Below are 54,211 nucleotides of genomic sequence, written 5' to 3'. Positions count from 1 at the left end.
ATCTATCTCGTCGGTATGGTGCTCATTATAGGGCAATTTCTTACACGTGCAAGTGCTTTTCACTCACAAAGAATACGAGTGTTTTATTTTTATGCACCATTATGGTTCAAAAAATACACTTTATTCACATAAATACATGATATTTATTACAAATATCATGTATTTATTTTTTCCTATTTTGTGTGCTTAGTTTTTCACAGGTGCTGCTTTAATCACCACACTCTGTATAACCACTGGGTTTACAGGGACATTCTGGTGCATTCCATAGTTCGCAGTTGGAACTTTTACGATTTTATCGACGATATCCATACCTTTAGTAACCTTACCAAAAACAGCATATCCCGCATTCATTGCACTTTTATTGAGAAAGTCATTGTCTGCAACATTAATAAAGAACTGACTGCTTGCTGAATCAGGATGATTCATCCGTGCCATTGCCAATGTGCCGCGCTTATTGCTCAAGCCATTACTAGATTCATTCTTAATAGCCGCTTTTGTTGGCTTCTCCTGCATTTTGACATCCATGCCCCCACCCTGAACCATAAATCCAGGAATCACGCGATGAAAGATTGTACCGTTATAAAATTTTTCTTTTGCATAGCTTTCAAAGTTTTTTGCTGAGATAGGTGCCTTGTCATTGAATAGTTCAATTTCAATATTGCCTTGAGAGGTTTTCATTTCGACAATAGTATTGGCAGCAAAACTGCTTAAGCTCACACAGCCAAGTGCTGCTGTAAATAAAATCTGTTTTAACATTTGCTAACTCTTCTGGTTGATCTCGTACTTGTTATTGACTGTATATTAGTCTTTGATGATTAAAAAGTAATTATTCTGCCATTATTAAAACGAGAACAATGATGACGCAAATAATACCGTCGGACACTCCATTGACACATTTACCGCCTTGGCAACTGCGTGGCGATGCTTTTATTTTGAATTATTGGATCTCTCCGAGTTTTATCCAACAAGCGCAGATGTTCCGTTTAGCGACATCAGCTTTGGGTCGTGTGGTTCAGGTGTTATTGGTCCGATATCATGATTCGCCTGTGGGTCCTTATGACGAATTACTGATTTTAGATCACCCTTTATGGAGTAAGAAAAGGTTAAGTTCGATACCTAAGATTTATGTTTCGACAGATATCTCTGTCATTCATGGCCAAAAACTCTGGGGTATTCCTAAAGAGTTGGCAAAGTTTGAATGGCAACAACATGACAATGAAGTGGTCTGTACTATAGAAGTTGAACAACACAAAATGCAGATCCGTTTAAAAAAATCACGTTCACAGCGTTCTTTCTATATTAATAGTCATCATATCCCTGTAGCGATGTTGCAAATCAGACAAGCGTGGGAAGGTAAGCGTTATCAATTTTCACCGAAGTTTCGCGGACGGCTCTCTAAACTGAAACAGGTAGAATGGCACAACACACAGGACATTTTTCCAAATTTTTCTGAAGCACGATTATTGCAAAGCTTTTATGTCCCAGAATTTAGCCTCGTTTTTCCTGCTGCAAAAATCCAAGATAAATAACCCAATAAATAAAAACCCAGTGTTTCACGTGAAACACTGGGTTTACTTTATATAAAGGAATGATTAACTACGTTTATCCCAAAATTTACGGAACTTCGTACTGATCTCAATCACGTATTTTTTAGCTCGGTGCGAAACCGGGGTTAAGTTAATAAAGCCATGGGTTTGATCGGTATATTCTTGATAAAACACTTTTACCCCTTGCTGACGGAGTTTATGCGAATAAATTTCACCTTCGTCATGTAAAACGTCATGCCCTGCCGTCACGATATACGCGGGTGCGATACCTGCCAATTTTCCATAGGTTGGTGAAATTAATGGATCATCTAAGGCCACTGCATGTTGTTCCGCATATAAAGCAGTTACGACATCAATATCTTTTTCAGTCAGAACCAAACCATCTTTATACGCATAGAAAGATGGGTGGCGACTTTTGAAATCCACCACAGGATAAATTAATAGCTGAGCTTGCGGGGCAAAAACTTTCTGAGCACTGCGCTGCGCAACTGCGGTAGCAATATTGCCGCCTGCACTATCCCCTGCCACCGCAATTCGATTTTTTAGAATTTTTAACTGACGACTATTTTGATAAGTCCAAGCCAAGGCATCTTCACAGCTTTGCATTAATTGAGCTGGGCTGGCTTCTGGTGTTAAAGGATAATCAATACTTAAAACTTGTGCTTTGGCATGCACGGCCAATAAACGACAAACTTCATCATGCGTGTCTAGACCACCCACCACAAAACCACCACCATGATAGAACACGATCATCGGTAATTTTTTATTTGGAGCAGGATGATAATGACGCGCAAACAGCGTAGCACTTTGTAAAGGTAGACGTATATCTTGCACTTGTTTCACAAAGGTCGGCTTGGTCTTGATCGACTCCATCTGTAAATCAAATAATTTACGAGACTTCACATAGTCTTCGGTCACAAAGCCTGACTTACCTTGCTTGAGTTGAGCCGCCATCATGCATTTCACCAGCGGATCTAATTCTGGAAAAATAAACGGATAATCGAGACGTTTTGCGAGGCTTTCTTTGGCAAAGTTAGGAAGACGATCAAGTAACCGAGCAGCCGTACCTTGGCCTTTATCTTTCATATTTTTAAGTGATTCGTTCAATGCAAACATGCTCTATCCTTCGAATTATGCTCTTCATACTTTCTACATGATCTAGGTCAAATGTGACCATATTCACATATAAGTCTCAACATCGACATACATAGTACAGACCTAGTTAAGCTAATCTTCTTTTATAGAGTTGTCATTGACAATTTACCCAAGTTTTATGGGTTGATTATGCTAACCCATTCTCGATAAAGGATACTCACCATGGCTAAAAAGATCATCCTTCTGTCTTTTGCGACTGCTTTTTTGGCTGTAGGCTGCGTAGCATTCCCTGAAGATGGTTACTACGATGGACGTTATGATCAACGTTATGACCGCCGTTATGATCATAATGATCGACGCTATGACAATCGTTATGATCGCCGTTATGACAGTCGTTATGAACAAGACCGCCGTACATGGGAACGTCAGCAACAACAACGTAATCGTTTAGAGCTCGAACGTAGAAAGCAGCAACTTGACCAGCGTAACTGGGAACAGAATCGTAAAAATCAACAAGAGTGGGATCGTCGTAAAAACGAACTCGAACGTCAACGTCTAGAACAACAGCGTAAATACTCTGAAGCTGAACGTCGTAAACGTGCTGAACAAGATCGTCAAAAAGTCAGCAAAGAGCGTCAGCGCTTAGAAGAACAGCGCCGTAAAGCCAGTCAAGATCGTAGAAAACAAATTGAGCAAGAGCGCAAAAAAAATATTCAAGATTTAAGAAAGGCATCAGATCAACAACGTAAAGCGGCTGAAGAACGTCGTCGCGCGTGGGAAAATCGCCGTTAATTGTTGTTTTTGCAGATCGGTTAAAAGTAAAAAGCTCATCTACATGATGGGCTTTTTTTTCGTTCACTAAAAATAGAAAAGGTAAAAAAAAGCAATAGAAAAGAAAATAGACAGAAGAGGCATCCTATCTTCTGTCTATTCTTGACTGCCTGTTGTTACAGGTCAGAGAGCATTAAACAATCTTATTGCTGAACTGTAGGTTGCGGTGCAGGCGCAGATTGAACTTCAGCACCTTGAGCTGATGGATCTGCTTGAACCACAGCACCCGATTGCTCTGTCGTTACAGATGCTTCAGTTGCAGACGTTACTTGTGCGGTTTCTGGAGATTCTACAGTTTCTTGAGAAGTACAACCTACCGCAGCTAAACCAAAACCTAAAACTGCGACAGCGAATAAACCAATTTTTTTCATCTTCATTATTTCCTTCATTGAATCATTAAAAGCAAAGCTCAACTTTGCCCGAGTCATAATGGAAAATAATTCTGTGAAGTTCTCACCTTCTAAGTTGTACTTTGTACGAGACACGGTACAGCTTATGAAATGTTTTATTAATCAAGCAGTTTTCTTTTATATTGAGGCTTTACATCATTTATTTAACTCAAGTGCTTTGTTTTTTATTAATAAAATAAATATAAATAGTTTTAAATCAAGCGTGATCTCAGCTTTTGAATACAACAAAGTCCAACAAAACTTGCAGCTCAGTTACTTAAGTGGCTGTTTTTATAAATTTCATGCAAAAAAAAGCCTGCTTATGAGAGAAGCAGGCCATGAAAAACACATTTGAAATAAATTAAGAAACTACAGCGATAGAATCTGAGACAAAGAATACTGTGCTGATCATTTTTTGTGAAATATTTAATAAAACTGATACTAAGAGTTTTTATGTATAAATATTAACCACTATTTTTTGAGGCAAAAAAAAATGCTGATTCTTGGGAAATCAGCATGGAAAAGTGTTTCTAAAATCTAGAGGTAGTCACCATATCCCTCTCTCCAGTGGATATGGTCACTTCCGATAGATAAATTATGAAAATTTTCAGGCACAAAGAGAAACCGTTAAAATTTATGATGAAAATCTATAAATCCGATCAAAATATGATTATACATTCAAATCAATAATTTATATTTTCATAGAATTTAATTTTGCAGTCGATATTTTGCTGAAAAACCATTTATTTGAATAAAAAATTGCATTTAATCGCTGACTTCGCTTGAATTTTTATACCCTGCCCCGATTTCTTTTATTAATCATGAATTCAAAACGCATGGCAGTTACGCATCGATGTCGTTTGAACGCACAGCTATAAGGACTGAACATGTTTAAGAACCCATTTAAACGGAGTAAATCAATGGCGACTGAGCAAAACCAAGACGCTCAAGATCTTCAACAAGAGCAAGCAGAACAGCAAACTCAAGCTGAAAACGAGCAAGCTGAAGTTTCAGTTGAAGATTTACAAGCACAAATCACCAATTTAGAAGAAAGCTTAAAACTTGAAAAAGCACGTACTGCAAATGCCGTATATGAAGCGCAAAAAAGTGTAGAACGCATTCAACGCGAATCTGAAAAGCATAAAGATACTGTGCTGGAAAAATTTGCAAAACAATTGCTTGAGTCAGTTGATAACCTTGAACGCGCGATTGCTGCGGCAGGTGATGAAAAATCAGGTTTATCTGAAGGTGTAGAACTTACACTGAAATCATTGCTCAGCACTTTAGAAAAGTTTGGTGTGGTTGCTGTGGATACTGCAAATGGTTTCAATGCAGATCTTCACCAAGCTGTGGGCATCGATCCAAATGCCAAATCGAATGAAATTGGGACAGTATTGCAAAAAGGCTATAGCTTAAACGGTCGTCTATTACGCCCTGCTATGGTTATGGTTGGTGCATAAAGACAAATTTTCTGAGACGAATTAAAAATTTTAACCAATATTACTTGAAAATTTTTGATTGGCTCTCATATCGGATAACAAGCGAAAACATCGTAAAAGAATTTTAGAGGAAACATCCAAATGGCGAAAATCATTGGTATTGACTTAGGTACTACAAACTCTTGCGTAGCAGTACTTGAAGGCGACAAAGTAAAAGTAATCGACAACGCTGAAGGCGCTCGTACAACCCCATCTATTATTGCGTATAAAGACGGCGAGATCCTTGTCGGTCAATCTGCTAAGCGTCAAGCAGTGACTAACCCTAAAAACACATTATTTGCAATCAAACGTTTGATCGGTCGTAAGTACCAAGACCAAGCTGTGCAAAAAGATATCGGCCTTGTACCTTACAAAATCATCAAAGCTGACAATGGCGATGCTTGGGTTGATGTAAACGACAAGAAACTTGCACCACAACAAATCTCTGCTGAAATCTTGAAAAAGATGAAAAAAACAGCTGAAGACTACCTTGGTGAAACAGTAACTGAAGCGGTAATTACTGTTCCTGCGTACTTTAACGATGCTCAACGTCAAGCGACTAAAGATGCAGGTAAAATTGCTGGTTTAGATGTTAAACGTATCATCAACGAACCAACAGCTGCTGCACTTGCGTTCGGTATGGACAAAAAAGAAGGCGACCGTAAAGTTGCGGTTTACGACTTAGGTGGTGGTACTTTCGACGTATCAATCATTGAAATCGCTGACCTTGATGGCGACCAACAAATCGAAGTGTTGTCTACAAACGGTGATACATTCCTTGGTGGTGAAGACTTCGATAATGCATTAATTGAATACTTGGTTGAAGAGTTCAAGAAAGAACAAAGCGTAAACTTGAAACAAGATCCGCTTGCACTTCAACGTTTAAAAGAAGCTGCTGAAAAAGCAAAAATCGAGCTTTCTTCTTCGAATGCAACAGAAATCAACCTTCCATACATCACAGCAGATGCGACTGGTCCTAAACACTTAGTGATCAATGTGACTCGCTCTAAACTTGAAGGTTTAGTTGCTGAATTGGTTGCTCGTACGATTGAGCCATGTAAGATTGCACTTAAAGATGCAGGTCTTTCAACCTCTGACATCTCTGACGTAATCTTGGTGGGTGGTCAGTCTCGTATGCCACTTGTACAACAAAAAGTACAAGAGTTCTTCGGCCGTGAGCCACGTAAAGACGTGAACCCAGATGAAGCTGTAGCGATGGGTGCTGCGATTCAAGGTGCAGTACTTTCAGGTGATAAAACTGACGTACTTCTTCTTGACGTAACTCCGCTTACACTTGGTATTGAAACAATGGGTGGCGTGTTAACAGCGATCATTGAGAAAAACACGACGATTCCTGCGAAGAAATCTCAAGTGTTCTCAACTGCTGCAGACAACCAACCAGCTGTAGACATTTCAGTTTACCAAGGTGAACGTAAAATGGCTCAACAAAACAAATTGTTGGGTAACTTCCAATTGGGCGATATTCCACCTGCTCCACGTGGTGTACCACAAATTGAAGTATCATTTGACATCAACGCTGATGGTATCTTGAAAGTATCTGCAAAAGATAAGAGCACAGGTAAAGAGCAATCAATTCAAATTAAAGCTAACTCTGGTTTGAGCGATGCTGAAATTGAAGCGATGATCAAAGATGCTGAAGCGAATGCTGAAGAAGATCGTAAATTTGAAGAATTAGCGAAAGCACGTAACGAAGCTGATGCACTTGTTTCTTCTGCTCAAAAAGCAGTAAAAGATCTTGGTGAACAGGTAACTGCTGATGAGAAATCTGCAATCGATGCTGCTGTAGCTGAGCTCGAAGCAGCGACTAAAGAAAACGATGTAGATGCAATCAAAGCGAAAACTGAAGCACTTCAAAACATCATTATGCCGATCACTCAACGTGCTTATGAAGCTGCACAAGGTCAAGGCGGTGCTGAAGGTTTTGATCCTAACGCTTTCCAAGGCGCTGAAGGTCAAGCTCAAAAAGCAGATGACGGCGTTGTAGATGCTGAGTTCACTGAAGTGAAAGATGACAAAAAATAATTTGTCGCTTTAACTGAGTCTTTCAAAGCTCAAAAAGACCGCGCGAAAGCGCGGTTTTTTTTGTGGATGATTTTATCTGCATCAGGCAATATTCAAATAACACGCTAAAGTTCAAACAGCCACATTCTTCTCGACTGCCAATCTGTCTATACTTAGATTTGCATAGCGCTAAATTTCAGTTAAATTAATGCAAAATAATCAAGTTTTGCGACGCTATGCGTTTGATTTTAATTATTGTTGTCATCGTTTTGAGTACTTGGTGGATCTATCAAACCAAGCAGCATCCTCAACTGAAATTTAATTCAATTTCAGATCGACTTTTACACCCTCTCGATACCCGACTGCGTTATCGGGTTGCTGATGTCGATCCGCGTTTTGGATTAAGCCAGCAACAAGTCATTCAACTTAGCCAAGAAGCCGCAGAGATATGGCATAAAGGGACACTCAAACCGTTATTTATCTATGACCCAAATGCACAACTGGCGATCCATCTAATTTATGATGATCGCCAAGAACAATACAATGCCTATAAGCAAGTCCAAAAGACCTTAGCCGCAGATAAAGCCCGTAATGATTTATATGCCGAGAACTTAGCAAATTCGAGAAAAGGTCTGGAGATGAATGAGCAACAGCTCCGATCAAAACAAGCCATGATCCGTGCTGAAATAGTACAGCTGTCGCAAGAACGTATGAGTTGGAGCCGAATCGAGCATGTGCAAGGCCCCAATATGCAACGCGTTGAAAGAGAACTTGCGCAAGTCAAAGCACAAGCAATGCAATTAGACCAAGAAATAGATCGATTTAATCAGCAAAATGATCAATTTAATCAACAAGTCTCAAGCTATAACCAGCAAAATGATCAATTTAATCAACAAGTCTCAAGCTATAACCAGCAAATTGATCAATATAATGCAGGCGTGATACAAGCCAGTCAGCGCTTTCCTGCAAGAGAGTTTCATAAAGGTGTCTTTATGGGAGATCAGATTCATATTTATCAATTTGATGCCGAAGATGATTTACGCCTCACCCTTGCCCATGAACTCGGACATGCTCTCGGCTTATCTCACCATAATGACCCTGCTGCATTAATGTACCCAATCTTGGGCGCGCAACAATTAGAAAACTTTAAACTGATGCCAGCAGACCAAAGCTTACTGTATTATCGCTAGTGTGCCCTGAGCATAAAAACCATACAATTTATAAGGATATTGCAGGATTCACCAACAAAAATCAGCATTTCATGTTATTGTTGATCTGCAATAATCCCCTTATATCAATGACATCTTCCGTGGAGAGCAATGTGAGTTACTACCATATCTTAATTGAAGTGAATGACCACATCAGCACGATTGAACAAACCCGTGATATTGAGATTTTTGATATTACAGACATTCAACCTTATCTCCATGCGGTACTTTTACCCTTTTTTAATGAGCAATTAATTGAGCTCGAAGACGAAAATCTTGAGTTTAAAGATGTCTTGCATTTACAGGTCAAACAAACCCTATTGCCGATCCGTGACCTCATCGAAGAAGAACAACGCCTGCTTCCGAGTGATACCGATGTCACCATTACGGCATATGAAATTTTTAATAATTATCAATTGACTCAAGACGTGACTACCGTAATTTTAGATCTATTAGAAGCACTAAAATTTGAAGCCTAATATCGATTTTAAACATTAAAAAAGCCCTCTAAATGAGGGCTTTTTTATGGCTCAATTCATCATCGCGATTAGATCGAGAATGAAGATCCACATCCACACGTGGTTGTCGCATTCGGGTTTTGAACCACAAATCGTGAACCTTCAAGACCTTCAATATAGTCGACTGTTGAACCAACTAAATATTGATAGCTCAGTGAATCAACCAACATCTTCACATCACCATTGATAAATTCAGCATCATCTTCGTTTTGGCTTTCAGCAAAATTAAACCCATATGAGAAACCTGAACAACCACCACCAGTCACATATACACGTAACATAAGGTCTTGATTACCTTCACTCTCACGCAATTGGCGTACTTTATTGGCAGCATTGTCAGTCAGCACAAGTGCTTGAGCATTCATGATGGATTCCTCTGAGTCATTGGGGTGTCTTTAAAAAGAAAAGACCATATTTCAAGTATAACATACTCAATATATGGTCAGTCTTCACAGTTTAAAGTTAAATCAGAGTATTTTTCTCAAGATTCATTTAAAACTTATTTATAGTTTTCTTCCTGTAATGCGCATTCGAAGTTTTTCGGATCTTGTTTACAGCGGAATTGCCATAATAGTTTCATCATTCGCTTGTCGTAGATACCACGTTTAGTCAAATCAATACGCGCTTCACGCATCATTTTTTGATAACCAGCTTTGTCTGCAGTTGGAACATCCATCCAATATTTGGCTGGAATTTCCGATTTCATTTTTCCTAAAATGGTGAATGCACGAGGTAATTGTGTTTTGACCCAATCACGTGATTTTTGCCCATACCCCGCTGGGAATTTATCTGGGCGAATAATAATATTTCCCGTCACTTGTAAAATTGGATAATTGACAATTGCGCCTTTGCTGCCTAAACCTTTATGTAATTCTAATGGTTTGAACACAGCTGCAGGAGCACCAATAATATCCACCTGACCATTGTTAAATTTGGCGCCAAAATTGGTTACATCGGCACTGACCGCTTGAGCCCCGACCTGCTGCACCATAATTTTCTGTGCTTCATCGTAGTCAAGCACCGCAATTTTTTTACCTGCTGCTTTAGCGACAGTATTAATAGTTCGGTCATTCACTAACAGATAGGCATCACCAACAGGTATCACACCTGCCACTTCATATTTACTATTGACCATGCTCTTAGCAAATGTTGGACTTGCAAGACCTTGCATAACTTTTACGGCCAATTTCAAATCTGGAATCGCACCAATGGCATCTAAAGAACCGGTAAAATTATTGAATTGGCGACCACGCATACCAGTAACACTGATCCCATCACATTTACCAGCTTTAAAATCTTCTGCAATCACCGCTTCATTTTGACCGACGCGGAGCTCAATGTCTGCGCCCCAGTTTTTTGCCGCCAATTGATAATCTTTCATCAGGGTAAAAACATCACCATTTTTACCAACCAAATCAAATACACATACCACTTGCTTCGCTTGAGCTACGCCATTTACCGCCATTAATGCAGCAGCAACGCTCAATGCCTTTGTCCATTGTTTCATACTGACTTTCCTTGTTTTTTTACTGTTTTTGTTTTTTAACCATTTTTTGAATTTTGGGTCATGCTGAGTTCGGTTCAATTGACTCACAGCCCACGATTTTAATTTAGATTACCTGAATATTTTGCTCACTCAATGGCGAGAATGACCTGTAAATTTGCAAAAAAAAGCCTGGATAAAACCAGACTTTTTTCTTTAAATATCAGCTTATTCGCCGCCAAGTGAACATTCAAAATTGGCTTTATCGACAGAGCAACGTGCCTTTTTCAAAACAGACATCATGCCCGCATCATAAATGCCACGTTTCGTCATATCCATACGACCTTCACGCAGTAATTTTTGATATTTGGTTTTATCTTCTGCACTTAGGTTAAGTTTATATTTCGCAGGAATACCCGCTTCTAGACGGTTAATCATCGCGATACTCTTCGGTAAGTGTTTCACAAACCAATCACGTGATTTTTGACCAAAGCCAGCTGGGAATTGGTCAGGACGAATAATAAAGTCCGCAGTCACTTGTAGAACTGGGAAGTTAAACATCGCACCATTGGTACCTAAACCTTTATAGATCTCTAATGGTTTGTAGGCATATGCAGGCGCACCCACCATATCGACCTGACCATTATTAAACTTCGCCACAAAGTTAGATACATCTGAAATCACAGCTTGAGCGCCGACACGTTGCACCATGATTTTTTGTGCTTCGTCATAGCCTAAAACTGCAAACTTTTTACCTGCTGCTTTTTCAATTGAGTCAATTTTTTTGTCTTTGACAAAGATGAATGCTGAACCCAGTGGGGCAATACCCGCCACTTCATATTTCTTACCACCTAGATTGCTGACCATTTTTGCAGCATTACGTTGGTCTAATGCAAAGGTAATCGCACGTTGTGCAATCGCATTGCTCGGTGCGCCACCCAGCGCATCAATAGAGCCTGCAAATTTATTGTACTGACGGGCACGCATTGCGGTCATAAATACACCGTCACATTTACCCGCTTTAAAATCATTGTCGGCTACTGCTTCGTCTTGACGCGGAATTAAGTTAATTTCAGCACCCCAGCCTTTTGCTGCAAGCGCCCATTCCTGAGCCATTTGATATGACTCGCCTGACTTACCCAGTAAGTCAAATACACAGATATCTACTTTTGCTGCCTGAGCTGAACCAGCAAAGCCAATTGCAGCAAACGTAGCCAATGATAGGAGCGTTTTTTTCATTCTATTTTCCTTTCAAATCTTTTTATGGTTCAGAGGTGTCCTTACACAAGCCCGATATTAAGCAAGTTAATTTAAAAAAAATAGAGCATTTACTCCATTTATTTATGTCATTTTGGCATATTCTGTTTTTCTGTGATGTATATCACTTTTTATATGAAGTAAAATTATAAATATAATCATCATCTTATCTTTCCAAAAATGGCTTTTTACATTTACAGCGATTGCATCAAAATTTACAAAGAAATACAGAAAAAAGCTTATTCACCCGCCACTGAACACTCAAAATTGGTTCGCTCAATCGTACAACGGGCTTTTTTCAGTACCGTCATCATAGTGGAGTCATAGATCCCTTGTTTGGTTAAATCCATCCGTCCTTCACGCAATATTTTCTGATACTTCAACTGATCATCTTTGCTGAGATTCATCTTATATTTGGCAGGAATTTCAGCTTCCATACGTTTCACCATGGCAAAACTTTTTGGTAATTGCTTAACAAACCATTGCCGAGAAGGTTCAGCAAAACCTTCTGGGAATTTATTATTACGAATAATCAGGTCTGCCGTGACATTCACCACAGGAAAATTCACCATCGCTCCGGTAGTGCCTAAGCCTTTTGAAATTTCGAGTGGCTTAAAGGCATAAGCTGGCGCAGCCACAATTTCAACTTCGGCCTGATTAAACTTGCGAATAAAATTAGAAATTTCTGACATCACTGGCACAGCGCCAACACGGTCGACCATCACTTTTTGCGCATAGTCATAATGCAAAATGGCAAATTTCTTACCTTCAGCTTTTTCTAAATTATTGATATTGCGATCACGGACAAAAATGTAGGCTGAACCAATTTGCCCGATCCCTGCCACTTCATAACTATCTTTACCTAGATTGCTAATCAGTCGTTTACTGTTCCGTTTATCTAAGACATAGGTTATGGCTTTTTGCGCGATGGTATTGTTCGGTACACCACCAATGGCATCAATCGAACCGGCAAATTTGTTATACGCACGTGCCCGCATCGAGGTCATATAAAATGCGTCACATTTCCCTTCTTTAAAATCTTTATCGACTTTGGATTCATCTTGATATGAAATCAATTGAACTTGTGCTCCCCATGCCTTACTAGCCAGAGACCACTCTTCCATCAGCTTATAAGATTCCCCTGCTTTTCCAAGTAAATCGAACACACAAACCTTCTGATTGGCATAGCTTTGTGCAGACATCACACCTGAAAGAAGCGATAAAATTAAAATTCCTTTTCTCATTTCTTATATTCCCAATATGTTTTATTAATCCATTTAAAACAACAACTTGAAATATTTTTTTAATACTATAGCCCTTTTAATATACCTAAATACGTGGAATCTGTCACATTTTTTCAGATGGTTGCGATGCTTTGTTTTTTCTTTTGCAAAGCCATCCATTAGAATAGCCCCACATTCTTCTTGTTTAGTTAGTTCCATGATTCAGTTAGACCAACTTTCCATTCGTCGCGGTGGGCGTGTTTTATTTCAAAAAGCATCTATGCAATTGCATCCAGGCTGGAAAATCGGCTTAACCGGTGTAAATGGTGCGGGTAAATCCACTCTTTTTTCTGCGCTTTTAGGTGGAATGGAATCTGATGGCGGATCCTTAACTCGTCCTGCAGTATGGACCGTCGCTCATATGGCACAAGAAATCAAAGCACTCGATATGAAAGCGATTGATTTCGTTCTTTCAGGCGATGAGGAATATTGGGATATACAACATAAACTTGAACATCCAGAACAATTAGACAATGAAGCGTTGGCACACTTATATGGCCGATTTGATGAAATCCATGGCTATACAGCTCCATCCAAAGCCTCACAACTGATGGCCGGCCTGGGTTTCTTTGAACATCAGTCCCAGCTCAATGTTTCAAGCTTTTCAGGTGGTTGGCGTATGCGTTTAAACCTTGCGCGTACCCTGATGAGCCGTTCCGACCTCTTATTACTCGATGAACCAACCAACCACTTAGACTTAGATGCGATTTTGTGGTTAGAAGATTGGTTAAAAGCTTACGAAGGTACACTAATCTTGATTTCACATGACCGTGATTTCTTAGATGCGGTGACTGATCATATTTTACATATCGAAAATCAAGAGCTGACACTTTACACCGGCAACTATTCAACCTTTGAACGCACCCGTTCTGAGCGCTTGGCACAACAACAACAAGCCTATGAAAAACAACTTGAAACCCGTGCACATCTCCAAAAATTTATTGACCGTTTTAAAGCTAAAGCCACTAAAGCTAAGCAGGCTCAAAGTCGTATTAAACAATTAGAACGCATGCAGGAACTTTCTGCCGCGCATGTCGATACGCCATTTACCTTTAGTTTCCGTGAGCCAACCAAAATGAGCTCACCACTGTTACAAATGGAACATGTCGATATAGGCTATGGTGACAAACTGATTGCCACCAATGTGAATTTACAGATTACCCCAAACAGTCGCATTGGTTTACTGGGAATGAATGGTGCTGGTAAATCAACCTTAATTAAATCCTTGGTTGGTGATCTTCCCTTATTACAAGGGACACGCAAAGCCTCGGAACTGTTGAATATTGGCTATTTTGCACAGCATCAAATGGATGCTCTAGATGGCAATGCCAGCCCAATGTTGCAATTATCTCGAATCGCTGACAAAAAAATCAGTGAAGCGGCATTACGTTCATTCTTAGGTAGCTTTGGTTTTAGTGGCGAACGCATGGATACGCCAAGTGAAGGATTTTCAGGCGGTGAACGAGCACGATTGGCTTTGGCTTTGATTGTTTGGCAGCGCCCCAATGTTTTAATTCTAGATGAACCGACCAACCATTTAGACCTTGATATGCGTCATGCGCTAACTATGGCATTACAAGACTTTGAAGGCGCTGTGGTTTTGGTTTCGCATGAACGTCAATTGATTGCCAGTGTTTGTGACGAATTATTATTGGTACATCATGGGAAATGTCGCGAATTTGATGGTGACCTCGTGGCTTATGCCGATTGGCTGCGTCAAGCGCGAATCGACATGATGAAAAATAGCCAACAAGCCCCTATTCCCATCAAATCTCAAGTTGAAACTAAACCAACGATTTCCAAAGTCGATAAAGAAGCGCAGCGTAAAGAAGCTGCACGTCAGCGTGAATTGACCCGCCCGATTCGTAAAAACATTGAAAAAAATGAAGCGCAAATCAGCAAAATTCAGCCACGCTTAAACGAAATCGAGGAATTATTAGCAGACAGTGCTTTATATGAAGCCAGTCGTAAAGATGACTTACTCAAACTTATGAATGAGCAAACAGAATTAAAAGCCAAACTTGAATCTGTCGAAGAGCAAATGCTTGAATTAATGATGGAATTAGAAGAAATGGAAAGTAGTTTTGAGGCTTAATTTAAAAAGCAAAACCCTAGATTTGCATTATTAAGAAAACCTAACTTAAGCTCAAAAAATCAATCGCCGTGAAATTTAAATGTTCCACGGCGATTTTTTATTAATACTTCACAATAATAATCACACTATAAATCTAAAAAATATTTAAAAAATCGAATGTTCATATCCAACTGGTTATTGCATCGTTAAGGCATTTCTATTCGTAAAGAAACTAAAAATTCAGCGATCGCTTTACCCTAATTTTGTAAATGAATTCAAAAAAAATATACTTCACATCAAACTCATTACCACAGTTATCCACAAAAGCCATTTTTAAATTCAAATCTTAGTTTTAAATTCATTTTTATTTTTTAAATTCAAAATATCGAACCACTTTTTTGTGGATAAATATTTTTAAATGATATTATCCACAATTATAAATGACTTTGATGCTGAACACTATTAAATGTGAAAATTCACAAAACTTATCCACATTTGCAAGATGGATGCATTTTATCTCCACTCACGACATCAATTTAAACTTTTTATTGTTTAAGATAAGGCAGAAGGATGGGCTTTTTTTGCCTTTAAAAAACGTAATTCTTGTATTTTCCAGGTCTGATCAAAATGCCAGATTTCCTGTATTTGCTGCTGTGTTTCAGCTAAACCAATTAAAATTTTGCACTCCGTTTGGTCACGATTAAACTCATATTCTTCAAATTCTACGTCTGGTTTTTGTGGTTTCCAAACCCCATTTTTCACTGCATGTGCAATACGTTCATAGCGGACATAATTACTTTCGACACGCCCGTCTTGCTCATAAACCACCTTAAAGTGCTCATCTTCGTATTCGGCTAAAACAGTATAATTTCCGGTAAAAAATGCATTTACCCAGATGTCACGAATGTGTTCAAGTTGATTGTCCATCATATATAGACCTCTTATTTTTAGCTGCTAAGTTCAAATTGATTTGAGCTTAGCATCAGAATAAGTCAATTTTATAAAACACAAATTGGCGATTTAATATTCAATTTTATTTAAGATAGCACAAAAAAAAGCACTCCGAAGAGTGCTTTTTTGAATGATTCTGTAATCAGAATTTAGGCATCAATATCCGCATTTAACGCATTTTCTTCAATGAAAGCACGACGTGGTTCCACATCATCACCCATCAAGCAAGAGAACATACGATCAGCTTCAATCGCATCCTGTACCGTTACTTGCAGCATGTTACGGTTCTCAGGATCCATTGTAGTTTCCCAAAGCTGTTCAGCATTCATCTCACCCAAACCTTTATAGCGCTGAATCATCATGCCACGGCGTGAGTCTTGTAGGATGTTTTGCCAAACCTGATGGAAGCTGCTCACTGGAATTTTGCGCTCGCCTTTTTGTAGGTAAGCACCTTCTTCCAATAAGGTGAACCAACTCTTCGAATTTTTGAGTAAACGCGCATATTCACCTGAACCTAATAAACCTGAATCTAACAAGTATTGGTGTGGTAAGTTATGAACATAGATGGTAATACGCGGGAAGTAGGTCGCTGACTTATTGCCTTCGGTATCCTCATTCTCAAACGTTTCTAAACTTAATTCAGGACGTAAGCTAGGCTGAGTTTTCTCAATATTGGCACGTAGCTGCTCACCCCAAGTCTGTACATAGTCTTGGTTACTTGCTTGATCTAACTTAAAGCCGTCCACTGCCAATAAACCATCCAACACACTTGCAGGATAACGTACAGTCAGACGATGCAAGCTCTTTTGAGAGGTTTGATAATCCGCAATCACGCCAGCTAAAGCCTCACCACGAATGGCTGGTGCTTCTGCACTGATGTGCAATTCAAGCTCATCAATTGCATTTGAAATCAGGTAAGTCTCAAGCGCATCATTATCTTTGATGTACTGTTCTTGCTTGCCTTTTTTCAGCTTATACAACGGTGGCTGTGCAATATAAATATATCCACGTTCCACAAGTTCTGGCATTTGACGGAAGAAGAAGGTCAATAGTAGCGTACGAATGTGCGAACCATCGACGTCGGCATCGGTCATGATGATGATTTTGTGATAACGCAGTTTATCTGGGTTATATTCCTCACGGCCAATACCACAACCTAAAGCGGTAATCAGTGTTCCCACTTCTTGTGAAGAAATCATCTTGTCAAAACGTGCACGTTCCACGTTGAGGATTTTACCTTTCAGCGGCAAAATCGCTTGCATCTTACGGTTACGGCCCTGTTTTGCAGAACCGCCCGCAGAGTCACCTTCGACTAAGTAAAGTTCAGACAATGCAGGATCTTTTTCCTGACAATCGGCCAATTTACCTGGCAGGCCTGCAATATCAAGCGCACTCTTACGACGAGTCATTTCACGTGCTTTACGCGCTGCATCACGCGCACGGGCTGCATCAATAATTTTGCCTGCAATAGATTTAGCGGCTTGGGGGTTCTCTAAAAGATATTCAGAGAACGATTTATTCATTGCTTGCTCAACCGCAGTTTTCACTTCGCTCGACACCAATTTTTCTTTGGTTTGCGAAGAGAATTTTGGATCAGGCACTTTCACCGAAACAATTGCAGTTAAACCTTCACGTGCATCATCACCAGAAACCGCCACTTTCTCTTTTTTGAGTAAGTTTTCGCTTTCCATGTAGCTGTTTAAGCCACGAGTTAATGCAGCACGGAAACCCGCTAAATGCGTACCACCATCTTTTTGTGGAATGTTATTGGTAAAGCAACGAACATTTTCCTGATAAGAATCATTCCACTGCAATGCAACTTCTACACCAATGCCATTATCGGCTTGAGTAGTGAAGTGGAAGATATCATTGAGATGGGTTTTGCCTTGGTTGATATATTTTACAAACTCAGACAAACCACCTTCATAGTCATAAACGTGCTCTAAATTGATACGTTCGTCACGTAGCACAATTCGTACACCTGCATTCAGGAACGATAATTCACGTAAACGACGCGCCAAAATATCGACATTAAAAATCGTTTGACTGAAGGTTTCAGCACTTGGCCAGAAACGTACACGTGTACCTGTACGATCTGTCTCACCCACCACTTTTAATGGATACACGGAATCACCGTGTTTATATTCTTGCTGGTGGATTTGACCTGCACGATGAATGGTTAATTCGAGCTTGCTTGAAAGCGCATTCACCACGGATACACCTACACCGTGTAGACCGCCTGAAACTTTATAGCTGTTATCGTCAAATTTACCGCCCGCATGCAGAATCGTCAAAATCACTTCTGCTGCAGAAACACCTTCTTCTGGGTGAATGTCGGTAGGAATACCACGACCGTTATCCGATACGCTTACAGATTCATCTTCATGAATGGTTACATTGATCTCGTCACAATGACCTGCCAACGCTTCATCAATTGAGTTATCGACAACTTCAAACACCATGTGGTGTAGGCCAGTACCATCGTCAGTATCACCAATATACATGCCCGGACGCTTACGTACAGCGTCTAGACCACGTAATACTTTGATGCTAGAGGAATCATAAGCTTTTTCTATGGTTTGTTCTGTTTGAGAAGCAGCTTGATCTTCTGAACTCATGGTTTCTCCCTAGTGAAAAATAGGTCTATCCAAAGGTGGTATTTCATTGCACAACAGCCTGCACCGTACCATTTTCAACTTTGAATAATTGATAAGAAATAGATAAATCATGTAAGTGTTTTTGCACTGAATCATGGTCTAAAGTGGTAATAAAAACTTGACTACCAAGATGGCTTAAACGCTCAATTAAACGCTGTTGTGCGGTTAAATCTAATTCTGCTGTCAGATCATCTAATAATACCACAGTTTCCTTATTACAAGCATGTAGCATTGCAATCTGTGACAGTTTTAACGCCATGATCAATAACTTTTTTTGCCCACGAGAGAGCACAACATCTGCATCACCCATAGCGGTTTTCAACCTTAAATCTGCACGGTGCGGACCATACTCAGTATAGCCACGTTCGCAGTCTTTAAAGTGCTGATTGGTCAGATCATTCAGCAGTCCTGTTTCAGCATGAAAGCCTGCACTATATTCCAATGTCACTGTTAAATGCGGCAATAATGCTTGGAGATCTTGTTGGAAATATCGCGTCCACTGTTCCACCACATTACTGCGCAGACTATGTAATATCTCACCATAATCACTGAGCATTTTGTTCCACGGTTCTAGGTCAGACAAACTCAAATGACGTCGTGATTTCAGCAAACTATTCCGCTGTTTTAATGCCCGCGCATAATATTGCCATGCATGGTAAAACTCCGGTTCCACGTGGAACATCAACCAATCTAAAAGTTGACGTCGTGGCTTCGCACCATGATCAATAATATCGGTACTTTGTGGGTCGATGAGTTGTAGTGGTAAAATCTTAGCCAACTGCCCTTGTGTCCCCACAAGGTCGCCATTGACTTTAATCACTTGCTCGCCCGACTGCATTTTTTGCATGCCAATACGGTCTGTTGCAGACTGCGCAAAGACGACAGCGTCAGGGCTATTATTTTGAATATAGTTTTTTGGAATATGGGTTCGAAAAGAACGTCCAGTTGCCAGCAAATGTACTGCTTCTAATACAGAAGTTTTACCTGAACCATTTTGCCCATAAAAGACATTAAACGGCTGCAACCCAGAGAGTGCAACCGTCTTTAAATTTCGAACACGTTCTACATGTAAACGCGTGATATGCATAATAATTGAGACGTCAGTCCAAATTAAACACGCATTGGCATCACAACATAGGTTTGATCTTGTTGTTGTGGATCTTGTACCAATACCGACTGGTTCGCTTCTGTCATGGTCATTGCAACATCATCACCATCCAATACATTCAGAACTTCCAATAAGTACTGTGCATTGAATGACATTTCCATCGGTGCATCAGCATATTGAATCGCGAGATCTTCGATAGCTTCATCCTGCTCAGGGTTATTGGCACGAAGTTGTAAAGTGTCCGCATCAAACTTCAAGAATACGCCGCGCAATTTTTCATTACTTAAAATCGCCACACGTTGTAGTGATTGTTTAAATACATCATGTGCAATGCGCACGTTTTTATCGCCACCACGTGGAATCACACGGCGGTAGTCTGGGAATTTACCATCGATCAATTTTGTGGTGAAACGTACGGTAATATCACCCTGCTCTTTATCACGGCTGGCAATGGTAATTGTTACATTTAATAATTCACGACCAATTAACAACGATAATTGCTCGTCTTCAACACTCAATAGACGCTGCAATTCACCTACGGCTTTGCGTGGAACAATCGCTTGCATTGCTTGTGTCGCATTCGAGCTTGCCGCTGTTTCACACATCGCCAAACGGTGACCATCGGTCGTTACTGCACGCAATTGATTTTCATCAATTTCAAGCAAAGTACCCGTCAAATAAAAACGCACATCTTGAACCGCCATGGCAAAAGATGTTTTCTCGAATAAACGCTTTAACTCACGTTGAGTCACACCAACTTGAGTGCCTTGAGTATTTTCAGTGGTTAATAATGGATAGTCTTCTGCAGGCAAAGTACCCAATACAAAACGACTGTTTCCAGATTTTAAAATACAACGTTGATCTTCAGTAATTTGCAAATCAATCAATGCCGCTGAAGGTAATGATTTACAGATATCCATCAGTTTACGCGCAGGAACTGTCGTCACCCCTGCTTGTAAACATGCGCCATCTGCCAGCGGTGTACTCGCAACCAATTCCACTTCAAGATCCGAACCGGTAATGGTCAAAGCTTGCTCTGTTACCTGCACTTTTACATTGGATAAAATATTTAAGGTATGGCGACGTTCAACCGCTCCTACGACATGTGATAGAACATTCAGTAAGCTTTCTTTCGCGATTTTTAAACGCACGATACATTCCTCTAAAAACTGAAGACAGACAAAATAAATTAATTTTTTAGCAGTGTACTATGCGGCAGAATATACCGCATTGCAAGAACAGAATTTGAACGAAAAGACTTAACTTTGCAGCAGACGTTGCAAGTTTTTATAGTCCTCATTGAAGATTGGATCTTCTTCACGCAGGCTTTGTACTTTTTCACAGGCATGCATCACAGTACTGTGGTCACGATTACCAAAAGCCATACCAATTTCAGGGAAACTATCCCCTGTCAGCTCACGTGCTAGCCCCATAGCCAACTGACGTGGACGTGCATAAATGCGTGTACGTTTTGGACCAACCAATTCTTTCAGCGGAATACGGAAATATTCACTCACCACACGCTGAATATTTTCAGTACTAATGGTGCGCGCACGAATCGCCAACACATCTTTTAACGATTCACGCACTACATCTAGATCGATTGGGGTACCTTTAAAACGAGAAATGGCTACAACTTTATTCAGCGCACCTTCTAGTTCACGAACATTGGCAACCACCTGTTGAGCAATAAACAGCGCACAATTACGTGGAAGTTCCACGCCATTGCTTTCCGCTTTTTTCAGTAAAATTTCAATACGAGTTTCGATATCTGGTGGTTCCACACCCACCGATAAGCCCCACGAAAAACGTGAAACCAAACGTGGATCCAACTCAGTCAGTTCTTTTGGATAACGATCCGAAGTTAAAATGATTTGTTTAGATTCATCTAATAATGCGTTGAAGGTATAGAAAAACTCAACCAAGCTGGCCTCTTTACCCGCCAACAAATGAATATCATCCACCAATAACAAATCTAGCGAACGACAATTTTTCTTAAATTCTTCGACCTTACCTTGCTGTAGAGAGCTCACAAAGTCTTGTACAAAACTTTCAGCCGTCATATACATGACCCGTGCATTCGGTTTGGCCTGTAATAATGCATTACCAACTGCTTGCATTAAGTGGGTTTTACCTAAACCTGTCGGCCCATACAAAAATAAGGGATTATGTTGTGAAGCACCGGGTTGTGTAAGTACTTTACGACAGGTTTCTGCCGCCATCTGATTGGAACGGCCTTCAACAAACAAGGAAAAGGTAAATAATGGGTTAAGCTGACGCTTACGGTTATTCTTTGATGACGTCTCTTCTTTTTCTTTTTTAGGACGATTCGGTGCAGACACTTGCGGCGTTGACTCTAATGCTGCGGTGGTTGTTGCAGGTTGTTCAGCTGCAGATAAAATTGCACCAGGCCGTGAATCAACCAAAATCTCGACTTTACGTACCCGACCTTCAGACAACTGTTCCGCTAAAATAGAGATCAGTTCTAAATGGTGCTCTTGAATATAGCGTGTCCAATACGGATTCGGTGCATAGAGTTTTAGACTATCACCTGCATCTTCTGCCACCAGTGGGCGTATCCACATTGTATAGACATTTCCTGAAAGCTCTTGTCGCAAGCGAGTTAAGCAGTCTGTCCAAAGCATGTGAAACCCCTATTTCAGTCCATTGTACGAAAAAAATAATTCAACCCCGCCTAAGCGGGCAGCCATTCTAACCATCTTATCCACATCTGTCATGAACAAATCAGTCGAAATCGATCAAAAAAACGCAAATTGAGTTTAAATTTAAATTTAAATCACGTGTGGATAAGTTTATCCGCAAGCTGTGGATAAATTATAGCACAAAGTTATCCACAAACTATCAAAATTATAAAAACATCATTATCCACAATATAATTATTTGTTTTTTAAATCTAAAAATGCTTTTTCCACAGAAAACATCAACACTAATAGTAATAAATTTAAATTTTAAAATTTGAATTTATTTATAAGATCGACCCATTCTGGGGATAACTTGATGGTTGGTTCAAATTTAAATTCATAAAAACCAATTCACAATTTTGAGGTTGTGGATAAATCTGTGAGTAAACTTGAAGATAACTTAAATAATTAATATATACAATGATTTAGTTTGTGAGTATTTTAATTTAAAACTTTCTGACTAATTTCTAATCCTTATATTATCTTGATATATCACAGCCTAGATTTTGAAAGAAAGCGTGTTTTTCATTGACAGCTCAAGCAATGAGCACTAAAATCGCGAACCTTTACTGAAAGATCATTTTTGGAGTTTCGATATGAAACGTACTTTCCAACCTTCTGAGTTGAAACGTAAACGCGTTCATGGTTTCCGTGCTCGCATGGCTACTAAAGCTGGCCGTCAAGTATTAGCGCGTCGTCGTGCAAAAGGTCGTCACAGCTTAACTGTTTAATTTCAGTTAAGACTGTCAAGACTTGGGTGTTATGACAACACTTTACGGCTTTAGCACAGATGTGCGAATACACTGTGCTGCCGATTATAAAAGTGTGTTCGATGGTGCGCTTTTTAAAGTGCATCAACCCCATTTCTTATTTCTAGCAAAAATCTCCGAACAGCCGAATAGCCGTTTGGGTATTGTTGTTGCTAAGAAAAAAGTGCGCCGCGCACATGAAAGAAATCGAGTAAAACGACTTGCACGCGAAAGTTTTCGCCTGCATCAACAGCAGTCTAATGTATTAGATATTGTCGTTATGCCAAAAATGGGCATAGAGGCGGTACCGAATGCAGAGTTGCATCAGCAATTACAATTTGCTTGGCAAAAATTGCAGCGCCTTGCAAATAAGCATAAAAAAATAGCTACCTCCCCACAAGCGTAGAGATGACCAATGGTTCGTTTACTGCATTGGCTCATTCGTTTCTATCAGATTGCGATTAGTCCTTTATTGGGACCACGCTGTCGTTATATTCCAACATGTTCTCAATATTCTTTGGAAGCAGTCCATCAACATGGTGCTGTACGTGGAGTGTGTCTAGCTGTTCAGCGTATTTGCCGTTGTCATCCTTGGGGCGGTTCAGGCTATGATCCTGTTCCATCAAAAGCAATTCGTTTTATTTCATTTCAGCAAATAGATTCTCAAACGCGTCACGTTGCTGTACCCTTTCGTGAACGTTTATTGAACCAAAATCACTCTAACCACTTGGGGTAATACCTATGCAACAATGGGCCAGGATTGCAATTCTAGGGGCCATGTTTGTTGTCGCATATTTGCTCATTTTGGCTTGGCAGAAAGATTATGGACATGCGCAACAAAAACCTCAGCAAAATGCTGCGGTTGTAACGCATGAAGTATCTGCCGATTTGCCAAATGGCCAGACAGCTACGGCTGCTACTGATGTGCCGCAAGCAAATAATGCTGCTACACAACAAACAACAGATGCCACTGCACCTGTTAGTCAACAGTTAATTTCAGTACAAACTGACCTTTACCATCTTTGGATTAATCCAAAGGGTGGCGATATTGTTCGTATTGAATTACTCAATCATGACAAAAATAAAGACAGCGACGAACCGTTTGTAATGCTTGAAAGCGATGCAAAACGTACTTATGTTGCTCAGTCTGGCTTAATTGGTCTTAATGGCCCTGACAGCAATCCGAAAGGACGTCCAACCTATGAGATTGAAAAATCTTCATATACGTTAAATGACGCAAAAGCTGTGAAGGGTAAAGATGGCCAAACAGCAAAAGTTTTGTCAGTACCAATGGTTTATAAAACAGCAGATGGTGTAGAGGTTATTAAAACCTTTAACTTCACTGAAGGTGAATACCCTGTTGTCGTGAATCATAAAATTGTGAACCGCAGTGCTCAGAACTGGCAAGGTCAGATGTTTGGTCAGCTTAAACGCGACAACTCTGAAGATCCTGGTAAATCTGATCAAGGTATTTTCACTTTAGGTACATTCCTTGGTGGTGCATGGGGTTCGCCTGAAGAACATTACAACAAACTTAAATTTGCCAACTTCAATGAAGAAAAATTGAATGTTGAAGCAACTGGCGGTTGGGTTGCAATGGTTCAGCATTACTTCGTGAGTGCGTGGATTCCTGGACAGATCAAATTAACGCAAGCCAATGGTCAACCGTATGCTGCGAAACTTGAGTCACGTAAATCTACTGATGATATGAACATTATTCAGTTCACTTCACCTGCAATCAATGTTCCTGCAGGAACTGTGGCAGAAGTAGATGCAACGTTCTATTCAGGTCCAAAAATCCAATCTGAATTAAAAGAATTGGCAGTTGGTTTAAACCAAACAGTAGACTATGGTTGGTTATGGCCAATTGCGAAATTATTGTTCGTCGGTCTTGAGTTTTTCCACGGTTTAGTGGGTAACTGGGGTTGGTCAATTATTCTATTGACGATTCTGGTGAAACTGATCTTGTGGCCATTGTCGTCGAAGAGCTACCGCTCTATGGCGAAAATGCGTGTGATTGCACCTGAAATGCAACGCATGAAAGAAGAGTTCGGTGAAGACCGTATGCGCTTCTCGCAAGAAATGATGGCATTGTATAAACGTGAACAAGTAAACCCACTATCAGGTTGCTTGCCGTTATTGCTCCAAATGCCGATCTTCCTTGCTTTGTACTGGGTATTGATGGAGTCTGTTGAACTTCGTCATGCGCCATGGTTAGGTTGGATTCAAGATTTATCTGCGATGGATCCGTGGTTTATTTTGCCGCTATTAATGGGCTTAACCATGTTTATTCAGCAAAGTTTGAACCCACAACCGGCTGATCCAATGCAGGCGAAAGTCTTCAAAATCATGCCAGTGATCTTTACGGTATTTATGTTGTTCTTCCCTGCGGGCCTTGTGCTTTACTGGATCTGTAACAACAGTATTACTATTCTTCAACAAGGTTTGATTAACAAATCTGTTGAAAAAGAACGTTTAAAACGTGAAGCAGCTGACTCAGCAAACTAAGCATTGCTGATGGGCTGAATAAATCCGCTTAAGATGGTAATCTTAGGCGGATTTTTCTTTATCTGTCGTTTGAAAATTTTTAGGTAAATTTTATGTTAAACCGAACCACCATCGCAGCAATTGCCACACCGCCGGGTCGTGGTGGTGTCGGCGTGATTCGCCTGTCTGGTCCCAAATCTTATGCCATTGCAGAAGCATTAACGCAGCAATCCTTACCAGAAGCACGTTTTGCTGGTTTCCGTAAGTTTTATGATGCATCGAATGAAATCATGGATGAAGGTTTGGTGATTTGCTTTCCAAATCCGCACTCTTTTACGGGTGAGGATGTGGTGGAGCTTCAAGGTCATGGCGGCCCCGTTATTCAAAATGCATTATTGGCACGCTTACTTGAATTGGGTGCTATTGCTGCAAAAGCGGGCGAATTTTCAATGCGCGCCTTTGAAAATGGCAAAATGGACTTGGTGCAAGCCGAGGCGATTGCCGACCTGATTGATGCCACCTCACAAGCTGCTGCGCGTTCTGCGGTACGTTCATTACAAGGTGCTTTTTCGAGCAAGGTCAATACGGTGTTAGAAAAACTTATCCATTTGCGTTTGCATGTGGAAGCAGCGATTGATTTTCCTGAAGAAGAAATCGACTTTTTGGCGGATGGTAAGATTTTGGGTTTATTGGATGAAGTGGCAAGCTCGGTCCATGCTGTGCAGCAATCTGCCCGTCAAGGTCAGTTACTGCGTGAAGGTCTACAAGTGGTGATTGCCGGTAAACCCAATGCAGGTAAGTCATCGCTACTCAATGCTTTAGCGGGTGTTGAACGTGCGATTGTGACGGATATTGCGGGTACGACACGTGATGTTTTACATGAAAAAATCAGCCTCAATGGTTTGCCGATTACCTTGACCGATACCGCAGGTTTACGTGAAACCGGTGATATCGTCGAAAAAGAAGGGATTCGCCGCGCAATTAAAGAAATTGAGCAAGCTGACTTGTTACTTTTGGTCTATGACTTAAGTCAGGGCGAAGATCCACTACAATTGGCTCAAGCATACTTTGCCGATCATATTGAACCGAAGCGTTTGATGTTGATTGGTAATAAATGTGATTTGACAGGATTTACCGCGGAAATGACCGATTTAAACGGTTTTCGACATATTCGCGTTTCGGCTAAACAAGAAACTGGCGTTCAAGCGCTTATTGATGCGATTACAGCGCATGCAGGCTTTCAACCAGAGGAAGATACCTTTATTGCTCGAACACGCCATTTAGACGCAATGAAGCGCACTCAGCGCTATCTTGCAGAAGCACGTGAGCAGTTGGTGGTTTATCATGCGGGTGAGTTGGTGGCTGAATCTCTACGTTTGGCGCAAAATGCCTTAGGTGAAATTACGGGCGATTTCAGTGCGGATGATTTGCTTGGGAAGATTTTTGGATCGTTCTGTATCGGCAAGTAATAAAACGATTGAGCTCCTCGTTTCATCCATTGAAATATCCATCCAAAGCACGATGTTCGAAAACATCGTGCTTTTTTTGCATCCCTTTAGCCTGGGTTTGAGCCAAAAATGATTTTAAAGATCGATCTCAGCACATCTTTCATTTTCATCCCATAAAAAGGATTGATCGCTGCTCTTTTCGATGCAGCTTCAACTTTGACTTTGAGTGTTGCATAGTCTGGAAATTGTTGCTGTTGCGAAGATTTTTCGACTGCTGACAAAATATCAATTAAAAATGCACGATTAATTTTTGAACTTAATGGAATGGATTGATACCACTGTTTTTCAAAGCGACGATCTAAAAAGATATCGGGAATTTCGGGGCTAGTGGCATAAAACATGGCTTTGGTGCGCATACATTTACTGCATTGACCACAATTTTTTGGGCGAGCCGTATAGTTCACACAGATCGACAGGGTTTGTAAATCTAAGCCAGATTGGCTTAAAAATGCAGTCTTTTGTGATCGCGTGACATCATCGTTGAGGGTGATTAAGGCCCCAGATCGATTCTTCATCAATCGGTTGGATGCTGTATTTGAGCCATATGGATGAACGAATAATTGTTGATCTAAACGGTAATCGGCTGAAATTCGATATTGCTGGTAATGTTCAAAAATCGAAGCGCAGGAAAACAGCGAAAAGATATGTGTGACATGCGAACCTTTAGGGTTACAGCCATATTTACTGTACAGCGCGTAAGCATCGGTTTTTACCACGCGACTTTGCTTAAAAACTTGGCTTCTAAAGTCATGGGTCTGATCCATTAAGGCCTGAAATTTTTCATGGTCATCAAATTTATAATCCATTCCATGCACAGTGAGACAATCAGAGTCTTGCCCATTTTCAAGAAAAGCTTTGTATGTACTATATGTGGAGTCAATTCCACCGCTAAAAAAGCTTAAATTTTGAGTGGTTTGGTTTGCCGGTGGTGTTTGGATAATCGATGCAGCACTGAGCATGACTGGTTGATATAAATCAGGTAACCAAGCGGCCCAGACAGTTGAAACCTCCCGTGCGGAGTGGAGGGTTTGTATTGAAATAGGTCCTTCTATATGCAGCGGGATGCCAAGGCGCATGGCAATGGGTAAAAAGCCCCAAACGATAAAATCATAGGTTTCTAATTGCGGTAAGGATTCAAATGGTAAAATATAGTGAATATTCCCGTATTCGCTGCTAGCAATGATTTGATTTTCTACAGTGTTAATTTGACATTGAATTTTTAGCATTTTTTAAATTTTTGAATCACATCAGACAAGATCTTAATTTAATTTGATTGATTTTTATAGGGTTTCTTAATTATTTTTGGGTTTAAGAAGCACCCAATACAAGATGCTTCTTGAATAAGTTTAGTGGTTAATTGGTGTTCAGACTACGGTGCCAAAGCAATAAGCCGATACACAATAAACCTACACCCATACAAAAACCTAAAACACCGACGATCAAGCCGAAATGATCAGATAAATAGCCGGCTGCAATAATTGGAATAATGGTTCCTAAATATCCGATAAACAAATAGGTCGAGATCACCGCAGCACGGTTTTGATTGTTGGTCATTTGATGAACTAAGCCAAATGCGCCTAAAAGCCCTAGACCATGCCCTACACCGACTAAAATATCGCTAATAAAAAACAATGCACTCCAGTGTTGGGTCATACATAGCGCAAGGAGCGCATAGCTCAGTATTAACACTATTAAGCCGGCATTGATACATTTTGCAGAAGGAATCGATTTCGCCATAAATTGCACGACAGCGGAAACCAGCAAGATACTTGCAATGGCACTACCACTGACCAAAGGGCCATGCCATGGGATCGCATCTTTGACGAAAGAGGGTGCGAGTGATGCAAATAAGCTAAAAGAACCAAAGGCACAAAAGGCAGTCAGTCCAGCGATATAAAATCGTGAATGATCACGCTTTTCAGGCAATTCCAAATGTGGTGCCACTGAAAAAGGCTGTGGCTCAAAATTCGGTGTGCGAATAAAAAATAACCCTATTAAACACGCCAACCCCCCAAAGATCACAGGGATATAAGGGGTGACTAAAGGCTGTTCCGAAAATTGGGCAATCACTCCACCAATAAATGGGCCAAGACCAAAACCAATCACGGTAATGATTGAACTCAACTGTGGAGCATTATTTTTATGCGGTTCAGGAATGGTATAGACCAAACCAAGCATGGCTGAGGTGCTGATTAAACCCGAGGCAATCCCGATAATAAAGCGCCCGATAGATAACCACAGCGCATTACTGGCAAACACCGACAAGCTTAAACCTAAGATGATGCACGCCATACCGATTTGCAGGGTTCTTAAAAAACCAAAACTATTACTGGTACGACCTAAAAACAGCAAGGTCGCTAGGCAACCAAACATGTAGGCAACAAAGATATAGGTGATATGACTCGGCAGCAGTCCCCAAAGTTGCTGATAAATGGGATACAGAGGACTAGCTAGCGCTGTACCAATAGTGCCATACAGAGTGCAAGGCTCACCATGATGAACGGTCGCCAAGAGGGAGATGTGGTCATTTTAAAGTCGCAGAGGTACAGCCAATAGGGTTAATATTGTGCTGTATGAGAAAGACGGAAATATGGGCTCAGTTTAATGCCGATTTTTTTCCATGGTCAAATCACATTTGTAACTTTATCCATAGCGTTTAAGCAGTTTTACAAATTCTTCCAGTTCTACTTCATTGATTTCAACATCTTGAGGTAATACATGATGGCGTAAATGTGCTTCGATGAGTTCATTCATTAATCCATTTACAGCACCTTTGATGGCCGCAACCTGTTGTAAAACCTCGATACACCCTGCTTCGGGTTGCTGTAAAGCCAGTTCAACCGCATTGACCTGACCTTGTAGGCGTTTAACCCGATTTAAAATCTTTTTGTCCTGATGTAAATGACTCAACACTTTCTCCCGAAAATAAATATACTATGGGGGAGTATATTTAAGCATAGAACCTAATGAAAACTTCCCCATCCATCCGAATTCATCATCATCAATTTGATGAAGGTAATCCACTCGCACAAAAACGGATCTTAATTGCCACTATTTTAACGGCAGTCATGATGTTGTTAGAAGTCATTGGCGGATGGATTTTTAATTCGATGGCATTATTGGCTGATGGTTGGCATATGAGTTCACATATGTTGGCATTAGGCTTGGCCTATTTTGCCTATCGTGCGGCACGCCACTATGCCCAAGATGCTCGTTTTAGTTTTGGGACTTGGAAAATTGAAATTTTAGCGGGCTATAGCAGCGCGATATTATTGATGGTCGTTGCTGCATTTATGGCCTTTCATTCGGTAGAACGCTTATTCAACCCGGTTCAAATTCATTATAACGAAGCAATCCCTATTGCGATTTTAGGTCTAGTGGTGAATTTAATCTGTGCTTGGTTATTGCATGATGACCATCACCATCACCATCACCATCACCATCATGAGCATAGCCATGAGGAGCAGCATGATCATCATCACGATCTCAATCAGAAAGCAGCCTTCATGCATGTGGTTGCAGATGCGGTGACTTCGGTGTTGGCGATTGTGGCTTTATTTGCTGGAAAATGGATGGGCTGGGGATTTTTAGATGCGCTATTGGGGATTGTTGGTGCGGTACTTGTTGGTAAGTGGGCCATTGGGCTGATGAAAGAAACAGGACAAACATTACTGGACGCAGAAATGGATCATCCTGTCGTTGATGAGATTCGAGAGGTTTTAATGCAATTGCCTGTCGACGTCGATGTAACCGATTTACATGTGTGGAAAGTGGGTAAAGGTCAGTTTTCATGTATTGTAGCTTTAGAAACAAGTCAGGCATTGAGTGCAGATGAAGTGCGCCAAGCGCTGTCGATTCATGAAGAAATTGTACATGTGTCTGTTGAAATTAATTCACCTGATGAAGCTTAATATGTTCCACGTGAAACGGCATGTAGCTATTGCGTAATGAACTGAAAAAAGCCCAAGACTTTCACACGTTAGGGCTTAGAATGCTGAATCAATTAAATGTTGAAGTTCGGTCTATGTTGAAAAAAATATGTGCGTTGGCGTTGAGTACCACCCTTTCGACTTTTGCTTTGGCGGATGTAGCACAGGTTCAAAAGCTCTTGGCAGAAAAGCACCCTAGTTTAAAAATTGAAAATATTCAAAGTACCGAAATGCCGGGCATATATAGTGGCTTTGTTGAAGATCAAATTTTGTATTTGAGTGAAAATGCGGATTATGTGATCGCAGGTTCTATGATTCGTTTAAAAGATCAAAAAAATCTGACCAAACAATTGATCCTCAGTCAGCAAAAAACTGAGTGGAATAAACTTCCATTACAAGATGCGATTAAAACAGTCAGGGGGAATGGGAAGCGCCAAATCGCGATCTTTTCTGACCCAAATTGCCCATATTGTAAGAAGCTTGAAGTAGAACTGGCAAAACTTAATGATGTGACCATTTATACTTTTGTCACAGCGATAAAACCGCAGTCGTTGGCGCCATCTAAGCAGATTTTTTGTGAGTCAAACCCTGTTATGGCCTGGGATAATTTAATCAATAAGGGAATTCAACCGAAGTCAGCGAAAAGTTGTGCAAACCCCATTGATCGAAATTTAAAATTAGCTAAAAGCTTAAAACTAAGTGGTACACCGGGAATCGTATTTGCCAATGGTTCGATCTTAACCGGTGCTTACCCTGCTGCTGAATTAGAATCGATGTTAAAAGAGATCAAATAATTTCAGCTGTACGTCATGAATAAAATATAAATAAAAAAATACCCGTCTACAGGCGGGTATTTTAATGGCGCTATAAAAATTAGACGCGGGTTTTTTTCGTTACAAGGTTATAGATAAACAACACGATGATCGCACCAATAACGGATGCGATAAATCCTGCAGCAGAATTTTCTCCATACAGACCTAATAAACGTCCGCCATAGGTCGCAAGTAAGGAACCTGCTATCCCGAGAAGGGTGGTCATGATGAAACCGGCTTTGTCATCTCCAGGATGGATCGCACGTGCAATTAAACCAGCAATAAAACCAACAACAATCGCAACAATGAGTGACCACATAGTAACTCTCCTTTTGTTATCATGTATTTGTTTTTTACGACTTGTTCAATCTTTATCTTTAATCAAAACTACGCTGAGCTACAGCCTAAACATGCAAAAAACTGTTGTTTTTTTGTTCTGAAATAGCTAGAAAAGTAAAAAAAAGTGGCCTTCGGCCACTCTTAAGTATCTGATCTTGCTTAGAGACCAATTTCGCCAATAAATGGAATGTGACGATATTTCTGATCATAGTCCAGACCATAACCCACGATAAATTTATCTTCGACTTCAAAACCTAAAAATTTTACTTCGAGTTCAATCTCACGACGTGAAGGCTTGCTAACCAAAGTACAAAGCTCGATTGAGTTTGGATTACGCGTCTGTAAAATTTCTAAAACTTTGCTTAAGGTATTGCCTGAATCGATAATATCTTCAACCACCAAGACATCTTTATCTTTAATGTCACCGTCTAAATCTTTTAAGATTTTTACATCACGAGTAGATACGGTCCCACCGCCATAACTTGAAACGGTCATGAAGTCGAGTTCATGCGGTTTTGAAATTGCGCGGCAAAGGTCAGCCATAAAAATAACAGAACCGCGTAAAAGACCGATTAACACCAACTCTTTGTCGCTGTTAGCATAGTGTGCATCAATTTTTGCGCCAAGCTCTTTCACTTTAGCTTGAATTTCTTCAGTGGAAATCAGTACGCTCATTTGAACAGACATGGGTAGATACCTAAAAAAGCAAATCAAAAAATAAAAAAGGTGTTGACTTGCAACACCTCTAAAGATGAACCAATTTTAATACATCTGGCTCGCAGATGCATCTTTTTTGCCGTTGAAAATGTAATCAGTTTTTCTTGGAAGTGCTGTCACGCTTGAGTAAGCACAGACAAGCGACGGCAATCAGTCCAATTTTCAACGCTGTTTTTCGTCTCGGTCGAGCCGTTTTATGCTTTGACATAAGCACATTGTCCAAACACATAGGTGGCATGGATATTACGATCATCACCCATCAGCATGAGGGCAAATAAAGCATCTTCCAGATTTTTGGCACGTTGTTGACGTAAGGCTTGTAAAGCCGTGGCATTTAAATCGAGCACCACAAAATCTGCTTCTTTGCCCAAATCAAAGTTTCCAAGTTTGTCCTCTAGATCTAAGGCTTTTGCTCCACCTAAAGTGGCATGGTACAGCGCTTCAAATGCGGATAGTTTATCGCCTTGAAGTTGTTGAACTTTGTAGGCTTCATTGATGGTTTGTAGTTGGTTAAATGAGGTGCCTGCGCCAATGTCTGTGCCTAAGCCGACTTTCACCTGTTTTTCCCATGTTTTCTTTAATGGAAATAAACCACTGCCTAGGAACAAGTTCGAGGTTGGACAAAACGCGATTGCAGAGTTGGTCTGATGCATACAATCCCACTCGGCATCTTCCAAATGCACGCAGTGCGCAAACACGGAACGTGATCCGGTCAGACCATAATGATGATAAACGTCCAAATAGCCGTTTTGCTCAGGGAATAATGATTTGACCCACGCGATTTCATTTTTATTTTCACTTAAATGCGTATGCACATAAACATCAGGATACTCGGCTTTTAGCTCCCCTGCCCGTGCCAATTGTTCAGGCGTTGAGGTTGGGGCAAAGCGAGGCGTGATGGCATACAGGTTACGGCCCTTGCCATGCCACTTTTCGATGAGTGCTTTGGAGTCGTTATAGCCACTCTCCGCGGTGTCACATAATGCTTCAGGGGCATGTCGATCCATCATGACCTTACCGGCAATTAAGCGCATCTGATGCTGTTCTGCAGCTTTAAATAAAGCATCGACCGATTGTGGATGAACGGTACAAAAAACAAGAGCTGTTGTGGTTCCGTTTTTGAGTAACTCGTTTACAAAGAACTGTGCAATTTGCTCTGCATAAGCCGGATCTTCAAATTGGATTTCGGTTGGGAAGGTATAGGTATCGAGCCATTCCAGTAGCTGTTCACCATAAGCCCCCATCATTTCCGTTTGTGGATAATGAATGTGGGTATCGATGAAACCAGGAACAATCAATTGATCTGGATAATGCTGTACGTCAACCTGATCTGGGAGATGATGTTGTCCCTCAGACCATGGACCGAACCATTGAATTTTTCCGGCTTGCGTAATCAGCAAACCATCTTCGAAATAGCGCACTTGGTCGTGAATTTCACGTGCTTGGGCAACTGTATTCTGAATATCTAGAAAGCGACCACGGATCGCTGTAGATGCGATAACAGAAGACATGACATACCTGCAGTTTAGAATTTTTTCGGTTGATTGTAGCCCAATTTGGTTCAAAATACCGTTAGAGTAATTGTGAAAATGTGTTCTAAAAAATAGAACAGTTGTTTATGAGTGATTCTGTTTTTTTTTCATTGTATTTGATTTGAATAATACAAAAGCATTGAGCTGTATACATTGCATCGATGAATGAATAAAGACCATGAGTCGCAACGCTTGCTATATTGATCTCAAGAGCGCTCTTTAAAAAACGATAATGAACCCTTTAGTGAACATGAGCTATTCAGACCAATTAAAGCATAACCTGCTTCAGCATCAAGGCATCATGCAGATTTTACATGCCCTGTATGCCATGGATAGACAGGCTTATTTGGCTGCAGGCGTGGTTCGTAATTTGATTTGGTCACAGCGACATCAACAACACTATGCACTGGAAGGCACAGAAGTTGATGTGATTTATTATGCGGAACATGATGATGGAACACAGGGTCAAAGGATTCAACAGCAGATGCAGTTGGATTTTCCTCACATTCATTGGGATGTTACCAACCAAGCGACAGTACACCAGTGGTATCGCTTGGAAAATGGCGAGCAAATACAGGCGCTCAAGTCGATTGAGCATGCCCTATCGTTGTGGCCAGAAACTGCCACTGCTATCGCTGTTAAATTGGATGATCAACAAAAAATACAACTAATCGCCCCTTTGGGCTTAGATGATTTATTTGAGTTAAATGTGCGTTGGAACCCACGTTTAGTCAGTCAGGCGACTTTTTTTCAGCGTGTGCAGCAAAAACAATTTTTACAACGCTGGCCGAAACTCAAACTCTTGATGACGCCTGAAGCTTAGTCCAAGTTTTCGTTGCAGAATAAAAAAGCCTTCTCGAAAGAAGGCTTTTAATCATCTAAGTGTTTTAAAGCGTGGTTTCATGGTACTTCTTGCTGTGTCGGATCGATAACCACGCGGTGATGGTTAAGGTCACCACAATAAAGCCGAGTGAAATCCAAATTGGCATGTGGAACACATCGAGCAATAGCATCTTAGCGCCAATAAATACCAGGATAATGCCCAGACCATATGGTAAGTAATGCATTTTCGATGCAGCACCAGACAAGAGGAAGAACATGGCACGTAGACCTAAAATCGCCATTAAGTTTGCAGTCAGTACAATGAATGGGTCAGAGGTAACTGCAAAGATTGCTGGGATTGAGTCAACCGCAAAAATGACGTCCGATGCTTCAACCAAGATCAACACTAAAAAGAGCGGCGTTGCCCACAAGACACCATTTTGACGAACGAAGAATTTATCTTCATGCATCTGAGGGGTAATACGCATGTGTTTACGTAGCCACTTCAAAATCGCCATATCTTCGATATCTTTATCTTCTTCGTCTTGGCCTTTAAGGAATTTAAAGCCGGTATACACTAGGAATGCACCGAAGATGTATAACACCCAAGAGAATTCTTGAACGAACCATGCCCCAATAAAAATAAAGATAGTACGTAGTACAATTGCACCGAGGACACCGTAGAGTAACAGTTTGCGCTGCAAAGCAGGTGGAATGGCAAAGGCTGCAAAAATCATGAGCCAGACAAAAACGTTATCAATTGCGAGTGATTTTTCGAGCAGATAACCAGCGAAATATTCCATGACTTTGGTGTTTGCAACAGCGACACCAGCGGTTTGCTGTAAGTAGAGCCACAATGCGCCACCGAATAAGGTAGCCACAGAGACCCATGCAATACTCCAATAGGCAGCGGTTTTGACTTTGACTTCTTGGCCTTTGTTATTTTTAAAGCCTAAAAAGTCGATGAGTAGCATGATGGTGACTAAACCGAAAAATGCCAGATATAGCCATAAAGAGCCAATCGTTTCCATGTGTATTCTCCACATCTAACAACCAGCCATAAAAAAACCTCGACCAGTTGCCAGACGAAATAAAACGCCTGAGACAACATGATCAAGGTCTTGCCTACATCGTACTGTAATGATTTGCAGCAGCGATGCTCAGATACCGACTTTTTGCAAAGTGTAATGACGATATTCTGACACGTAAAACAAGGTTTACGTTTGGAGGAGGCTACTCCCCTTGTTCAAATTTTGTTTTGGACACTGTCCAAATATGCGGCAAAGCATGACAGTTTTTAGTACAAAGTGCAATCAGCAATTTTCGAATTCACTTAATGTGTCACGGGAGGATTAAAATCACCACGGTGTACCAACGCTAAGGCTAAAAGTGTGCCGATCACCGCGATGATTCCTCCGATCACGCCGATATAACTCAAACCGAAATGAACGCTGACCATGCCGCCCAAGAGTGCGCCACCGCCAATGCCGACATTATAAAGTCCTGAATAAATGGCCATGGCGACATCTGTGGCGTCGGATGCGAGATGTAGTGTCTTTGACTGTAATGCGAGACTAAATCCAATGATACTCATGCCCCATAGTAGGCACACGGCACTCACACCTGCAAAACTCAAAGAAACAGGAAGCAACAGCAGCATGGATAAAGCCAGTGTGGCTGTACTTAAAGGAATCGCAACTTTGGAATATTTCCCACCAAATTTCCCAAAGAGATAAGATCCCAGAAAACCTGCTGCACCAAAGATTAATAGCAACGTGGTGGTTTGCATGGAACTGAATGCAGCAATGTTGAGTGAGAACGGTTCGATATAGCTATATGCGGTAAATTGCGCACTAATTACAATAATGGTTAATGCAAAGACCATCATTAAGCTTGGACGACGAATAAACTGTTTTAGGCTGCTCAGCGAGCCAGAGTTCAAACTCGGCAGTATTGGCAGCGTTTTGGCTAAAATCAGGCAAACGATACTGGCGCCAATGCCAATCAGAGCAAAGGTATTTCGCCAACCATAGGCTTCTCCAACCATCCGCCCAAACGGAATACCGAGAACCATTGCCAAAGCTGTGCCTGTGGCTAAAAGTCCCAAGGCTTGAAATTCTTTGCCTTTCGGTGCAACACGAACTGCCAGCGACGCAGTAATTGACCAAAAAAGTGCATGCGAGAAAGCAATGCCAATTCGACTGAGCAATAAAGTATTAAAGCTCCATGCGAAATACGACAGAACATGGCTGATAATAAACACCATAAATAAGCAAATCAGGAGTGATCGACGTTCAATATTTTTGGTCAATAACATGATCGGCAAAGAAATCGGCGCAACCACCCATGCATACAGCGTAATCATGATGCCGACATCGGTCGCGGCTAAGCTAAATGTTTTGCCAATATCGCTGAGCAACGCGACAGGTACAAATTCAGTGGTATTAAAAATAAATGCTGCGAAAGCCAAAGCAATCACAGCCGTCCAAGAGCCAGAAGAAGCCGTTTCGGAGGGAGAGGCAGACATGAGTGTCTTCAAATAAATAAAGTGGCTTATTTTACTATGCTCTATACACAAGCAGGAACCGATTTAAGCCCTGTGCATGCGCTTTAAATTAATACAAAAACAACAGAGTTGACCTGCATTACATGCCAATTTATAAAAAAATGGAGGAAATTTAAGATGTTTGTACAACAAGATGATGATCAAAAAAAAGGAGCTTTCTTTGTTGAGCAAGATGGGGAACGTTTGGCAGAGATGACTTACTCATGGGCAGGCGATGATAAATTTATTATTGATCATACCGATGTCAGTGACAGCTTGCGAGGACAAGGTGTTGGACGACATCTCCTCGATGCAGCAGTGAATTTTGCTCGGGAAAAGAACGTGAAAATTATTCCACTCTGCCCTTTTGCAAAATCTGTATTTGATAAAGATGAATCGATTCGTGATGTTCTACGCTAAATTGTACAGCGTGATGCGGATTAATCATTTGGATAAATAAAAACAGCCTGATCGTATTGCAATCAGGCTGTTTTTATTTGAAATCTAGCTGTGAAATTGAATTAAGATCGTGATTTATACAGCGATACAACCAAACATGTTGCAATAATCAGCAATACAAAAATGGCGATAAGATAAAGGTCCATAATAAAAATATCCGGCAAGTGTGATTTAATTGTTTTTTAATTAATGTGAAAGGTGTACGGATTTATTATCACCTACAGTTGAATATAGGTTGTTTAAGTTCTGTACCAATCACTTTCTCGTTTGTTACACGGTGTATTTTTTCATAAAAAGGAAGAAAAAACAGTGACTATGCAACATCAAGATAATGGTCAAAAAGGTGAATTTTTTCAGTTAAATGCTGAGGGTGTACGCCTTGCAGAAATGAGTTATCTATGGCGTGATGAACATACCATTGTGGCAAATCACACGTGGGTAGATGACTCATTGCGTGGGCAAGGGATGGCTCGAGTGTTATTGGATCATTTGGTGGAATTCGCTCGTGATAAACACTTAAAGATTATTCCTACTTGTTCTTATGTTGATGTGATGTTTCGTAGAGATAAAACCCTTGCCGATGTTCAAGCCTAAAAAAGCCCGCGATGCGGGCTTTTTTATCATTATGAAATTTTAAAAAAAACTTAAAAGCTAATTTGTATTTAATTGAGCTTTAATTTTAACAGCGTTGAAGGTGCTTTAAAAAGATTTGGCCAAAACTGCAATAAGATCGAGCAGCTTGATATCCCTAAAAATAAGCTTAAACACATGATATTTAATAATGCAAAGTCATTCAGTACAAAATAAATACTGCCAATAGTCATCATCATCAGTAAATAAATGAGATAGTGAGGAATCACAGTACGCAGTATTATTCCTAAAATAAATGAGCAAATAACAACATTAAAAAAATCTGAAACGCCAAAATTATTCAGTACGATCAAGGCGGCAAAATATACACAAGTGATCGATAAAAAAATGAGTAAATTTTTAAGCATGGTCGGCCTCTTTATTCATCTTCAAATAGAAATAATTTCGTTGTTTTAATATGTATAAGTTTAAAAAAATGAAGGTGATATCGGTATACGTGATCTTGGTTTTCTGTTGTAAGTTAAAAAGCACATTTGATTAAAAAATATACAAATATTTACTCATCCTGTAGAACTTTCTACGTTAAAATCGTACAAATACTTTAAGAATAAACACAATGATACAACTCTGTTATGCCAGTACACGTGTAGAACAACAATTTGATTTAATACAAGATTTAAGTGATATTTTGGTGAGAGCCCGCAGCTTCAATACCGAACAGCGTATTTTTGGCGTGCTGTACTATGCCGAAGGCCGGTTCTTCCAATGCTTGCAAGGTGAGCAAGCGGCTCTCGAACAGCTTTTTCAGCATATTGCGAAAGATACTCGCCATCGGGATATTGTGCGTTATCCTGATCAAACTATTGATCAAATCGATTTTTCAAAATGGTCGATGAAATATGTCAACCGACATAGTGAAATTGCTAGTTTGTTTCAGCGCTTTGGACATTCAAGCTTTCAACCCGACGTGCTCAATCTAGAACAAATTCAGGCGTTTTTAACGACCTTGTTAAGATTAGAGAATGTTGAACAGCCCGTTAAGCTGGATTTAGGCTATAAAAACCGAGGCTATCAGAATTATTTTTAAGCTGAGTGTGAATAAAAAAAAGCCCGCGCATCGGGCTTTTTTTTTTGAGAAAATTAACGAATGATTTTTTCTAATTCGGAATCAGGAATACCTAACTTTCTGTAGTGAGCACGGGCTTGTTCCAGTTTAGTAAATACATCTTCATAGCCTTCTGCTTTTCCATATGGGTCAACATAAATATAACCACCATACACAGTAAATAAGGTGATCATTTCATCAACATCTTCAGGAACATACAGAGTGTGTGCTTCACCTGGTGGTTCGAAAGCAAAAGAGTTTTCTTCCGCAACCCAATCATGCTCTAAATAGTGCCAACGGCCTTTGAGTACAAAAGCATGTACAGGGCCATTGTGACGATGGCGCGATAAAATGCCACTTTTTTTTACTTTTAATAAATTTATGAAATATCCACCACTTACGCTAAGTAAAAGGGGTTTAAAACTTACACAGCCATTTTCTGAGCTTGGAACCCAAAGATCATCATCTTTTAGCATTTCACTTAGTACATCTTGGGTCACGATTTCTTGTGGCATGTAAGGAACTTGAGGCAGTTGATATGGCATATCTTCTGCATATTGATTTATTGCTTTATTTTGAACATTCATTGTTAAAAATCCTTATTGTGTTGCAATTTGTGAGTTCATGGTAGCAAAGAAAATTCAATTGATTACCCTGTTAAAATTCACAATATCTATGAAAAAATGGCATAGATTAAAGGAGATATACACTTGTTTAAGTCTTTAAAAATACGTTAAAAAATAGAATAAAAATGGAGTGATCATTATGGATAATTATAAACAAATGCTTGCTTTTATCTGGGCGTACGAACATGGGAGTTTATCTGCAGCTGCGCGAGTCCATGATTTGACTCCTTCAGCGATGAGTAAAATGATAAGCCGACTTGAAAATCGTCTCAAAGTTCGATTAATTCAGCGTGGGACAAGACAGCTTACACTGACAGAAGAAGGTCAATTATATTTAGAAAGTGCGCGTAAAGTTGTTATCGCGATGGCAGAAGCGGATTCCCTCGCAGAGCATTTTCCAGAACAAGTGTCTGGTTCATTACGTATTAGAACCATGCCTACATTTGCAAGACATCAAATTTTGCCATGGTTACCTGAATTTATTGAACAATTTCCAAATTTACAGGTAGAGATAAAGATTGAATCTCGTTATGTGGATGAGTTTGAAAAAGGAATCGATTTAGCTATTTATGGTGGAAAATTACCTGATTCATCTCGTGTCACGACCCGTTTGGGCACAAGTGAATGGATTACTTGTGCTGCACCTGAATATTTAAATAAATATGGTGTCCCTAAAGAGCCAAAAGATTTACTCAACCATCGGTGCTTTCATTTCAGTTATATGAATGATTGGAATTTATGGGAATATGAACATAAAGGAGATCGCTTTAGTTTGCCAATAAAGCCATTGGCATCTTTTTCACAGGGTGATTTTTTACGTGATTTGGCTTTAGATGGTCAAGGTATTGTCCGTTTAGCTGATTACAATGTGTCTAAAGATGTTCAAAATGGGAAGCTAATTCCAATCTTAAGTGATTATAAAATTCGGGAATTGGAACCGATTTATCTCATTTATCCTAATCGCAAATTTTTGAGTCCACGTATTAAAACATTTATGAACTTTTGGATGGAGAAAGTTAAGCTCAACCCATGGAATGTTAAATAAAAAATCTCCCTATTTAAGGGAGATTTTTGATCATAAAAGCTATTTAATTTGATCTAATGGAATACCAGTATTGTCTTTCCATCGAACAACAACTAAGAATGCCACGATACAAATAATGATGAGATAAGCACTAAACATCCAACCGCGATCTGTCGAATATAACCATGTGTTGATATAAGATGCCGTACCACCAAATAAAGCAATAGCAAGGGACATAAAGAAGCCGAGCATTTTCGTACGATATTTCGTTGGAATTTGTTCAGACATCGTGGCCGCTTTGCATGACATTAAAAAGCCGATTAAGATCAAACCAATCGTTTGTGCAACAAATAATGTCCATGGTTCATTGCTAATGATATTCCATAATGGAAACATCACTAAAGCACAGCCTGCATATGTAATTAATGTCGTTTTCTTACGTCCAATATAATCGGAGAGTAATCCCTGAAATGGTAAGCAAATAATATAAATGACCTGTGCGCAACAACTCGCGATAAACGCTGATTTCGGGTCCATTCCTTGATAGGTAATGGCATAAATAGAGACGCATACGACCCAAGTATAAAAAGTAATTGTCGAGCCAGCTTCATACAGAAATAGTCTAAAGCCTGTACGTAAAAACTTACCAGTGCTCCAATTGACATCATCGTTTTTTGCTTCAGACTCGACATGACTTTCAACCATGTTACGACGTAGATAAATCGCAAAAAAAGCAAGCATACCGCCAGCAATAAATGGAATTCGCCAAGCCCATTCATAGACCTCTTCAGAAGTGAAAAATATGTTCAGTGCTGCAAAGGATAATGTTGCTAAAAGTGTACCAGTACCATTTGCAACATAAGAGCTACTCGCCCATAAACCACGGCGTTTATTGGGAGCAATTTCTGCAATATATGCAAAAGATGTTGCCATTTCACCACCATGTGCAAAACCTTGAATAAGCCTAGCAATAAGTAACAGCAATGATGCCCAATAACCAATACTTGAAAAACTTGGTATGAGTGCAATCATGAAACTTGCTATTGCCATCAGGACCATAGTGGTGAGCATGATATTTTTTCGACCAAATTTATTAGCTAATGGACCAAAAATAAATCCACCTAATGGTCTAGAAATAAAGCCAACTGCGAATACTGCCAACGTGTTTAATAATGCAGATGTAGGATCTGTTTTATCAAACAAAGCTGCTGCGATATATACGGAAGCAACGGCATAAATTGTCCAATCATACCATTCGAGTAAATTACCTACGGTACTCGCGATTAAAGATCTTTTCTTTGTTGCTTCACTAATTTCTGGTTCAGCCAGAAGGTTTGTCGGTTGGGTTGTAATTGTTGTAGATATATTGTCCATTTCGTCACCCTAGATTTGAATATCTGAAGGAATTTCATTGACTAATCAATCCTAGATTAGTTGTTTAATCATAGAATATAAAAATCTGAATAAGTGTGTTCAAATTTCACATTAACTATGACAATACGGCACAAAAAAAAGCCCGCGCAGCGGGCTTTTTTTATTTTATCTAGTGGGTTTAGGCTTTTAATGCACTGATCAACTTCTGATGTAAACCACCAAAACCGCCATTCGACATAATCACCACGGCATCGCCCTCACCTGCCTCACTTACGATAGTTTGGATGATCTCATCGAGTGAACGTGCCACGACAGCTTTATTCGCAGCAGCTTCAATCACAGGTTGTAAATCCCAATCCAAACCTTCAGGTTGATACCAAATCACTTCATCTGCTAAGCGTGCAGAATGTGCAAGCCCATCTTTATGGCTACCCATGCGCATGGTATTAGAACGTGGCTCGATTACTGCCCAAAGCTTACGTTGACCCAGACGCTTACGCGCACCTTCTAATGTGGTATCAATCGCCGTTGGGTGATGTGCAAAGTCGTCATAAACTTCAATGCCACGGACTGTGCCCAAAAGCTCCATACGACGTTTTACACCGCCAAAATTTGAAAGTGCTTCACACGCCGTTTCAATCGAAACACCGACATGTTCAGCCGCAGCAATGGTTGCCAAAGCATTGGCTACACTGTGTTGCCCAGTCATGTTCCATTTCACTTCGCCTTTCACTACACCGTGCTGAAGCACTTTGAAATGTGAACCGTCAGCAGACAATTGTTCTGCATACAATTCAGATTTGTCATTGGCATCTAAAGATGTACGCACTACAGGTGTCCAGCAGCCCATTTCCAAGACTTCATCAATATTTGTTTCAGTGATGGGCGCAATGATACGGCCTTCACTTGGAATAGTACGCACTAGATGATGGAATTGCTTTTGAATCGCAGCCAAGTCTTCGAAGATATCGGCATGGTCAAATTCAAGGTTATTTAAAATCGCTGTTTTAGGATGGTAATGCACAAACTTAGAACGTTTGTCGAAGAATGCCGAATCATATTCATCGGCTTCTACACAGAAATATTGACCACCGCCTAAACGTGCGCTTTCACTAAAGCCTAAGGGTACGCCGCCAATCAAGAAACCCGGGTTTAAACCCGCTTGATCGAGCACCCATGCCAACATGGTTGTGGTTGTAGTCTTGCCATGTGTGCCTGCAACACCTAAGACATGTTTACCTTGTAGCACGTGGTCTGCAAGGAACTGTGGGCCAGAAATATAAGGCAGGCCTTCGTTCAGCATGTATTCCACTGCATCAATGCCACGTTTCATTGCATTGCCGACAATCACGAGATCTGGGTGTGGTTGAAGGTGGCTACGGTCATAGCCTTGCATTAAGGTAATGCCTGCATTTTCCAATTGGGTAGACATTGGTGGGTAAACGTTTTGGTCTGAACCCGTCACCTTATGTCCTAAATCACGCGCCAAGAGCGCCAATGAACCCATAAAGGTGCCACAAATACCCAAGATATGCAGATGCATTCGTTCTAACTCCACTGCTTTTATCGACACATCACTTTGTTATTGTGGTGTTGTCATTATAGATTTGGTTGAAAAGGTTAATTTCATTTGAGAGCAACCATAGCAAGGGTCTTAGGGAAAAGATAGATTTTTTTGTATGAGATCGTGCAAAAAGATTGAGCTCGTAACTGATCAAATGTACGCAATTTTCTTGAGGATAAAACACGGAAAATAGGCGCGAAATCGTGATGAAAAACGTACAATATGCGCAATTTTTTGCGATCTTGATTGCTTATGTCACTTGCCCTGTTTTTATTGATTATTTCCAACTGTTTTATGACTTTGGCCTGGTATGGGCATTTGAAGTTTTTACATGATGCACCGCTTTGGCAAGCGATTTTATTTGGATGGGCGATCGCGTTACTCGAATATAGTTTTATGATTCCAGCAACGCGACTGTTGGCCAAACATGGGTGGTCATTGGGCCAAATGAAAATCACACAAGAAGTCGTGACGCTATTGGTCTTCGTTCCATTTATGATTTTCCTTTTTAAACAACCCTTTAAGTTGGACTATTTGTGGGCAGGTTTATGCCTTTTTGGATGTGTCTATTTCGTGTTTCGCAGTGCTTAACTGATCCAATGCTGCATGGCTCTGATCATTTAAGTGAGGCGTGTTTGCAGGCATTTTTGAGGACTTTACTAAACTCACGGTCTCGTGGAGCGGGATCTTCATAGTCAAAGGCATAATCACTCTCACTAGTCAGTACAGTCATTTGACCGTCTGCTTCAAAGTTCATGAGAGCAAAACCATAGCTTTGGTCATCGCAATACACACGATATTCTGAAATTGAATACATTTTATCGCGGCCATCATCTGCTTTGTAATAGCCTGTCATCTTGACCGGCTTACGTTCATCAATAATAGATTTTCCGGTGACTAAAAATTTTTCGTGGATGTAGCCATTACTCTTAATTTGGCCGTTATAGCCCTTTTTGTTTCTGTAAGAGGTTAAAGTCTTTTTCAAATTGGCTTGTATTGAGTTGAACGAGTTGGGCAAAACTCGGAGAGCTTAGGGCTAAAGTGAGCAAGATAAAGATCTGTTTCATGTTTAAAGTGTCTTATAAATATTGATTTAATAAAAGTTTTTATAAAATTGAAAAAAATAAAAATATTTTCATCAAAATATTATGGAGTTTTCTCTTTAAAGACAACCGTTAAATTTTATTGAGATGAATTTTCAGTCTATAATATGGGGCTCTTATTAAAGCTTGGCTCTAGTCGAGATTTACTCTCTCTTACTTTAATCTCTGGAAACATTGCAATGAATGCGGCCGCTTCACAAGACACTCCTCTCGTTGGAATTATCATGGGTTCTCAATCGGATTGGGCAACGCTAGAAAACACTGCCAATATGCTCAAACAGCTTGGCGTCCCATTTGAAGCGGAAGTTGTATCTGCACACCGAACTCCAGATCGATTATTCGAATATGCTGAAACCGCACGTGATCGTGGTATTCAAGTGATTATTGCCGGTGCTGGCGGTGCAGCGCATTTACCAGGTATGTGTGCAGCCAAGACTGACCTACCTGTACTTGGTGTACCGGTAAAATCATCAATTTTAAACGGCGTGGATTCATTGCTGTCTATCGTGCAAATGCCAGCAGGTATTGCAGTTGGTACTTTGGCGATTGGCCCAGCGGGTGCGACCAATGCAGCGATCATGGCGGCACAAATTTTAGGTTTAACGCGTCCTGAAATCGCAAAAAATGTTGCAGATTTCCGTGCTGCGCAAACCGATAAAGTGGCGAGTAAAAATATTCCGGGTCAAGCTTAATTAAGGGGCATTTCTCATGGATAAAACCATTGGTATTTTTGGTGGTGGCCAGCTTGGTCGCATGATGGCGCAAGCGGCATTGCCTTTAAACATTCAATGCACCTTCTTTGAAGCGAGTACCGACTGCCCTTCTGCAGCGCTGGGTCCAGTGATTTCGACTCAAGCTGAAAATGGTTTGCAAGATTTCATTCAGAGCGCAGATGTTTTCAGCTTAGAGTTTGAAAATACTCCGTTAGCAGATGTTGATGTGTTGACCAAGAACAAAGCATTGCACCCACCGCGCCAAGCTTTAGCGATTGCACAGCATCGTTTGTCCGAAAAGGCTTTGTTTGATGAATTGGCTATCCCAGTTGCACCTTATAAGGCCGTGACATCTTTCGAGGGTTTACAAGCTGCTGTTGCTGAGTTGGGTTTACCCATCGTACTGAAAACATCGCGTGGCGGTTATGACGGTAAAGGTCAATTTGTGCTACGTAGCGCTGAGCAAATGGATCAAGCATGGGCTGAACTGGGCCCTGCTGGTGAATTGATTGCGGAAAGCTTTGTAACCTTCTCACGTGAAGTCTCAATCATTGCGGTGCGTGGTCAAGATGGCGATGTGAAAACATGGCCATTGGCGGAAAACCACCACCACAACGGTATTTTGTCGCATTCAATTGTGCCTGCGCCAAACAGCGCAGACTTACAACCAGTTGCGCAAGACTACATTACTCGCCTGCTCAATCATTTGAATTATGTCGGTGTTTTGACGCTAGAGCTGTTTGTGACAGATAAAGGCTTATATGCCAATGAAATGGCGCCACGTGTGCATAACTCGGGGCATTGGTCGATTGAAGGCGCAGTGTGTTCACAATTTGAAAACCACATTCGTGCTGTAGCAGGCCTACCTTTGGGTTCGACTGAAGTTGTTCGTCCAACGGTCATGGTAAACATCATTGGTCAACATCCGAAGTCTGAAGATGTATTGGCACTGAATGGCGCGCATTTGCATCTGTATAACAAAACAGAGCGTGAAGGCCGCAAAATCGGTCACATCACTTTAATGCCGAACGATACTGCTGAATTAACAGCTTTATGCCGTGCTTTGGCGAAAATTTTGCCGAATCCACTGGCACTTAGCGAAGATATGACCATTTAAACCTGTGTTTGAATGATAAAAAAGCGGTCATGCACATGGCCGCTTTTTTTATTGCTGTAGTTCGGGCATCATTGCGCCTCTTTGCAAAATCACACCGTTTATCGCTGAAACGATAAGAAACTATTGATCATAAAGTGTTCGTTCGTTTATAAATATTCTGCGTTAATCTTCGTATTATTTTTTGTGTATCAATAGCCTGTGATGTGTGTGAATCAAAATCAAAAATAACCAATGCGTTTTGAATTCAAATTGTGTTTTTAAATTCAAACTATGAATTTGAATTCAAAAAATCTTATACGAAAAAATGAATTCAAAGTTTATGAATTCAAATTTGAAAAAATGAATTCATTTCTCTGTGTTTAAATTTAAAAATTTGAATTTAAAAGTTGCTCAGACTTATTGGATCTATAGGGAGTATATTTTAAAACCTATAATATTTTGATTATTAATAATAAAAATGAATTTTTACCCCATTTTGCATTTGTGGATAATTTTTTATGCATGCAGTTTATTTTTGAATTTAAAGTTTTGAATTTAAATTTAAACCGGTGTTTGGTTTGTAGTGAATTTAAAGTTGGGTTGTGGATAACTACTTTTGAATTCAAATTTTAAAAATGAATTTAAATAAGTAGAAAATATGAATTTAAATTTACGTTTTGAACCTTTAACTTTTGCTTTGAGCTGCTATTGTTAAAGCAACAATTTAAATTCAAAAAAGATCTAGGGTATGAAGCATCACTTAGGATTTGTTTTCGGGACTGCTTTATTGGCAATAACTCAGGCAAATGCCGAGTTGATTATTAATGGTCAGTCTGTCAATTCGTCGAGCATGCCTACAACCAGCAGCATTTCACCACAAAATAACTTTCAAGGTTGTTTAGCCAATTTGCGCTCGCAAGCAATGAATGCTGGTGTGAGTGCATCCACTTATGATCGCTATACACAAAATTTAACACCTGATTATTCTGTGATTGAAAAGCTCAACTATCAGCCTGAGTTTTCAACACCGATTTGGGACTATTTGTCAGGTCTGGTGGATGAAGAGCGTGTACAACTGGGTCGGCAGAAGTTGGCGCAGCATCGCGATGTATTAAACCGTGTCGCGGCGGCTTATGGTGTGCCTGCTGAAACCGTGGTTGCGGTTTGGGGTGTAGAGAGTAATTTTGGTGATATTGCGGGTAGCTATCCTTTATTGCAGTCATTGGGCACTTTGAGTTGTGAAGGGCGCCGTCAAAGCTATTTCCGTGGTGAGTTTTTTGCTGCCATGCGGATTTTGCAGCGTGGTGATTTAAATGAATCACAATTGAAAGGTTCGTGGGCAGGTGCATTTGGTCATACCCAATTTATGCCGAGCACTTATGAAGAGCTGGCCGTGGATTTTGATGGTGATGGCCGCCGTGATTTGGTATCGAGCACCACAGATGCGTTGGCTTCAACTGCGAATTTCCTGAAAAAGCGTGGTTGGCAAACTGGTCAGCCGTGGGGCTTTGAAGTAAAAATTCCCGAAGGAATGTCGATCAGTGGTGAAAGTCGCCGTAATAAAAAATCCTTGGACAGCTGGATGAATCGTGGTTTGCAGCGTGCCGATGGTACTCCGTTAATTCAAGGTAACCTTTCTGGATCGAGCCAAGCAGGTTTAATGGCACCGGCTGGGGCAAGTGGGCCTGTGTTCTTGGTGTTTAAAAATTTCGATGCAATCTACAGCTATAATGCGGCAGAGAGTTATGCATTAGCGATTGCGCATTTATCCGATCGCTTGCAAGGCAAGGGTGGCTTTAGTACGACATGGCCAACCGATGATCCTGGGACTTCGCGTGCGGAACGACGTGAGATTCAACAATTTTTACTTAACCGTGGATATGACATTGGTAAAGTGGATGGATTAATTGGAGATAAAACCCGTCAAGCCATTCGACAAGAGCAAAATCGACTGGGTTTAAGTCCAACAGGTCGGGCGGGACAGCAGATTTTACGGGCATTTCGTAATGAGCATGCCAAGGCAATGATGAATTAAGTTTGAGCTATGCTTTTATATAGTAGTGAATCTATATCAAAGCTTGTCAATATAAAAAGGTCTGCAATTGCAGACCTTTTTTATATGTTTTTGACTCTTAAACCACAGTGATTGTACCTAAGATACGATAGCCAGCAGCACCCGTCACACTTGGTAAATTTGCACTGAGTTGATTGACAAAGCGCATCGCCAACCAAGCAAAGGCTGTGGCTTCCACCCATGTTGGGCTTAAGCCTAAATCTGCAGTACTTTGTACCGTCCATTCATGTTTACGTAAACGCCAGCGCAGTTGCTCTAATAGGTGCGAATTGTATGCACCACCACCGCATACATAGACTTCACCAGTATCCATATCAGAACGATAAATGGCTTTTTTAATGGCACGTGTGGTGAGTTTCATTAAGGTTGCTTGAATGTTTTCTGGCGTATCTTCAAGTTCATCATATTCGAGATCTCCACGCCAATCGAGAATCTGTTCATCTAACCATTCAAGATTGAAGTCTTCACGACCTGTGCTTTTAGGTGGTTCTTTAGAGAAAAACTCATGTGCTTGTAAGCGGTCGAGCAGACTGCGAATAGGTTGACCATAAGCTGCCCAGTTCCCATTTTCATCATAGGGCTGACCAGTATAACGTTCGCACCAAGCATCCATTAAAATGTTGGCAGGGCCTGTATCAAAGCCATACACGGCTTCAGGTTGACCTGCAGGTAACATGCTGACATTGGCAATGCCACCCAAGTTTAAAATCACACGGTGAATGGTGTCATGTTGGAAAAGCGCTTGATGGAACGCAGGAACTAAAGGTGCGCCTTGACCACCCGCAGCCATATCACGGCGGCGGAAGTCTGAAATCACCGGGATTTTAGTGAGTTCGGTAATAATATTGGGGTCGCCAATTTGCAGGGTAAAACCATGTTCAGGGCGGTGGCGAATGGTTTGTCCATGTGAGCCAATCGCCTTGATTTGACTACGATCTAGCTCATTCTTCTCGATCAATTCATTGATGCCATGACCGATCATTTGAGCTAAAGCAACGTCTGCCTTACCCATACGATCAATTTCGTTGTCATCAGGCAAGGTGAGGGCCATCAGTTCATCACGAAGGTCTGGGTCAAAGGGAAGTGTGAGCGTCGCATGAATCTCTAAAGGATCAAAAGAAGCAGCAACAATATCGACACCATCCATGCTTGTGCCGGTCATTACCCCAATGTAGATCGCTGTCATGATGATTCTTAAGCCTGCAATGTGCTGAAAAAGTGTTAGTATATCGCACAAATTGTATAACTGATCTATTTGGATTTTGTGATGTCAAATTTCCTGCCGGCTGAAGAACAACTTGCCCTCATCCAACGAGGCACACATGAGATTATTTCTGAAGAAGATCTTCTTAAGAAATTAAAGCAGAATCGCCCATTAAAAATTAAAGCGGGTTTTGACCCGACTGCACCTGATTTACATTTAGGTCATACGGTTCTGATTAATAAATTAAAAGTTTTCCAAGATTTAGGTCATGAAGTTTACTTCCTGATTGGTGACTATACAGCCATGATCGGTGACCCAACGGGTAAGAGCGCTACACGTCCACCGTTGTCACGTGAAAAAGTTTTAGAAAATGCGAAAACTTATCAAGAACAAGTGTTTAAGATTCTTGACCCTGCGAAAACTAAAGTTGTGTTCAACTCAGAGTGGTTTGGTCAAAAAACTGCTGCTGACTTGATTCAGTTGGCTTCACAGCAAACTGTGGCACGTATGTTGGAACGTGATGATTTCACTAAACGTTATAACAGCCATCAACCGATTGCGATTCACGAATTTTTATATCCATTGGTGCAAGGTTATGACTCAGTTGCGCTAGAAGCGGATGTAGAGTTGGGGGGTACAGACCAAACCTTTAACTTGCTGATGGGTCGTACATTACAAAGCCGTTATGACCAAGAATCTCAAGTGTGCATTACTGTGCCGATTCTTGAAGGTTTAGACGGCGTAAATAAAATGTCTAAATCTTTGGGTAACTATATTGCTGTATTTGATGCACCGGGTGCGATGTACCAAAAAGTGCTTTCAATGCCAGATGATTTGATCGAACGTTACTTTGACTTGTTGAGCTTTAAATCGATTGAAGAGATTCAACAGTTGCTCAAAGAAGTGGCTGAAGGTCGTAACCCACAAGAAGTGAAGAAAATTCTTGCACTTGAATTGGTTGAGCGTTTCCATGGCGCAGAAGCTGCGGCAAATGCGCACAAAGGTGCAGGTAACTTGATTACTGAAGGTGAACTTCCAGAAGGTACACCAGAAGTGACGATTTCTCGTGGCGCATTTGGTGGTGAGATTTTCATTACTTCTATTTTGCGTGAAGCGGGTTTGACTAAAAATGCAGCTCAAGCAAAAGATGCGATTGGTCGTGGTGCAGTGAAAGTGGATTGGGAAGTGGTCGATGCAAGTTATGCTGTGTCAGAAAACAAAACTTTGATCATCCAAGCGAGCAAAAAAGCAATCGCAAAAGTAACTTTTACCGACTAATAAATTCTTGAATTTTTAGTTAAGTTATTGAATTAAAAGCAGGCTTCGGCCTGCTTTTTTTTACCAATTAATATATTAATAATATAAATAAGCAAATTCAAAAAAAACCTTATAAAAACAACACTTAAATTTTGCCAAATGTGTTGCATTTCTCGAATTTTATGTATAAGATTTATTCATCTAGAGAGATATATATACCATCTAGAGGGTACATAATCATAACTCCACTTTTTATAAGTCTCTTCCCCAAGGGACTCTTTTTTTAGTGAGTTAACAAATAACTATAATAACTACACGATGGATCGACTAAAGATTCAATTCTAAGGGAAAGATTTTGGGAGAGATCTTTCCCTTTTTTATTTGTAAAATTGAGCTATTCCTTTCAAAAATCACATTCATTTCTGTATTAAAGATTTTAATCGCGCCAGAAAAAAGGCCCGATTCAATCGAGCTTGGTTTTAGGGCTTAGAACTAAATTGAATGAAGCTTAATTTAGGTAAGATCCGCTTAACTAATGTTCCCACTAAAAGTGCGGTAATAATGGTGCCTTCACGTACACCGATGACTTGATGTAAGACCAGCCAACTGCTGATAACTGCAATACTGACCAAGACAATGTCGCCATAGGTTTTACAGTTGCCAAAATCAAGGCGATAACGAACAGCAATAGCTTGATAGAGGCCTTCTGCGGCCAAGAGGACTAGACTGGCTTTGACCACTAAACTCACACCTAAAGCAGTGATCAGGCAACTTGCCAAGCAAGCCAGGAGTTGAAGTGGGTAACTTTCTATGCTCCAGCCTTGGGTCAGCCACATTAAACCGTCAATAAATGCACCAAACAAAATTCCCACGGGTAATTGCAACCACTGTATCCACTGAAAGTGTGATTTTAAGATCAGCATTTGCAGCAGTATCATGATGATGTGCATTAATACTGTTAATGTGCCGACGGTGAGTGGAAAGATATAGCTAAAGCTGTAAGGCACCGAAGAAATAGGGGATGTCCCTAAATTTGAATGTATAGAGAGTACGACACCAAAAGCCAATAATCCTAATCCGCTTAATAGTAAGAATAAGCGTGGAAAAAACTGTGTTGGCATCCTGCACCTAAAAAATAAAAAGAGTGTACGTAAAACGCAGCCTATGCTCTATGCGTCTAAAGCCCAAAAATAGTGGCTTTTTATGACTGTGATCGTTAATAGTGATTATTCAAATAAAATAGACTGTATTTTTATCAGCAAAAATGACTAAGCATGTAATTAAAATGATTTTTGCAAAAACAGGCCTTATGGAACAATGGTCAAAAATCAGAAAAGAGCAACAACATGGCGTATTACAATACCGATAATCATGATGAACAGATCGATCGAATCTTGAGATATTTATTTGACTACCAAACCAAACAGCATAAACGAGCATTATTTTGTGAGGCGCAGCAACAATTACATGATTTGGATATCGCGGCACAGTACCAACTATTTGCATTGGTGCGAGAACAACTCCCTCGACGTGCAAAGCTGCTATTTTCTGCCGAGGATTTCAGTGGTAAGCAACAAGTCATCTTGGAAGTCATGCAACATTTAGCATATGAACGTTAAAAGAATGCTGGGAAATATAAAAATGCACGCTAAAAAAGTCTATAAAGCTTGAATCGGTGTGATGACAGAAAAAATGATGTGCTTTGAGGCAGAAAAGTAGACTAATGATTAATAAATAATCAAAGTCACTTTTATTAGACTTAAAAGCGCTGAAAAATATTTGCTAGATATAAGAAATTTACTTAATTAAATATCGACTATTTGCTAAAAATTTATAAAAAATGCTTAAAAAATAGGTAAAATTGCAATTTTTTTAGCAAAAACGCTTATAAAAAATACATACGTGAAAAATATAGTGAATTGGGGGTTGCAATGATTCTGAAATGCTCTAGAATGCACCCCATACCGACGAGATAGAC

52 protein-coding genes and 1 pseudogene are annotated in these 54,211 nt (G+C 40.3%); 26 read left to right on the top strand and 27 right to left on the bottom strand.

The window, feature by feature from the left end; all coding sequences use genetic code 11:
* Nucleotides 1-186 precede the first annotated feature (186 nt).
* A complete protein-coding gene (locus FTU80_RS15560) occupies nt 187-756 on the bottom strand; it encodes a peptidylprolyl isomerase (RefSeq protein WP_180005529.1) in 570 nt (189 codons plus the stop codon).
* Nucleotides 757-857: 101 nt separating this feature from the next.
* On the opposite strand from FTU80_RS15560, the gene FTU80_RS15555 reads away from it, so the two are divergent.
* The gene (locus FTU80_RS15555) at nt 858-1,529 is read left to right on the top strand and encodes an acetoacetate decarboxylase family protein (RefSeq protein ID WP_180086033.1); all 672 of its coding nucleotides are present in this window, start codon (nt 858-860) and stop codon (nt 1,527-1,529) included.
* 63 nt (nt 1,530-1,592) lie between these two features.
* Here FTU80_RS15555 and FTU80_RS15550 read toward each other — a convergent pair whose 3' ends face one another.
* Nucleotides 1,593-2,663 (bottom strand): alpha/beta hydrolase, encoded by a 1,071-nt coding sequence (locus FTU80_RS15550; RefSeq protein ID WP_180086029.1) that lies wholly within the window; start codon nt 2,661-2,663, stop codon nt 1,593-1,595.
* A gap of 201 nt (nt 2,664-2,864) precedes the next feature.
* Between FTU80_RS15550 and FTU80_RS15545 the strand changes: the two genes are divergently transcribed.
* Complete coding sequence (locus FTU80_RS15545) at nt 2,865-3,434, top strand: hypothetical protein (RefSeq protein WP_078194437.1); 570 nt, start codon at nt 2,865-2,867, stop codon at nt 3,432-3,434.
* A 182-nt stretch (nt 3,435-3,616) separates the two neighbouring features.
* On the opposite strand, the gene FTU80_RS15540 is transcribed toward FTU80_RS15545, so the two are convergent.
* The gene (locus tag FTU80_RS15540; RefSeq protein ID WP_228144800.1) at nt 3,617-3,844 is read right to left on the bottom strand and encodes a hypothetical protein; all 228 of its coding nucleotides are present in this window, start codon (nt 3,842-3,844) and stop codon (nt 3,617-3,619) included.
* Between the two features lie 124 nt (nt 3,845-3,968).
* On the opposite strand from FTU80_RS15540, the gene FTU80_RS15535 reads away from it, so the two are divergent.
* From FTU80_RS15535 to FTU80_RS15515, 5 genes are all read left to right on the top strand, one after another.
* Nucleotides 3,969-4,217: a hypothetical protein gene (locus tag FTU80_RS15535; protein WP_180086027.1), complete on the top strand. Its 249-nt coding sequence runs from the start codon at nt 3,969-3,971 to the stop codon at nt 4,215-4,217.
* A 565-nt stretch (nt 4,218-4,782) separates the two neighbouring features.
* Nucleotides 4,783-5,322, top strand: a complete 540-nt coding sequence (grpE, locus tag FTU80_RS15530) for a nucleotide exchange factor GrpE (RefSeq protein WP_111885723.1) — start codon at nt 4,783-4,785, stop codon at nt 5,320-5,322.
* Between the two features lie 120 nt (nt 5,323-5,442).
* Nucleotides 5,443-7,383, top strand: a complete 1,941-nt coding sequence (gene dnaK / locus FTU80_RS15525) for a molecular chaperone DnaK (RefSeq protein ID WP_078194438.1) — start codon at nt 5,443-5,445, stop codon at nt 7,381-7,383.
* 215 nt (nt 7,384-7,598) lie between these two features.
* Nucleotides 7,599-8,552 (top strand): matrixin family metalloprotease, encoded by a 954-nt coding sequence (locus FTU80_RS15520; protein ID WP_180086025.1) that lies wholly within the window; start codon nt 7,599-7,601, stop codon nt 8,550-8,552.
* Between the two features lie 119 nt (nt 8,553-8,671).
* Nucleotides 8,672-9,049, top strand: a complete 378-nt coding sequence (locus FTU80_RS15515) for a hypothetical protein (RefSeq protein ID WP_171263823.1) — start codon at nt 8,672-8,674, stop codon at nt 9,047-9,049.
* Between the two features lie 68 nt (nt 9,050-9,117).
* On the opposite strand, the gene erpA is transcribed toward FTU80_RS15515, so the two are convergent.
* The 4 genes from erpA to FTU80_RS15495 all read right to left on the bottom strand — a co-directional run bounded on the left by erpA (nt 9,118) and on the right by FTU80_RS15495 (nt 13,072).
* Nucleotides 9,118-9,453, bottom strand: coding sequence for an iron-sulfur cluster insertion protein ErpA (erpA, locus tag FTU80_RS15510; protein ID WP_078194440.1), 336 nt, complete (start codon nt 9,451-9,453; stop codon nt 9,118-9,120).
* A gap of 134 nt (nt 9,454-9,587) precedes the next feature.
* A complete protein-coding gene (locus FTU80_RS15505; protein ID WP_180086022.1) occupies nt 9,588-10,595 on the bottom strand; it encodes a putative solute-binding protein in 1,008 nt (335 codons plus the stop codon).
* Nucleotides 10,596-10,799: 204 nt separating this feature from the next.
* Entirely contained in the window at nt 10,800-11,810 is a 1,011-nt protein-coding gene (locus FTU80_RS15500; protein ID WP_078194442.1) for a putative solute-binding protein, read from the bottom strand.
* Nucleotides 11,811-12,067: 257 nt separating this feature from the next.
* Nucleotides 12,068-13,072, bottom strand: coding sequence for a putative solute-binding protein (locus FTU80_RS15495; RefSeq protein WP_078194443.1), 1,005 nt, complete (start codon nt 13,070-13,072; stop codon nt 12,068-12,070).
* Between the two features lie 196 nt (nt 13,073-13,268).
* Between FTU80_RS15495 and FTU80_RS15490 the strand changes: the two genes are divergently transcribed.
* A complete protein-coding gene (locus FTU80_RS15490; protein ID WP_180086020.1) occupies nt 13,269-15,206 on the top strand; it encodes an ATP-binding cassette domain-containing protein in 1,938 nt (645 codons plus the stop codon).
* Nucleotides 15,207-15,737: 531 nt separating this feature from the next.
* Here FTU80_RS15490 and FTU80_RS15485 read toward each other — a convergent pair.
* The 5 genes from FTU80_RS15485 to dnaA all read right to left on the bottom strand — a co-directional run bounded on the left by FTU80_RS15485 (nt 15,738) and on the right by dnaA (nt 22,546).
* Nucleotides 15,738-16,115 carry a hypothetical protein gene (locus FTU80_RS15485; protein WP_078189504.1) on the bottom strand — a complete coding sequence of 126 codons (378 nt, stop codon included), beginning with the start codon at nt 16,113-16,115 and terminating at the stop codon, nt 15,738-15,740.
* 170 nt (nt 16,116-16,285) lie between these two features.
* Nucleotides 16,286-18,754 carry a DNA topoisomerase (ATP-hydrolyzing) subunit B gene (gyrB, locus tag FTU80_RS15480; protein WP_180086018.1) on the bottom strand — a complete coding sequence of 823 codons (2,469 nt, stop codon included), beginning with the start codon at nt 18,752-18,754 and terminating at the stop codon, nt 16,286-16,288.
* Between the two features lie 43 nt (nt 18,755-18,797).
* A complete protein-coding gene (recF, locus tag FTU80_RS15475) occupies nt 18,798-19,880 on the bottom strand; it encodes a DNA replication/repair protein RecF (protein ID WP_180009130.1) in 1,083 nt (360 codons plus the stop codon).
* A gap of 23 nt (nt 19,881-19,903) precedes the next feature.
* Entirely contained in the window at nt 19,904-21,052 is a 1,149-nt protein-coding gene (dnaN, locus tag FTU80_RS15470; RefSeq protein WP_078194448.1) for a DNA polymerase III subunit beta, read from the bottom strand.
* 108 nt (nt 21,053-21,160) lie between these two features.
* Entirely contained in the window at nt 21,161-22,546 is a 1,386-nt protein-coding gene (gene dnaA / locus FTU80_RS15465) for a chromosomal replication initiator protein DnaA (RefSeq protein WP_111885711.1), read from the bottom strand.
* Nucleotides 22,547-23,199: 653 nt separating this feature from the next.
* Between dnaA and rpmH the strand changes: the two genes are divergently transcribed.
* From rpmH to mnmE, 5 genes are all read left to right on the top strand, one after another.
* Nucleotides 23,200-23,334, top strand: coding sequence for a 50S ribosomal protein L34 (gene rpmH, locus FTU80_RS15460; RefSeq protein ID WP_000831329.1), 135 nt, complete (start codon nt 23,200-23,202; stop codon nt 23,332-23,334).
* A 31-nt stretch (nt 23,335-23,365) separates the two neighbouring features.
* Nucleotides 23,366-23,758 (top strand): ribonuclease P protein component, encoded by a 393-nt coding sequence (rnpA, locus tag FTU80_RS15455; RefSeq protein WP_078189509.1) that lies wholly within the window; start codon nt 23,366-23,368, stop codon nt 23,756-23,758.
* A gap of 9 nt (nt 23,759-23,767) precedes the next feature.
* A complete protein-coding gene (yidD, locus tag FTU80_RS15450; RefSeq protein ID WP_111885710.1) occupies nt 23,768-24,088 on the top strand; it encodes a membrane protein insertion efficiency factor YidD in 321 nt (106 codons plus the stop codon).
* Between the two features lie 5 nt (nt 24,089-24,093).
* Nucleotides 24,094-25,860 (top strand): membrane protein insertase YidC, encoded by a 1,767-nt coding sequence (gene yidC, locus FTU80_RS15445; RefSeq protein WP_180086016.1) that lies wholly within the window; start codon nt 24,094-24,096, stop codon nt 25,858-25,860.
* Nucleotides 25,861-25,952: 92 nt separating this feature from the next.
* The gene (gene mnmE / locus FTU80_RS15440) at nt 25,953-27,308 is read left to right on the top strand and encodes a tRNA uridine-5-carboxymethylaminomethyl(34) synthesis GTPase MnmE (RefSeq protein WP_180086014.1); all 1,356 of its coding nucleotides are present in this window, start codon (nt 25,953-25,955) and stop codon (nt 27,306-27,308) included.
* Between the two features lie 86 nt (nt 27,309-27,394).
* Here mnmE and FTU80_RS15435 read toward each other — a convergent pair whose 3' ends face one another.
* From FTU80_RS15435 to FTU80_RS15425, 3 genes and pseudogenes are all read right to left on the bottom strand, one after another.
* Nucleotides 27,395-28,573: a hypothetical protein gene (locus FTU80_RS15435; RefSeq protein WP_180086012.1), complete on the bottom strand. Its 1,179-nt coding sequence runs from the start codon at nt 28,571-28,573 to the stop codon at nt 27,395-27,397.
* A 127-nt stretch (nt 28,574-28,700) separates the two neighbouring features.
* Nucleotides 28,701-29,842: pseudogene (locus FTU80_RS15430) on the bottom strand (MFS transporter).
* A gap of 148 nt (nt 29,843-29,990) precedes the next feature.
* A complete protein-coding gene (locus FTU80_RS15425; RefSeq protein ID WP_180074179.1) occupies nt 29,991-30,257 on the bottom strand; it encodes a metal/formaldehyde-sensitive transcriptional repressor in 267 nt (88 codons plus the stop codon).
* A 56-nt stretch (nt 30,258-30,313) separates the two neighbouring features.
* Here FTU80_RS15425 and dmeF point away from each other — a divergent pair, with 56 nt between their 5' ends.
* Complete coding sequence (dmeF, locus tag FTU80_RS15420; protein WP_180086010.1) at nt 30,314-31,258, top strand: CDF family Co(II)/Ni(II) efflux transporter DmeF; 945 nt, start codon at nt 30,314-30,316, stop codon at nt 31,256-31,258.
* Nucleotides 31,259-31,371: 113 nt separating this feature from the next.
* Nucleotides 31,372-32,070: a DsbC family protein gene (locus tag FTU80_RS15415; RefSeq protein WP_180086031.1), complete on the top strand. Its 699-nt coding sequence runs from the start codon at nt 31,372-31,374 to the stop codon at nt 32,068-32,070.
* A 79-nt stretch (nt 32,071-32,149) separates the two neighbouring features.
* Here FTU80_RS15415 and FTU80_RS15410 read toward each other — a convergent pair whose 3' ends face one another.
* The 3 genes from FTU80_RS15410 to guaD form a co-directional block, all read right to left on the bottom strand.
* Nucleotides 32,150-32,407 carry a GlsB/YeaQ/YmgE family stress response membrane protein gene (locus tag FTU80_RS15410; protein ID WP_180027157.1) on the bottom strand — a complete coding sequence of 86 codons (258 nt, stop codon included), beginning with the start codon at nt 32,405-32,407 and terminating at the stop codon, nt 32,150-32,152.
* A 179-nt stretch (nt 32,408-32,586) separates the two neighbouring features.
* Complete coding sequence (hpt, locus tag FTU80_RS15405) at nt 32,587-33,114, bottom strand: hypoxanthine phosphoribosyltransferase (protein WP_078194457.1); 528 nt, start codon at nt 33,112-33,114, stop codon at nt 32,587-32,589.
* A gap of 224 nt (nt 33,115-33,338) precedes the next feature.
* Nucleotides 33,339-34,655 carry a guanine deaminase gene (gene guaD / locus FTU80_RS15400; protein WP_180086008.1) on the bottom strand — a complete coding sequence of 439 codons (1,317 nt, stop codon included), beginning with the start codon at nt 34,653-34,655 and terminating at the stop codon, nt 33,339-33,341.
* Nucleotides 34,656-34,926: 271 nt separating this feature from the next.
* Between guaD and FTU80_RS15395 the strand changes: the two genes are divergently transcribed.
* Complete coding sequence (locus tag FTU80_RS15395; RefSeq protein ID WP_249738823.1) at nt 34,927-35,499, top strand: nucleotidyltransferase family protein; 573 nt, start codon at nt 34,927-34,929, stop codon at nt 35,497-35,499.
* Nucleotides 35,500-35,563: 64 nt separating this feature from the next.
* On the opposite strand, the gene FTU80_RS15390 is transcribed toward FTU80_RS15395, so the two are convergent.
* Complete coding sequence (locus FTU80_RS15390; RefSeq protein WP_180086005.1) at nt 35,564-36,529, bottom strand: TerC family protein; 966 nt, start codon at nt 36,527-36,529, stop codon at nt 35,564-35,566.
* Nucleotides 36,530-36,831: 302 nt separating this feature from the next.
* The gene (locus FTU80_RS15385; RefSeq protein WP_180086003.1) at nt 36,832-38,025 is read right to left on the bottom strand and encodes a sugar transporter; all 1,194 of its coding nucleotides are present in this window, start codon (nt 38,023-38,025) and stop codon (nt 36,832-36,834) included.
* Between the two features lie 132 nt (nt 38,026-38,157).
* Between FTU80_RS15385 and FTU80_RS15380 the strand changes: the two genes are divergently transcribed.
* The 3 genes from FTU80_RS15380 to FTU80_RS15370 all read left to right on the top strand — a co-directional run bounded on the left by FTU80_RS15380 (nt 38,158) and on the right by FTU80_RS15370 (nt 40,180).
* Nucleotides 38,158-38,463, top strand: a complete 306-nt coding sequence (locus FTU80_RS15380) for a GNAT family N-acetyltransferase (protein ID WP_347269446.1) — start codon at nt 38,158-38,160, stop codon at nt 38,461-38,463.
* A 306-nt stretch (nt 38,464-38,769) separates the two neighbouring features.
* On the top strand, nt 38,770-39,096 hold the full coding sequence (locus FTU80_RS15375) for a GNAT family N-acetyltransferase (RefSeq protein WP_257221586.1): 327 nt from the start codon (nt 38,770-38,772) through the stop codon (nt 39,094-39,096).
* A gap of 613 nt (nt 39,097-39,709) precedes the next feature.
* Nucleotides 39,710-40,180, top strand: a complete 471-nt coding sequence (locus FTU80_RS15370; protein ID WP_180085999.1) for a BLUF domain-containing protein — start codon at nt 39,710-39,712, stop codon at nt 40,178-40,180.
* 53 nt (nt 40,181-40,233) lie between these two features.
* Here the strand turns inward: FTU80_RS15370 and FTU80_RS15365 are convergent, their stop codons facing one another.
* Entirely contained in the window at nt 40,234-40,785 is a 552-nt protein-coding gene (locus FTU80_RS15365) for a 2,4'-dihydroxyacetophenone dioxygenase family protein (RefSeq protein WP_078189525.1), read from the bottom strand.
* Nucleotides 40,786-40,963: 178 nt separating this feature from the next.
* On the opposite strand from FTU80_RS15365, the gene FTU80_RS15360 reads away from it, so the two are divergent.
* Complete coding sequence (locus FTU80_RS15360; RefSeq protein ID WP_180085997.1) at nt 40,964-41,869, top strand: LysR family transcriptional regulator; 906 nt, start codon at nt 40,964-40,966, stop codon at nt 41,867-41,869.
* A gap of 39 nt (nt 41,870-41,908) precedes the next feature.
* Here FTU80_RS15360 and FTU80_RS15355 read toward each other — a convergent pair whose 3' ends face one another.
* Nucleotides 41,909-43,222, bottom strand: coding sequence for an MFS transporter (locus tag FTU80_RS15355; protein WP_180085995.1), 1,314 nt, complete (start codon nt 43,220-43,222; stop codon nt 41,909-41,911).
* A gap of 178 nt (nt 43,223-43,400) precedes the next feature.
* Complete coding sequence (gene mpl / locus FTU80_RS15350) at nt 43,401-44,765, bottom strand: UDP-N-acetylmuramate:L-alanyl-gamma-D-glutamyl-meso-diaminopimelate ligase (protein WP_180085993.1); 1,365 nt, start codon at nt 44,763-44,765, stop codon at nt 43,401-43,403.
* Between the two features lie 273 nt (nt 44,766-45,038).
* Here mpl and FTU80_RS15345 point away from each other — a divergent pair, with 273 nt between their 5' ends.
* Nucleotides 45,039-45,377 (top strand): DMT family protein, encoded by a 339-nt coding sequence (locus tag FTU80_RS15345; RefSeq protein WP_078189529.1) that lies wholly within the window; start codon nt 45,039-45,041, stop codon nt 45,375-45,377.
* A gap of 25 nt (nt 45,378-45,402) precedes the next feature.
* On the opposite strand, the gene FTU80_RS16470 is transcribed toward FTU80_RS15345, so the two are convergent.
* Together FTU80_RS16470 and FTU80_RS16465 are read right to left on the bottom strand one after the other, a co-directional pair.
* The gene (locus tag FTU80_RS16470) at nt 45,403-45,642 is read right to left on the bottom strand and encodes a hypothetical protein (RefSeq protein ID WP_257221583.1); all 240 of its coding nucleotides are present in this window, start codon (nt 45,640-45,642) and stop codon (nt 45,403-45,405) included.
* A gap of 85 nt (nt 45,643-45,727) precedes the next feature.
* The gene (locus FTU80_RS16465; protein ID WP_257221581.1) at nt 45,728-45,853 is read right to left on the bottom strand and encodes a hypothetical protein; all 126 of its coding nucleotides are present in this window, start codon (nt 45,851-45,853) and stop codon (nt 45,728-45,730) included.
* A 215-nt stretch (nt 45,854-46,068) separates the two neighbouring features.
* Here FTU80_RS16465 and purE point away from each other — a divergent pair, with 215 nt between their 5' ends.
* The 3 genes from purE (at nt 46,069) to FTU80_RS15325 (ending at nt 49,733) form a co-directional block, all read left to right on the top strand.
* Nucleotides 46,069-46,581: a 5-(carboxyamino)imidazole ribonucleotide mutase gene (gene purE, locus FTU80_RS15335; RefSeq protein WP_078189531.1), complete on the top strand. Its 513-nt coding sequence runs from the start codon at nt 46,069-46,071 to the stop codon at nt 46,579-46,581.
* A gap of 16 nt (nt 46,582-46,597) precedes the next feature.
* Entirely contained in the window at nt 46,598-47,719 is a 1,122-nt protein-coding gene (locus tag FTU80_RS15330) for a 5-(carboxyamino)imidazole ribonucleotide synthase (protein WP_111886091.1), read from the top strand.
* 727 nt (nt 47,720-48,446) lie between these two features.
* Nucleotides 48,447-49,733 carry a lytic murein transglycosylase gene (locus FTU80_RS15325; protein WP_180085991.1) on the top strand — a complete coding sequence of 429 codons (1,287 nt, stop codon included), beginning with the start codon at nt 48,447-48,449 and terminating at the stop codon, nt 49,731-49,733.
* Between the two features lie 97 nt (nt 49,734-49,830).
* On the opposite strand, the gene FTU80_RS15320 is transcribed toward FTU80_RS15325, so the two are convergent.
* Nucleotides 49,831-50,958 carry an anhydro-N-acetylmuramic acid kinase gene (locus tag FTU80_RS15320; RefSeq protein ID WP_180085989.1) on the bottom strand — a complete coding sequence of 376 codons (1,128 nt, stop codon included), beginning with the start codon at nt 50,956-50,958 and terminating at the stop codon, nt 49,831-49,833.
* Between the two features lie 63 nt (nt 50,959-51,021).
* Here FTU80_RS15320 and tyrS point away from each other — a divergent pair, with 63 nt between their 5' ends.
* Nucleotides 51,022-52,254 (top strand): tyrosine--tRNA ligase, encoded by a 1,233-nt coding sequence (gene tyrS / locus FTU80_RS15315; protein WP_171263825.1) that lies wholly within the window; start codon nt 51,022-51,024, stop codon nt 52,252-52,254.
* 458 nt (nt 52,255-52,712) lie between these two features.
* Here tyrS and FTU80_RS15310 read toward each other — a convergent pair whose 3' ends face one another.
* A complete protein-coding gene (locus FTU80_RS15310; RefSeq protein WP_180085987.1) occupies nt 52,713-53,354 on the bottom strand; it encodes a YitT family protein in 642 nt (213 codons plus the stop codon).
* A gap of 225 nt (nt 53,355-53,579) precedes the next feature.
* Here FTU80_RS15310 and FTU80_RS15305 point away from each other — a divergent pair, with 225 nt between their 5' ends.
* Nucleotides 53,580-53,852, top strand: coding sequence for a hypothetical protein (locus FTU80_RS15305; protein ID WP_180085985.1), 273 nt, complete (start codon nt 53,580-53,582; stop codon nt 53,850-53,852).
* The last annotated feature ends 359 nt before the right edge of the window (nt 53,853-54,211 follow it).

The sequence above is a fragment of the Acinetobacter sp. YH12145 genome, from assembly GCF_013418335.1.
GTDB classification, from domain to species: domain Bacteria; phylum Pseudomonadota; class Gammaproteobacteria; order Pseudomonadales; family Moraxellaceae; genus Acinetobacter; species Acinetobacter amyesii.
The sequence above is the reverse complement of the archived record's forward strand: the minus strand, read 5'-3'. Positions and strand labels throughout refer to the sequence as shown.

Coding starts and splice junctions, on each gene's coding strand:
- FTU80_RS15560 (WP_180005529.1), bottom strand. CDS start 756: ATGTTAAAACAGATTTTATTTACAGCAGCACTTGGCTGTGTGAGCTTA.
- FTU80_RS15555 (WP_180086033.1), top strand. CDS start 858: ATGACGCAAATAATACCGTCGGACACTCCATTGACACATTTACCGCCT.
- FTU80_RS15550 (WP_180086029.1), bottom strand. CDS start 2,663: ATGTTTGCATTGAACGAATCACTTAAAAATATGAAAGATAAAGGCCAA.
- FTU80_RS15545 (WP_078194437.1), top strand. CDS start 2,865: ATGGCTAAAAAGATCATCCTTCTGTCTTTTGCGACTGCTTTTTTGGCT.
- FTU80_RS15540 (WP_228144800.1), bottom strand. CDS start 3,844: ATGAAAAAAATTGGTTTATTCGCTGTCGCAGTTTTAGGTTTTGGTTTA.
- FTU80_RS15535 (WP_180086027.1), top strand. CDS start 3,969: ATGAAATGTTTTATTAATCAAGCAGTTTTCTTTTATATTGAGGCTTTA.
- grpE (WP_111885723.1), top strand. CDS start 4,783: ATGGCGACTGAGCAAAACCAAGACGCTCAAGATCTTCAACAAGAGCAA.
- dnaK (WP_078194438.1), top strand. CDS start 5,443: ATGGCGAAAATCATTGGTATTGACTTAGGTACTACAAACTCTTGCGTA.
- FTU80_RS15520 (WP_180086025.1), top strand. CDS start 7,599: ATGCGTTTGATTTTAATTATTGTTGTCATCGTTTTGAGTACTTGGTGG.
- erpA (WP_078194440.1), bottom strand. CDS start 9,453: ATGAATGCTCAAGCACTTGTGCTGACTGACAATGCTGCCAATAAAGTA.
- FTU80_RS15505 (WP_180086022.1), bottom strand. CDS start 10,595: ATGAAACAATGGACAAAGGCATTGAGCGTTGCTGCTGCATTAATGGCG.
- FTU80_RS15500 (WP_078194442.1), bottom strand. CDS start 11,810: ATGAAAAAAACGCTCCTATCATTGGCTACGTTTGCTGCAATTGGCTTT.
- FTU80_RS15495 (WP_078194443.1), bottom strand. CDS start 13,072: ATGAGAAAAGGAATTTTAATTTTATCGCTTCTTTCAGGTGTGATGTCT.
- FTU80_RS15490 (WP_180086020.1), top strand. CDS start 13,269: ATGATTCAGTTAGACCAACTTTCCATTCGTCGCGGTGGGCGTGTTTTA.
- FTU80_RS15485 (WP_078189504.1), bottom strand. CDS start 16,115: ATGATGGACAATCAACTTGAACACATTCGTGACATCTGGGTAAATGCA.
- gyrB (WP_180086018.1), bottom strand. CDS start 18,754: ATGAGTTCAGAAGATCAAGCTGCTTCTCAAACAGAACAAACCATAGAA.
- recF (WP_180009130.1), bottom strand. CDS start 19,880: ATGCATATCACGCGTTTACATGTAGAACGTGTTCGAAATTTAAAGACG.
- dnaA (WP_111885711.1), bottom strand. CDS start 22,546: ATGCTTTGGACAGACTGCTTAACTCGCTTGCGACAAGAGCTTTCAGGA.
- rpmH (WP_000831329.1), top strand. CDS start 23,200: ATGAAACGTACTTTCCAACCTTCTGAGTTGAAACGTAAACGCGTTCAT.
- rnpA (WP_078189509.1), top strand. CDS start 23,366: ATGACAACACTTTACGGCTTTAGCACAGATGTGCGAATACACTGTGCT.
- yidD (WP_111885710.1), top strand. CDS start 23,768: ATGGTTCGTTTACTGCATTGGCTCATTCGTTTCTATCAGATTGCGATT.
- yidC (WP_180086016.1), top strand. CDS start 24,094: ATGCAACAATGGGCCAGGATTGCAATTCTAGGGGCCATGTTTGTTGTC.
- mnmE (WP_180086014.1), top strand. CDS start 25,953: ATGTTAAACCGAACCACCATCGCAGCAATTGCCACACCGCCGGGTCGT.
- FTU80_RS15435 (WP_180086012.1), bottom strand. CDS start 28,573: ATGCTAAAAATTCAATGTCAAATTAACACTGTAGAAAATCAAATCATT.
- dmeF (WP_180086010.1), top strand. CDS start 30,314: ATGAAAACTTCCCCATCCATCCGAATTCATCATCATCAATTTGATGAA.
- FTU80_RS15415 (WP_180086031.1), top strand. CDS start 31,372: ATGTTGAAAAAAATATGTGCGTTGGCGTTGAGTACCACCCTTTCGACT.
- FTU80_RS15410 (WP_180027157.1), bottom strand. CDS start 32,407: ATGTGGTCACTCATTGTTGCGATTGTTGTTGGTTTTATTGCTGGTTTA.
- hpt (WP_078194457.1), bottom strand. CDS start 33,114: ATGTCTGTTCAAATGAGCGTACTGATTTCCACTGAAGAAATTCAAGCT.
- guaD (WP_180086008.1), bottom strand. CDS start 34,655: ATGTCTTCTGTTATCGCATCTACAGCGATCCGTGGTCGCTTTCTAGAT.
- FTU80_RS15395 (WP_249738823.1), top strand. CDS start 34,927: ATGAGCTATTCAGACCAATTAAAGCATAACCTGCTTCAGCATCAAGGC.
- FTU80_RS15390 (WP_180086005.1), bottom strand. CDS start 36,529: ATGGAAACGATTGGCTCTTTATGGCTATATCTGGCATTTTTCGGTTTA.
- FTU80_RS15385 (WP_180086003.1), bottom strand. CDS start 38,025: ATGTCTGCCTCTCCCTCCGAAACGGCTTCTTCTGGCTCTTGGACGGCT.
- FTU80_RS15370 (WP_180085999.1), top strand. CDS start 39,710: ATGATACAACTCTGTTATGCCAGTACACGTGTAGAACAACAATTTGAT.
- FTU80_RS15365 (WP_078189525.1), bottom strand. CDS start 40,785: ATGAATGTTCAAAATAAAGCAATAAATCAATATGCAGAAGATATGCCA.
- FTU80_RS15360 (WP_180085997.1), top strand. CDS start 40,964: ATGGATAATTATAAACAAATGCTTGCTTTTATCTGGGCGTACGAACAT.
- FTU80_RS15355 (WP_180085995.1), bottom strand. CDS start 43,222: ATGGACAATATATCTACAACAATTACAACCCAACCGACAAACCTTCTG.
- mpl (WP_180085993.1), bottom strand. CDS start 44,765: ATGCATCTGCATATCTTGGGTATTTGTGGCACCTTTATGGGTTCATTG.
- FTU80_RS15345 (WP_078189529.1), top strand. CDS start 45,039: ATGTCACTTGCCCTGTTTTTATTGATTATTTCCAACTGTTTTATGACT.
- FTU80_RS16470 (WP_257221583.1), bottom strand. CDS start 45,642: ATGACAGGCTATTACAAAGCAGATGATGGCCGCGATAAAATGTATTCA.
- FTU80_RS16465 (WP_257221581.1), bottom strand. CDS start 45,853: ATGAAACAGATCTTTATCTTGCTCACTTTAGCCCTAAGCTCTCCGAGT.
- purE (WP_078189531.1), top strand. CDS start 46,069: ATGAATGCGGCCGCTTCACAAGACACTCCTCTCGTTGGAATTATCATG.
- FTU80_RS15330 (WP_111886091.1), top strand. CDS start 46,598: ATGGATAAAACCATTGGTATTTTTGGTGGTGGCCAGCTTGGTCGCATG.
- FTU80_RS15325 (WP_180085991.1), top strand. CDS start 48,447: ATGAAGCATCACTTAGGATTTGTTTTCGGGACTGCTTTATTGGCAATA.
- FTU80_RS15320 (WP_180085989.1), bottom strand. CDS start 50,958: ATGACAGCGATCTACATTGGGGTAATGACCGGCACAAGCATGGATGGT.
- FTU80_RS15310 (WP_180085987.1), bottom strand. CDS start 53,354: ATGCCAACACAGTTTTTTCCACGCTTATTCTTACTATTAAGCGGATTA.
- FTU80_RS15305 (WP_180085985.1), top strand. CDS start 53,580: ATGGCGTATTACAATACCGATAATCATGATGAACAGATCGATCGAATC.